A 57,671-nucleotide genomic window follows, 5' to 3' on the forward strand; every position below is an offset into this window, starting at 1 on the left:
CTCGTTCGATATTGAGAAGTTTCAATTTCGTCGCCGTTCCGCCTGCCGCCGAGAAGCCGCCGACCTTGCCATTGGCACCGAGCACCCGGTGGCAGGGAACAATGATCGGAAACGGGTTCTTGCCCAGTGCGTAACCGACAGCCTGTGAGAGACTCACATCGCCGAGCCTTCGGGCAATCGCGCCATAAGTTGTCGTCTCGCCCGGTTTCAATTCAAGGATGATTTCATAGACTCGTCGGTTGAGATCGGGCTGGGCGTCCAGCGCTAGCGGTGTACCTGAAAAATCAACCTTGGCACCTGTCAGAAGTGCGCGCACACCCCGGATTGCATTGCTTACGAAGGTGGGCACAGGAATATCTTCGGCACCGGGGAAACGCTCACCGAGCCGATGGCGGGTTTCCTTCTCGTCAGCATCTCCGATCTCGACGCCCACAATCGTCTGGCCGCGCCAGGCAATACCGCACGGTCCGATCTCGGTTTCAAAAATGGTGACGCCTGACGATTCCATGGAAATAGTATTAACATGATTTTGAACGGCAAAAATGCCTGTTATCGGGTAACGAAAAGAACGTTCACGTGAAAAGTCGTAACAATTGCGGATATTGGCGCAGTGAAATGGTTGAAGAACGACACGAATAATGATTGTGTGATGGCGACCGGCCAATGCCCCCAAATGGCCAAACGGATTGACGAGAGTTTCCGCTGTCCGTCGCGACGGGAGTGGAACCGAGGAATTTAAATGGACGATTACGAGCGATATGCCACAGGGTTGATGATCGTTTTTGGTGCGCTGATTATCGGCGGCCTCATGGCGGCTAACCTGTACCACGGCGACAAGCCGGGCTTTTTATTCGCGCTAGGCGCTGCGGTGGTCAGTTGGTTCGCGGCTTTTGCCGTCCTGTTTGACAAGCCGCGTGTTTATGGCGTGATGATTGCGGTTGCGATCGGTCTGGTCGCCGCTTCGATCGGTGCCTATGTAACCTGAATTTTGAACCAGTTTATCTGGAAAATAAAGCCCCGGGAAACCGGGGCTTTTTCGCTTTAGAGATAGGGCGAATAGCACTGGCGTCGTGGCCCATAATTAGGCTGGAACGTGTTATCGTAGGCTCGATAGGAGCGATAGCGGTTATAACACCACCGTATATGCGGGTTGCCGCCACGATAGACGGGGGCTGAACGGTAGCGATAAGCAGGTGGTGGTCCCCAATAACGGCGATCATAGCGATAGTATGGACGGTGATGCCGCCAGTGACGGCGATGCTCCCGCCAGTGTCGGCGGTCACGATAGTCGTAATACTGAACGTTTTGCACATTCGGTGTTGTAGTCTGGGCGGACGGCGTCGCCATCAAAGACGGCTGTGCTGCATTCGCGGCTCCAGCGGCAGCGGATAGTCCCATGCCGAGTGATAAACATGCGGCAAACAGGGAGCAAGCAAACTTTTTCATAAGTTTCTCCTCACAGCGCGGACCGAAAAATGGAAACAATTTTCGGATAGGATGCGCGTAAAAATAAACAACTCATATCGTCCCTGCGCTCATTTTAGGCCGGACATTGTGGCAGAGCGGTGACCCGGCACGGTCACAATTTCTTGGGTCCGGCAATAGAACGGTGATCTCTGCGGAACAGGCGGGGAGATACTTGCTCTGAATTGACATAAAGATATGTTTATGTCATTAAGCGACTTTCGTGATGTACGTATGAGAGCAATTCAGGTTTATGTGTCCGAACAGACCCCGTTGCTTCATAACAGATTGAATTCAGGCGGTGTTTTATGGCCTCTTCCCTCGAAGATCTTTTTGGTGCGACGGTTGCGCAGCCGGATGGCTCAGAAGTACTCGCAGCTCTCACCAAGGCGGCGCGCGAGCGTATCCTGGTCCTCGACGGTGCGATGGGGACACAGATTCAGGGGTTAGGTTTCCATGAAGAGCATTTTCGGGGTGAACGCTTCGGTGCCTGCGACTGTCAGCTTCAGGGCAATAACGATCTTCTGACGCTGACGCAGCCCAAGGCTATCGAGGAAATTCATTATGCCTACGCCATTGCGGGCGCGGATATTCTAGAAACGAACACCTTTTCTTCCACGACAATTGCCCAGGCCGATTATGGCATGGAAGAGCAGGTCTACGAATTGAACCGCGATGGCGCGCGCCTTGCCCGTCGTGCGGCCTTGCGTGCCGAGCAGAAGGATGGTCGCCGCCGTTTCGTTGCGGGTGCGCTGGGGCCGACAAACCGCACCGCTTCGCTTTCGCCGGATGTCAATAATCCCGGCTATCGCGCCGTCACCTTCGACGATTTGCGCATCGCCTATGCAGAGCAAATCCGGGGTCTGATTGATGGCGGCTCCGACATTATTTTGATTGAAACCATCTTCGACACGCTGAATGCGAAAGCTGCTGTCTTTGCCTCGGAAGAAGTGTTTGAGGAAAAGGGTATTTTCCTGCCGGTGATGATCTCCGGCACGATCACCGATCTTTCCGGTCGCACCCTTTCCGGGCAGACGCCGACCGCATTCTGGCATTCGCTGCGTCACGCCAAGCCGTTCACCATCGGTCTCAACTGCGCACTGGGCGCGAACGCCATGCGTGCGCACCTCGACGAATTGTCGACCATTGCCGATACCTTCATCTGTGCCTATCCGAATGCCGGTCTGCCAAACGAGTTTGGACAGTACGACGAAACCCCGGAAGCGATGGCTGCCCAGATCGAAGGCTTCGCCCGTGATGGATTGGTCAATGTGGTTGGCGGCTGCTGCGGTTCGACGCCGGAGCATATCCGCGCCATTGCCGAGGCCGTCGCGAAACATCCGCCGCGCAAGCCCGCCAAGGTTGCGCCGCTGATGCGCCTGTCGGGCCTTGAGCCGTTCACGCTCACAGAGGATATTCCTTTCGTCAATGTCGGCGAACGCACCAACGTGACTGGCTCTGCCCGCTTCCGCAAACTCATCAAGGCTGGTGATTTCGCAGCAGCGCTCGACGTCGCGCGCGATCAGGTCGCCAATGGCGCCCAGATCATCGATATAAATATGGATGAGGGACTGATCGATTCCGAAAAGGCAATGGTCGAGTTCCTCAATCTGATTGCTGCCGAGCCGGATATTGCCCGCGTGCCGATCATGATTGACAGCTCCAAATGGGAAGTCATTGAGGCTGGCCTGAAATGCGTTCAGGGCAAGGCGGTGGTCAACTCCATCTCGATGAAGGAAGGCGAGGAAGCCTTTATTCATCACGCAAAACTTGTCCGCGCCTATGGCGCGGCGGTTGTGGTCATGGCTTTCGATGAAACGGGGCAGGCAGATACCGAGGCGCGCAAAATCGAAATCTGCACCCGTGCCTACAAGATACTGACCGAGCAGGTCGGTTTTGCACCGGAAGACATTATCTTTGATCCGAATATCTTTGCAGTCGCGACGGGTATTGAGGAACACAACAATTACGGCGTCGATTTCATTGAGGCGACCCGGCAGATTATCGCGACCTTGCCGCATGTCCATGTCTCTGGCGGCGTGTCGAACCTGTCCTTCTCCTTCCGTGGGAATGAGCCTGTGCGTGAGGCGATGCATGCCGTGTTCCTTTACCACGCCATTCAGGCGGGCATGGATATGGGCATCGTCAATGCCGGTCAGCTGGCGGTCTACGATGCCATCGATCCGGAATTGCGCGAGGCCTGCGAGGATGTGGTGTTGAACCGCCGATCCGACGCGACGGAACGTCTGCTGGAAATCGCCGAACGTTTCCGTGATTCAGGTTCCAGGGAAGCCAAGACGCAGGATCTCACTTGGCGCGAATGGCCGGTTGAAAAGCGCCTTGAACATGCGCTGGTCAATGGCATTACCGAATATATTGAAGCTGATACGGAAGAAGCGCGTCTTGCTGCCGAACGTCCGCTGCATGTCATCGAAGGCCCGCTGATGGCTGGCATGAATGTGGTCGGCGACCTGTTCGGCGCGGGCAAGATGTTCCTGCCGCAGGTCGTCAAATCCGCCCGTGTGATGAAGCAGGCCGTGGCGGTTCTCTTGCCTTATATGGAAGAGGAAAAGCGCCTGAATGGCGGGGGAGAACGTCAGAGCGCCGGCAAGGTGCTGATGGCGACCGTGAAGGGCGATGTGCACGATATCGGCAAGAATATCGTCGGCGTCGTGCTGGCCTGCAACAACTATGAGATCATCGATCTTGGTGTGATGGTGCCGTCGCAGAAGATTCTGCAGGTGGCGCGTGACGAAAACGTGGATATTATCGGCCTTTCCGGCCTTATCACGCCGTCGCTCGACGAAATGGCGCATGTGGCGGCGGAAATGGAACGCGAAGGTTTCGATATTCCGCTTCTGATCGGCGGTGCTACAACCAGTCGTGTTCATACGGCGGTGAAGATTCATCCGCGCTATGAGCGTGGACAGGCAGTGTATGTTATTGATGCCAGCCGCGCGGTTGGCGTGGTTTCCAGCCTGCTGTCGCCGGAAGGCAAGCAGGCCTATGTTGACGGTCTGCGCGGAGAATACGCCAAGGTGGCAGCCGCTCATGCGCGCAACGAAGCCGAAAAGCAGCGCCTGCCGATCGCTCGTGCCCGTGCCAACGCACACAAGCTCGACTGGGATGGTTTTGTACCGGTAAAGCCGACATTCACCGGTACGAAAACCTTCGATGATTACGATCTGGCCGAAATTGCCCGCTACATCGACTGGACGCCGTTCTTCCAGACCTGGGAGTTGAAGGGGCGCTATCCTGCCATTCTTGAAGACGAGAAGCAGGGCGAGGCCGCCCGGCAGCTCTGGAACGATGCGCAGGCGATGCTGAAAAAGATCATCGACGAAAAGTGGTTCGCGCCGAAAGCTGTCGTCGGCTTCTGGCCAGCCAATGCGGTGGGGGACGATATTCGCCTTTTCACCGACGAAAGCCGCAGTCAGGAGCTTGCGAGCTTCTTCACGCTGCGCCAGCAATTGAGCAAGCGCGATGGTCGCCCGAACGTGGCGATGTCTGACTTCGTAGCGCCTCTCGAAAGCGGAAAGCCGGATTATGTCGGCGGCTTCGTCGTGACAGCAGGTATTGGTGAAGTGGCGATAGCTGAGCGTTTTGAGCGCGCCAATGACGACTATTCGGCCATTCTTGTGAAGGCGCTCGCGGATCGCTTCGCAGAAGCTTTTGCAGAACTGATGCATGAGCGCGTGCGTAGGGAGTTCTGGGCCTACGCCTCTGATGAAACCTATACACCCGAAGAACTGATCGGAGAGCCGTATAAGGGCATCCGTCCCGCTCCGGGCTATCCAGCCCAACCCGACCACACCGAAAAGACGACCCTTTTCCGCCTTCTGGATGCGACTGCAAACACTGGCGTGGAATTGACGGAGAGCTATGCGATGTGGCCCGGTTCCTCTGTCTCGGGTCTTTATATCGGCCACCCGGAAAGCTATTATTTCGGGGTTGCGAAAGTCGAACGCGATCAGGTCGAGGACTATGCGAGCCGCAAGGGCATGCCGGTCGAGGAGGTCGAGCGCTGGCTCGCGCCGATCCTCAATTACACCCCGCGCACAACTTCGGAAGAGGCTGCGGCGTGATAACTGCCGCAGTCAAATTAACCTAATCTCATATACCCGTAGTTTTGACAGATGCGCCGTTTGCGTTTGACTGGTTTGTAATGGTGTATCGGCAACAAACCAGCCGATGCGGCTGCGCCGGCTTGGCCCTGCATGTTCTTTTAGATGGCATTCCGAAAAGTGTGGAACGGCTTTCGGAATAAGATGCGCGTTGGAGCGCGTCTCCAAAAGCGGGAACCGGCTTTGGGATTGAAAACAAGTTGCAGGTTTAGAATTCGCTTTCGCTTATGGCATAATTTACTTTTTAATAAAGCATATTTTAAATTAGAATAAATTAATATTTATCCAGTGATGTATCATATGTTTACGATTAGTATTTGAAAAAAAATACAGGAATGTGCTAGTGATATATTGGCATTTTATTCAAATGCTTCGAATTTCAATAATCATCAATAGTTATATTTTTCTTTGGGAAGTCTGCAATGAAATGGGAACAGATTTATGAATCCATGCAATCTGCTGACAATGCCGGACAGCTCCTTGAATACATAGATACCTACGCCAAGCAGTGCGGATTTGCACATGCGGCTTATGTCATGCGCGTTCCGCTGCTGAACGGCGTGGTCAAATGGCTCAGCTTTGGATCGTTGCCCCAGGAATGGACCGATCATTATGTGGCCAGAAAATATGCGGATGTCGATCCCTTGATTCGTAAGGCATTGAACAGCATTGAGCCATTGGTCTGGTCACCAAAGCTGTTTGCAGAAGTACCGCAGATCTGGGCGGATGCACAGCGCTTCGGCCTCAAGGTTGGGATTTCCCAGCCATGCTGGGCTGCTCAAGGCGTGTTCGGAATGTTGTCTTTTCTGAGAAATGGTCCGGCATTATCTTCCGGTGAGATTTCGATGTTGCGGCGCCAGATGCAAATCTCAGCAAATCTTTTGCATCTTTCGATGTATGAGCATCTCGATGTTCCAGCGATGAATTGCGTTTCTGAAGTAAACCTGACGATGCGCGAGCGGGAAATCCTGCGCTGGACGAGTGAAGGAAAGACTGCCGAGATCATCGGCACGATCCTCAATATTTCCACACGTACGGTAAATTTCCATATCAGCAACGTGCTTACGAAGCTGGTTGCGGTCAACAAGGTTCAGGCGGTCGCCAAAGCCCGCACGTTCGGACTTCTCTAAGTATCTTCCAAGTCCCTCGGCGGATTGTTCCGAAGGGCATCTTTCAGCGGCTTTCCGGTTTGCGCTTTTTCTGAAACGGGCTACAAATTCATTATCTTTCCCGGAGGATCAATGAATGACTGCTCAGCCAAACTCTCTTGAAGCCCGCGATATCCGTTATCATCTCCATTCCTATACCGATGCTGTCCGCCTCGAAGCGGAAGGCCCGCTTGTCATTGAGCGCGGCGATGGCATTTATGTCGAAGATGGAACCGGCAAGCGTTACATTGAGGCGATGTCGGGGCTTTGGAGTGTCGGTGTGGGCTTTTCGGAGCCGCGATTGGCCGAAGCAGCCGCACGACAGATGAAGAAGTTGCCTTTCTACCATACGTTCTCTTACCGTTCGCATGGTCCTGTCATCGATTTGGCTGAAAAGCTCGTTTCGATGGCGCCCGTGCCGATGAGCAAGGCTTACTTCACCAATTCAGGCTCCGAGGCTAATGATACGGTCATCAAGTTGATCTGGTATCGTTCCAATGCGCTGGGCGAACCGGAGCGCAAGAAAATCATATCGCGCAAGCGTGGCTATCATGGTGTAACGATCGCCTCCGCCAGCCTGACTGGGCTGCCGAACAACCACCGTTCCTTCGATCTGCCAATCGACCGTATCCTGCATACGGCTTGTCCGCATCACTATCGTGAAGGACTGCCGGGGGAGACTGAGGAGCAGTTTGCAACGCGACTGGCGGATGAGCTGGAGCAGTTGATCCTTGCTGAAGGGCCACACACCATCGCTGCTTTCATTGGCGAGCCGGTGATGGGGGCTGGCGGCGTGGTCGTGCCGCCCAAAACCTACTGGGAGAAGGTGCAGGCGGTTCTCAAGCGCTACAATATTCTGCTGATCGCTGACGAAGTCATTTGCGGATTTGGCCGGACGGGCAATTTGTTCGGCAGTCAGACTTTCGATATTAAGCCGGACATTCTGGTCATGTCGAAGCAGCTTTCCTCATCCTATCTGCCAATTTCGGCTTTCCTCATCAATGAGCGTGTCTATGCGCCGATTGCCGAAGAAAGCCACAAGATTGGTACACTTGGCACGGGTTTCACAGCATCCGGCCATCCGGTGGCCGCGGCTGTAGCGCTGGAAAACCTCGCCATCATTGAAGAGCGCGATCTGGTTGCCAATGCTCGTGACCGTGGCGCTTATATGCAAAAACGCTTGCGCGGTTTGCAGGATCATCCGCTGGTTGGCGAAGTGCGCGGCGTTGGTCTTATTGCCGGTGTCGAGCTTGTCACCGACAAGCAGGCCAGGACGGGTCTTGAGCCGACCGGTGCTCTCGGCGCAAAGGCAAATGCTGTTCTTCAGGAACGCGGCGTTATTTCTCGCGCAATGGGCGACACGCTTGCCTTCTGTCCACCACTCATCATCAACGATCAGCAGATCGATATTATGGTATCCGCGCTCGAAGCGACACTGAACGATGTTCAGGCGAGCCTCGCCAAGTAATGATTTACTCCGGAGCTGTCCGAATGACGGGCAGCTCCGGAGCGAAGAGCCGTTAAATTTCACAAAAATTGTATGATTTTCCGTAGCTTGATTAAAATTCGGCTTTTCCCGGCGCGCGCAAGTTTGTTCTGGCTCCACTTGCAAATACGGTAAGTTTTCGCGCAAGCCAGTTGCAATACGCGATAGGTTTCTTTCACTTTTCTGCATCGTTTCACGACAATGCCGGCACCGTGGCTTTTGTCACATCTGCGCCGGATGAAGGCCCATTTCCTGATCTTGGGCCATCCCTTCCGCCAGTATCGAGACCCTATCCGGTTGCCGGGAGTAAGTAGTCGTGCATCATGCATCCCTGACCAAGAACCTGACGCATCTTCAGCGTCTTGAGGCGGAAGCTATCCATATTTTTCGTGAGGTTGCTGCAACCTTCGCCAACCCGGTGATGCTGTATTCGATCGGCAAGGATTCGTCGGTGATGCTGCATCTGGCGATGAAGGCATTCTATCCCGCACCGCCGCCTTTCCCTTTTCTGCATGTTGATACGACATGGAAGTTTCGAGAGATGATCGAATTTCGCGATGCTCAGGCGCGTGAAAAGGGCTTCGAGCTGCTCGTGCATATCAACGAGGATGGTGTGCGTGACGGCATTGGCCCTTTTAGCCACGGATCGAACGTCCACACGCATGTGATGAAGACCGTGGCCTTGCGGCAAGCGCTCGACAAGTACAAGTTCGATGCGGCTTTTGGAGGGGCTCGCCGCGACGAGGAGAAATCGCGCGCCAAAGAGCGCATTTTTTCCTTCCGCAATGCGCAACACGGCTGGGACCCCAAAAACCAGCGCCCAGAAATGTGGAAAATCTATAATACGCGCGTTTCAGCAGGGGAATCGATCCGCGTTTTTCCACTGTCGAATTGGACAGAACTCGACATCTGGCAGTACATCCTGCAAGAGAATATCCCTATCGTGCCGCTTTACTTTGCAGCGCACCGTCCGGTGGTGGAGCGCGACGGCATGCTGATCATGGTCGATGATGATCGTATGAAGTTGCACCCGGACGAAAAGGTAGAAAGCCGATTGGTGCGGTTCCGCACGCTTGGCTGCTATCCGCTGACTGGTGCAATTGAATCAAGCGCGGCTGACCTTTCCGCTATTGTTGAAGAAATGCTGATTGCCCGCACATCCGAGCGGCAAGGTCGCGCCATTGATCGTGACGAAGCCGGCTCAATGGAAAAGAAGAAGCGCGAGGGCTATTTCTGATGAATGCAATAATCAAGCCTGTCGCACCCAATGCTACAGTCAGCGACTTCCTGGCGGATCAGGAACGCAAGACACTGTTGCGCTTTCTCACTTGCGGGTCAGTGGATGACGGAAAATCAACGCTGATCGGACGTCTGCTCTATGACACGAAGCTGATTTTCGAGGACCAGCTGGCATCGTTGAAAAATGATAGTCGCAAGTTTGGCACCACGGATGACGATTTCGATTTCGCATTACTGGTTGACGGCCTGGAGGCCGAGCGGGAGCAGGGCATCACCATCGATGTCGCCTATCGCTTCTTCTCGACACCACGCCGCAAGTTTATTGTCGCGGACACGCCGGGCCATGCGCAATATACGCGCAACATGGCGACCGGTGCGTCGACAGCCGATCTTGCTATCGTGCTTGTCGATGCGCGTCAGGGCGTGCTGACCCAGACGCGGCGCCATTCCTTCATTGCTGCAGCACTTGGTATTCGTCACGTCGTTCTGGCCGTAAACAAGATAGACCTGGTCGATTTTTCGCAAGAAGCCTTCCAACGCATTGTTGCCGACTATATGGGCTTCGCCAAAGAATTAGGCTTTGTCAGTATACAGCCGATCCCGCTTTCGGCTCGTTTCGGCGACAATGTCACCCTGCCATCGCTGCGCATGGACTGGTATGAAGGACCAAATCTGCTTGAACATCTGGAGACCGTGCGCATTGACGCGGAGACAGCGGCAAAGCCTTTCCGCTTCCCTGTTCAATATGTGAACCGGCCCAATCTCGATTTTCGCGGCTTTTCCGGCACGGTGGCATCCGGTTCGATCAGCGCTGGTGATCCCGTCGTGGTTGCCAAATCAGGCAAGATATCCCGTGTAAAACGTATTGCCACCCACGATGGCGATCTGTTGAAAGCATCCGAAGGGCAGGCAGTCACATTGGTGCTGGAGGATGAACTCGAGGTCTCGCGCGGCAATATGCTGGTAGGGATGGAAGCCCGTCCAGAAGTGGCTGATCGGTTCGCGGCCAATATCGTCTGGTTTGGCGAAGAGGCGTTGCATCCTGGACGTTCCTATATTCTGCGTACCGAAACCGATCAGACGCCGGTGACGATCAACGATATCGTATACAGAAGCGACGTAGACAGTTTCACCCGTCGGGAAGCATCCCGTCTTGATCTCAACGAGATCGGACTTTGCCATCTCCAAACGGTGGATCACATCGCGTTCGATCCCTATGCCGATAATCGTGTAACTGGCGCGTTCGTATTGATCGACAGACTTACCAACGCGACTGTCGGTGCTGGAATGATCGATAGCGCTCTTCGTCAGGCGACGAATGTGCATCTCCAGTCCTTCGACCTCGACAAACACACACGTGCGGCGCAGAAGTTCCAGAAACCGGCTGTGCTTTGGTTCACGGGTCTGTCCGGCTCCGGCAAATCCACCATTGCAAACCGGCTGGAACAGCGACTTCATGCGCTGGGCAAACACACTTACCTGCTGGATGGCGACAATGTCCGTCATGGTCTCAACAGCGATCTGGGATTTTCAGAAGAGGACAGGGCAGAAAACATCCGCCGTGTTGGCGAAGTCGCCCGGTTGATGACTGATGCCGGACTGGTTGTGCTGGTCTCCTTCATTTCGCCATTTCGCAGCGAGCGGGATCGCATTCGTTCCCGGTTGCCTGAAGGCGAGTTTGTCGAGATATTCGTGGATACACCGCTAGAGGAATGTATTGCGCGTGACCCGAAGGGGCTTTATGCGCAGGCTTTGCGCGGCGAGATCAAGGCTTTCACCGGTGTTGATTCTCCGTACGAGCCACCAACATCTCCCGAACTTCGTCTGAGCACGGCGGGGCGTGATGTTGACGAGCTCGTCGGAGAAGTAGAAAAATATCTTGCCGAACGTGGTATCATCGGCAGTTATGGCAGCGATTCCTGGTCAATTTGAGCAATGAAGATTTCAGCCTCCCCAAAAGCCGATCAGAACGGCGAAGCAATGCTGGCCGTTCTGCAGGAAGCTGCACTCGAGGCGGGGCGCGTTATCATGAAGCATTATGCCAATGGTTGCGCGGTTCACAGCAAGAAAGATTCTTCCCCGGTCACGGAAGCAGATCGTGACGCGGAAGCCATCATTCTTGCGGCCATCGCTTCCGTTGTCCCGGATATTCCGGTCGTGGCCGAAGAAGAAGTGGCGGCGGGGCGCTTGCCCTCACAGTTGGGGCGCCGGTTTCTATTGGTGGACCCTTTGGACGGTACGCGTGAGTTTCTGCTACGAAACGGCGATTTTACCGTGAATATCGGCATGATCGAGGATGGCGCTCCAGTTCTCGGCATCGTTTATGCACCCGTTCGCAATCGCTTGTTTATTGGGAACAGCAACGGTGCTGAAGAAATAGCGACGACCAAAGATCATGCAGTTGGAACACGGCGCGGGATAAGGGTGCGTGTTCACGGGGCCGAGCGGGTGGCGGTTTGCAGCCGGTCACATAAAAACCTGGAAACGGAGAAGTTCCTCAGCGACAATAGGATCAGTCGCTACGTTTCCATCGGTTCATCGCTGAAATTCTGCCTGATCGCCAGTGGAGAGGCCGATATCTATCCACGTTTCGGCCCGACTATGGAATGGGATACAGCAGCCGGCGATGCCGTGTTGCGCGCCGCCGGCGGTCTCACCACGACTTTCGAGGGAGCGCCGCTTTCTTATGGCCAGCGCGCCAGTGAAGGTGTTGCGGGTTTTGCCAATCCCAATTTTGTGGCTTTTGGCGGTGGCACAAAACCCGTTTTTTCTATGGTTTGATGGATTTTGGAAACAGACGGTTAGAGTGTCTTACTTTCACATGCAACGCGCTTGACGCCATTTCCAACTTTTCGGGTCGGGCATTAAAAAAACCATAAGATACACTTGCGGCTTGAAATTGGGGGCGTTATAAGCCGCCTCAATGGTCAAGACCACGTGGTCACGGAGTGTAGCGCAGCCTGGTAGCGCACCTCGTTCGGGACGAGGGGGTCGGAGGTTCGAATCCTCTCACTCCGACCATTTTCCCGAAAGTTTGGCTCTATTCTTTTCTTCCGAACACAGACATACGCATGAACTCTCCGTCGTACTGGGCAAGGGCAACCAGGCGTTTACGGTCCAGTATTTCCACACGGTTCGAACGGAACAGGATAAGCCCTTCTTCGCGGAGGTCACGCAGCATCCGATTGAGGTGTATCGGCGTCAATCCCAGAGCATCGGCGAGTTGATATTGTGTTAGCGGGCAATAAAAGGAATCTGGATCGTCCATCCCGCACGATTGCACCCGATCCGAAAGCTCGAGAAAAAGGTGCGCAGTTCTGACGAATGCGGCACGGCATCCGATATTGGTAAGGTGCTCGATCAGCATTGATCGCTGGCGTGCAAGAAGCTCGATAAGGATCAGACTAAGACGGGGCGCACGCTCGATAGAGGCTTCCAGCGAGGCAAGCGGAATCTCGAAAACCGACATGGGGGTGATGGCCGCTATCGTATTGTAGCTGTAGCCATCGGCCGTTCGAAGCCCAAGAAAATCGCTCCGCATGGGGAAGTCGATGATCTGTCGTTCGCCGCTCGACAGATCGCGATATACACACCCCCAACCGGAGCGCACGAGATGAATGCTCCTGATGCGCGCACCTTGCTCAATGATTGTGGCATCGGCAGCAAAGTCATTTTCAATAATAGTGAGGGACGAAAGCGCGTCTGTTTCCCGCGCTTCCAGCTTGGCGAGAATTGGAGGGGCCTCCAATAAACCAATCAGCGCTTCAATCGATGGGTCTGTGGTCTGCTTGCCACTATGCATTTCCAACCCATTAGAGCGAATTCCGAAATTTTTCAGACAGCCTTTCGGAAAAGTTACATCCAATAATCACAGTTAGGGTACTTACTCGATTCAATCAAATCGATTGCAAAATAAAGTATGTCCACCGCATTGCGGTCTTGCAGTCCAATAACCGTGCAAAGAGCCAGTCGGTATTTTCATCGAAATCGGGGCATTCATGAACTTTGAAAAGCGTGATTGCCTCCGCAATGTCGATGAATTCAGTAAATCCGAAAACCATCTAAACGAAAGATATAGACGCTATATCCTACCGCGCTTTAAGTCGTTCCTATGGTTAATTATAATTTTTCGCATTGCTAACATAAGTTAATGACACGCTTATTTCCCGATAGCAATATTTACCCTGGTCAAGCTTACAGGTCTATCCAGGAAAGCGCATGAAATTGTTCGTCTCTGACGAAAGTAATAGATGGATGCACAAACATACAGCAACTTGAGTAGCGCCGGGAGTATCACATGTTGGAGACGAGAGGGGATAGCCTTTGGGCTGCTTCGGGGAGTACGGGCGACAGGGGTAACGCCGCCAGTACTGAAGCAGTGCGTGGACGGCGCATGTTGCTTGTGTGCAAGAGCAATCTTGAACGGCAGTGCCTTTACAACGGACTCGTGCTGAATGGCCTCAAGCTTCCAGTGGAGACACAAGCGGCGATCGAACTGGCGGATCCCACCGAGGACATAGCTGTTGTCCTTATTAATATTGGCTCCAAGCGGCTGGCCGATCCGTTCTTTTCGGAGAAATTGCAGTCGGTGATTGAACTCTGGCGTCCGGTTCCGGTCGTTTTTCTCGCGGAACGCGAGGAGTGGGCCCAGGTTGTGCGTGCTATGGAAATCGGCGCGCGCGGTTATATCCCCATGTCTGTTGATATCAAGGTTTGCGTCGAAGCCATTCATCTTGCCACGGCTGGCGGTATGTATGTGCCCGCTTCCATGGTGTTCCAGACAGCGCCGACAGACGTTGACGACGATGTTCTGGGTGAGTTGCTCACAGCACGCGAGATCGAAGTTGTACACGCCATCCGAATTGGAAAATCGAACAAGATCATTGCATTCGAATTGGGCATGAGCGAAGGCACAGTCAAGGCGCATGTCCATAATATCATGAAGAAAATTGGTGCTGCGAACCGGACGGAAGTCGCGTGCAAGTTGCATAGAATGTATGGTGAGAAGTTCGATCTCGATTGACCCCATTCGGTTTCGGTTGGGTGCCGTTTGCACGAAAATCGGCGAGCGGATGGTCCTCCCCATGAATTTATTGGACTGTTGTTTAGTCTTTCCGGCGCGGTCCCTCGTCTTCAGGTCCCAACTCCACACTTGGTGCGCAACGCAATAACGCTGCTCATTTTCATCGTATGGCTATCCGGTGAAGGCGACAGGGGCCTAAAATCGCTGGGAAGCGAATGCTATTCGAAGTCATTTGAACGGAAGTGGTTGCTTTCTATTGAAAAACCGCGAAATTACTCCGACGCAATCGGAATAATACCAGCTCTGGGATAAAAATGCAGCTCACCCCCCGTCACAATGCAATTCTTGAGCTCGCTCGCAAGCAGGGGCAGGTTCTGGTGGACGATCTAGCTGCGGCTTTCGAGGTGACGCCGCAGACGGTGCGCAAGGATTTGAATGACCTTTGTCGCGCCCGGATGCTGCGACGTATTCATGGAGGTGCACTCTATCCGTCCGGCGTTGAGAACATGGAATATGAAGCGCGACGCCGCATCGCCGCGCATGAAAAGGAGTCGATCGGGCGTGCTGCCGCAGAAATCATTCCAGATGGCGCTTCCCTTTTCATCAATATAGGCACTACGACAGAAGCCGTCAGCCATGCGCTGGTCGACCACAACAATCTGATGGTTATCACCAATAACATCAATGTGGCCAACACTTTGCGCGTTCACCCCTCAATAGAAGTGGTCGTTGCAGGCGGTGTCGTTCGCCCGTCCGATGGCGGGATCGTCGGTGAAGCGGCTGTTGATTTCATCCGACAGTTCAAGGTCGACTACGCGATTATCGGCGCTTCCGCCATGGACGAAGACGGGGCCCTCCTGGATTTCGATTTCCGCGAAGTGAAAGTGGCGCAAGCCATTATCGCCAATGCCCGCCACGTGATCCTTGTCACTGACTCCACGAAGCTGGAGCGAACCGCCCCGGTGCGCATTGGTCACATATCGCAGATCGATACCTTTATCACCGACCATTGCCCGTCAAACCAGTTGCGGGACCGTTGTCGTGAAAGCGAGGTTGAATTGATAGAAACTCTTGGAGAAAGGCAGGTCGAGGAAAAACGAATCTAAGTTCGTTTCATTTTCGATTTGCTTTCGTATTAAATGAATTATATTCGCTTTGGTTTTCGGAGACCGGTCTTCGGGGTTCGCCATGGCGCAAGAGAAACTATTCGACATTTTTGTAATCGGCGGCGGCATCAATGGCTGCGGTATCGCGCGCGACGCGGTTGGCCGCGGATTTTCGGTTGGCCTTGCCGAAATGAACGATCTGGCAAGCGGTACCTCGTCGCGAGCAACCAAACTTATTCACGGTGGTTTGCGCTATCTGGAGCACTATGAATTTCGTCTGGTGCGTGAGGCGCTGATGGAGCGCGAGGTGCTATGGGCCAATGCACCCCACATCATTCATCCGATGCGGTTTGTATTGCCTTATCATAAAGGCGGAATGCGCCCTGCATGGTTGTTGAGACTTGGATTATTCCTCTATGACCATTTGGGTGGGCGTAAAAAGCTCCCTGCAACGCGTACACTCAATATGCGTTCCGATCCGGCGGCGCAGCCCTTGAAGCCGCTTTTTACAAAGGCATTCGAATATTCGGACTGTTGGGTAGACGACGCACGTTTCGTCGCCTTAACCGCCCGCGATGCAGCGGATCGCGGTGCGATCCTCAGGACTCGAACCAAGGTCGTGGCGGCTCGCCGTGACAGGGAATACTGGACCGTTACGCTGGAGGGTGCCGGCAGCCGGGAGCGTGAGGAAGTTCGTGCCCGTCTGCTGGTCAATGCCGCTGGTCCCTGGGCCGACAAGGTTTTGCAAGGTGTCGAGGGAGATCGGCAGCTTCACAATGTCCGTCTTGTTCAGGGCAGTCATATTGTGGTGCACAAGAAATTCTCCGATCCCCGGTCCTATTTCTTCCAGAACAATGACGGGCGTATCATTTTTGCCATTCCATATGAGGATGACTTTACTCTGATCGGCACGACTGATCAGGATTATGAGGGTGACCCGGCCAAGGTCGCGATCACCGACAGCGAGGCCGACTATCTCTGCGCGGCAGCCAGCGAATATTTCAAGGAACCGGTCAAAAGCACGGATATCGTCTGGATTTATTCCGGTGTGCGCCCGCTCTATGATGACGGTGCGAGCAAAGCACAGGAAGCAACGCGCGATTATGTGCTGAAAGAAGACGCGCCCGATGGGCTTGCGCCCCTGATCAACGTCTTCGGCGGCAAGCTGACGACCGCGCGGCGGCTCGCCGAGCATATGCTGGAAAAGATAGAGCTCCGGCTGGGGCAGAAGGGCGCGCCGTGGACCCATGCCGCACCGTTGCCCGGTGGTGACTTCGTGGAAGTCGAGTTCGAGCGTGAGCTGCAAAAGCTGAATGCCGCTTATTCTTTCCTGACTCCTGCCCACGCTCGGCGTTTGTTCCGACAATATGGAACGCGTACTCACGTCTTGCTTGGGGAGGCCGCTTCGCTTGCCGATCTCGGGCAGCATTTCGGTGCGGATCTTTATGAAGCCGAAGTGCGGTATCTGCTTGAGCATGAATGGGCAGTGAGCGCTGAAGATATTCTATGGCGGCGTACGAAACTTGGCCTTCGTCTCAATGCCGCGGATGTTTCCGCACTCGAAGAATATCTGAAGTCAGCATGGGTCGCCTGATCCTCTCAATCTTTAGCCGCACTTGCCAGTTGTGTTATGAGCAGTCATTATTCTCCTGGTGGATTGAATTTGACGTTTGATACCCGTCCGACATGGAGCCCGTTTCTGACGTCAAATTCGGACATCCACTAGAACCATCTATCTAATGGTGGTCTTCTCGGTTTCGACATTTGCTCGGCACGCATATCCGAGGGAGGCAAATGCCGGAATCAGACCACCAGAAAGCGGGTTCCAGCCTTCCTGGGAGGAAAAGATGGGCACACCGCAAGACGGAACACATGCTGATCGGATTCAGTCCGCAATCATGACAGCGGGTGGCGCTGCCAGATCGGCTCTGGTCGCCTCATGGCGGCGCTCGGCGGAACTGCATGGGCTTGATCCTGCCGAACTGGGATCGGTGCGCACCCTTTCCGACGGCGAGTTCAAAACTGCTCATCAGCGTATCGAACGCCTCGTCAGCATAGCGCAAGCCAGTATGGATCGCCTTTATCTGGCCGTTGGCGGGGTCGGTTGTTGTGTGCTTCTGGCCGATAGCGAGGGCGTGCCGGTCGAACGTCGTGGCGCACCGGGCGATGACGATACCTTCTATCGCTGGGGGCTCTGGACCGGTGCGGTCTGGAGCGAACAAAGCGAAGGCACGAACGGCATTGGTACTTGCATTGTTGAGCAGCGTCCGCTGACAATCCATCGCGACCAGCATTTTCATACCCGTAATATAGGGCTTTCCTGTACGGTTGCCCCGATCCATGATCATCAAGGGCGCTTGATGGCGGCGCTCGACGTTTCTTCGTGTCGCGCCGATCTGACAGAGGCTTTTGCGCAACTCATATCCGTCGCCGTAATCGATGCTGCACGGCGCATCGAAGCTGAGAATTTCCGTCAGGCTTTCCCCGAGGCTCGTATCATGCTGGCGCCAAGCCCCGACAGAACAGGCGGCGCGCTGATCGCGGTCGACAAGGATGATCTGGTTATCGGCGCCACACGTGCGGCGCGTCTGGCCATGGGGCTTGACGATGCCGCTCTTGCGGTTCCGTTGCCCGCAGCCGATCTTCTCGGCTGGCATGCCGATCCGCGTGAAGATATGGCAGAGTCGGAGCGGAGCGTCATCCTGCGCGCCCTTGCGCGTGCAGAAGGGAATATTTCGGCGGCTGCCGGGCTTCTGGGCATCAGCCGCGCCACGCTTCATCGCAAGCTCAACCGGCTGAAGATCATTCGTCCGCACTAATCAGAAATAGGCGGGCGCAACTGTCTCAATATTGCGACACATAACCTTGCGAGCTTGAATGCGCGGGATGACTCTTTCGCGCTGTCGCGCGATCCTCACCCATGAAACGCTGTAGGAGCAGCGTGGTTTTGGGAGGAATGTCATGAACAAGGTTGAATTCAGCCGGACCGTGAAGCCGGCTTTCGCAAAACGCTACGGAAATTTCATCGGGGGCAAATGGGTCGAACCCAAATCGGGCCGCTATTTCGAAAATACGTCGCCGGTCAACGGGCAGGTGCTTTGCGAAGTGGCCCGTTCGGACGCCGCCGATGTTGAAGCGGCTCTCGATGCAGCGCATGCCGCCAAGGATGCCTGGGGCAAGACGAGCGCGGCGGAACGCGCGCTCATCCTCAATCGCATTGCCGACCGGATTGAGGAACACCTGCCTGCGCTGGCTGCCGCCGAAACCTGGGACAACGGCAAGCCAATCCGCGAAACTACCGCTGCCGATCTTCCTCTGGCCATCGACCATTTCCGCTATTTTGCCGGTGTGATCCGCGCCCAGGAAGGCAGCATTTCCGAAATCGATCATGATACGGTCGCCTATCACTTCCATGAGCCACTTGGTGTTGTCGGTCAGATCATCCCGTGGAATTTCCCTCTTCTCATGGCGACCTGGAAGCTCGCACCGGCACTTGCGGCGGGCAATTGTGTCGTTCTGAAGCCGGCTGAACAGACACCGGCATCGATCCTCGTGCTTATGGAACTGATCGGTGATCTTCTCCCGCCTGGGGTTATCAATGTCGTCAACGGGTTTGGCCTTGAGGCAGGCAAACCGCTTGCATCGAGCCCACGCATCGCCAAGATCGCCTTCACCGGTGAAACGACGACGGGTCGATTAATCATGCAATATGCCAGCCAGAATCTTATTCCGGTTACGCTGGAACTCGGCGGCAAGTCACCGAACATCTTCTTCAAGGATGTTGCAGCGGAAGACGACGACTTCCTCGATAAGGCCATTGAAGGTTTTGTAATGTTCGCGCTCAACCAGGGCGAAGTCTGTACTTGCCCAAGTCGCGCACTCATCCATGAGTCGATCTATGACAAGTTCATGGAGAAGGCGCTGAAGCGTGTGGATGCGATTGTGCAGGGTGACCCACTCGATCCGGCAACGATGATCGGCGCGCAGGCCTCCAGCGAACAGCTCGAGAAAATCCTGAGCTATCTCGATATTGGTCGTCAGGAAGGTGCTGAAGTGCTGGCAGGCGGCGAGCGCAATATTCTGCCGGGCGATCTGGCTGGCGGTTATTATGTGAAGCCGACCGTATTCAAGGGCAACAACAAGATGCGTGTTTTCCAGGAGGAAATCTTCGGGCCGGTCGTGTCTGTTGCTACCTTCAAGGATGATGCTGAGGCGCTATCGATTGCCAACGATACGCTTTACGGTCTGGGCGCTGGTATATGGACACGGGACGGCACGCGGGCCTATCGTTTCGGACGCGCCATTCAAGCCGGTCGCGTGTGGACCAATTGCTATCATGCCTATCCGGCGCATGCGGCATTCGGCGGTTATAAGCAATCGGGCATCGGTCGCGAAAACCACCTGAAAATGCTGGACCACTATCAGAACACCAAGAATATGCTGGTGAGCTACAGCCCGAAGAAGTTGGGTTTCTTCTAGAGCATGTCTCCCAAAAGTGGAAACCGGTTTTGGGATCAAGACATGCATAAAACAAAAGGTTAGAGCGGCTTCAACAACCCCGTTTTAAACGAAACTGCTCCAACCGAAGCTTAACCCCGAACCGCAATGCGAAGAAAATGTCTTCCTATTGCGCTCAATCAATGGGTGGAGCCGTACTTGATGGCAGTATTGCGTAGAGCATAACGGTTTCCAATACCCTCCCAAGGGGGCCTGGGCGGAAACGCCCGGGCGACCTTTCTGTTATCTCCCTATGGCATTCAGTTTTCGACACCCATTTCTTCCTTCCCCAGGAAGCAAGTTCAGTTCGACAACGAAGGAGAAACCTCATGGCAAAGACAATGAAAGCCGCTGTGGTGCGGGCATTCGGAAAGCCACTGACGATTGACGAAGTGCCTATACCCGAGCCCGGGCCGGGCCAGATACAGGTCGCCATCCGTGCATTCGGCGTTTGCCATACCGATCTGCATGCCGCCGAGGGCGACTGGCCAGTGAAACCCAATCCACCGTTCATTCCGGGACACGAAGGCGTTGGCTATGTTTCGGCTGTGGGTAGCGGCGTCAGACACGTCAAGGAAGGGGATCGCGTTGGCGTTCCATGGCTTTATACTGCTTGCGGCCACTGTCGCCATTGCCTCGGCGGCTGGGAAACGCTGTGTGAAGAGCAGTTGAATACGGGCTATTCGGTTAATGGCGGCTTTGCCGAATATGTCGTAGCCGATCCGAATTTCGTCGGGCACTTGCCTAAGAATATCGACTTCAACGAAATCGCGCCGGTTTTGTGTGCAGGTGTGACGGTTTACAAGGGCCTCAAGGTGACGGATACCAAGCCCGGTGACTGGGTCGTGATCTCCGGTGTTGGCGGGCTCGGCCATATGGCAGTGCAATATGCCAAAGCGATGGGGCTTAATGTCGCCGCAGTAGACATTGATGACAAAAAGCTCGATCTAGCCCGCAAGCTCGGCGCGACAGTAACCGTCAATGCCAAAACGCATAACGATCCAGCAGCCTACATCAAAAGAGAAACCGATGGTGGTGCGCAGGGCGTGCTGGTGACGGCGGTTTCGCCGATTGCCTTTGAGCAGGCGCTGGGCATGGTATCGCGCGGCGGCACTGTATCGCTCAACGGCCTGCCGCCCGGAGACTTTCCGCTCTCAATCTTCAATATGGTGCTCAACGGGGTTACCGTGCGCGGCTCCATTGTTGGTACACGGCTCGATCTGCAGGAGTCGCTGGATTTCGCTGCCGACGGCAAGGTGCGCGCCACTATCCGCACCGAGAAGCTGGAAGATATCAATTCCATCTTTGACGATATGCGTCAGGGCAATATTGAAGGTCGCGTCGTGATGGACCTGACACAATAATGTCTGGACGCGAGAGCGCATCGCGAAAAGTCTGAGACGATTTTCGGGCTGGATGCGTGTTAAATAAACATTCGGAGCGGGCATCGTAAAGCTGCCCGCCAATCTTCTTGGGAGGAGGATATGACAGAGAAAGACCCAGGCATGGGGCTCGGTCAGGTTAGCGCTACTCCAGCAGCGCTTGACCTCATCCGCGAGTTGCAAGCCGAGTATGGCCCGATCATGTTTCATCAGTCGGGCGGTTGTTGCGACGGGTCATCACCCATGTGCTACCCACAAGGTGAATTCATCGTCGGCGATACGGATGTAAAGCTGGGCGATATCGGGGGTGCTCCAGTCTATATCAGCGGTCCGCAATATGAAGTCTGGAAGCATACCGAACTCATTATTGACGTTATTCCAGGGCGTGGAGGCATGTTCTCCCTCGATAACGGGCGTGAGGTTCGGTTTCTGACGCGCTCGCGGGTTTGCTCGGCTCCCTGATTTCTCTTTTCGTTTTGTCGCAAAGCGGTTAGTTAGGTCCTCACCCTAGATCGGAGAGGGAGGGAGACGATCCGATATGGCCGCTGTAGGAAAACGAGCAACCATTCATGATGTGGCCCGCCTTGCCGGTGTGTCGATCAAGACAGTTTCACGCGTTTATAACGACGAACCGAACGTGCGCGAGGCCATTCGTGAAAAGGTCAAGAATGCCGGGAGCGAATTGCGTTACCGTCCCAATGCTGCAGCGCGCAACCTGGTTGAACGGCGTTCTCACCTGATTGGTCTTTTCTTTGAAAATCCGAGCGCCAGCTATGTCACCGAATTGCAGATGGGTGCGCTGGAACGACTGCGCGACACGCGATACCGGCTGCTGATTTTCCCTGTCGAAAATCGTGAGGATATTCGTGGGGCATTGATTGAAACGGCCCATGCTTCTGGTCTCGATGGTATCATTGTGACGCCCCCCATGTCGGACGATCCAGAAATCCTGGCCGAACTGACAGCTTCCGCGATGCCGTTTGCCCGTGTCGCAGGCGACGTAAATGTGCATCCGACGGATAGTGTGACGATCGATGACCAGGCTGCAGCCGCCGATCTGATGGAGTATCTTCTGAAACTCGGTCATCGTCGGATTGCCATTGTTATTGGCGATCCAACCCATCGTTCGGCGGAACTGCGCCTTGCAGGCTATCGGCGCGCATTGGAAGAGGCGGGGATCAAAGGTAATCCTGACTATGAAGTTCAGGGTGGCTTCAGTTTTGCCAGCGGTCTTGCGGCGGGAAAGAAGCTGCTTTCGCTTGACGAGCCGCCGACAGCCGTTTTCGCGTCAAACGACGACATGGCGGCTGCCGTCATGCAAGTCGCCTATGACCACAATATTGCGGTACCTGATCAGCTAACGGTAGTTGGCTTCGATGACAGCGCGATCGCCAGCATGGTTTCGCCACAGATCACCACCGTCCGCCAGCCAATTTTTGAGATGACCCGTGATGCGGCGGACATGCTTCTGAACCAGATTGAGACCGGCCACTTGTCTCCGTCCCGGCGGATTGAATATAAACTTATCATCCGTCAGTCTTCGGGCAAGGCACCGGTATAGACACCAAGGTCAGCTTTGTTCGGGATGTGACGGGAAGAACCGTTCGCGGGCAAAATTTCGGCCGAAGATCATGTCATATTGCAGCATCTGATAATCGCGCAGGAGCGGCGGGAATTGCGGTCGCTGTTGCCAGCCTTCCTCAGCTTTTTCCGAGCGGTCGAACAGCGCATGATTGTCAACGACCTGATAGCGCTCATGTAACTGACGCAGAAAGCCTGTGTAATAGGGATGCTGCATACCTGCCATATCCAGAATGTGCAGTGGCAGGAAGGCGGGGCTGATCGTGCCGGTTCCCCGCTCGGCTCCACGTTTATTCGACCAGAGAACCAATGGCGTTTCGTGTTGCAGCATCATATCCGCGGCGGGCGCTGTGCGACTCGCGACCCGGGTTTTCATAAATCCGGTTTCGACATAGACAGGACCGAGCGGTGGCAGATGGTCACCGAAGAAGACGAGGATTGTTTCTCGCTCTCGCCTGGAGGCCCATTCCATCAACCGTGCAAGGCTTGCATCGGCATCCATGACACCTTGCGCATAGGTGCGGATCGACCGGCGCGTATGGGCGGTGGCGTCAGTCTGCACCTCTAGTTTGGAATCCGGGTAACGATTGGCTTCGTAGGGGCCATGTCCTTGAAGCGAGACCGCAAAGAAGAAGAACGGCGCATCCATGGCATCTGCTTCGCGGATCATTTCCTCAGTCAAAGCAGCGTCGGAAGCCAGCGCGCCGCGCTTTTCAAGCGGTGGCATGTTTTCTTCTGACATGAACTTGTCGAAGCCCATGCTTTCATAGACAGGGGCCCGATTCCAGAACCATTGGCGATAGGGATGGATGGCGCGCGTCGCATAACCCTGATCCTTGAAAAAACTTGCAAGGGAGGGAAGCGGGCGACGGATATATTGCTGATAAGGGATACTGCCAGAGGGCAGGAAGGCTTTGGAAAACCCGGTTAAAGCTTCAAATTCGACATTGGCGGTCATGCCGCCGAATTCCGGCGAGAAGACATGGCCCGATTGCTCTGCCCGGACCGTCGGAATTGGATCGGCGCTGAAAGCCACACCGGGAAGGCGTGTCGGATCCCAGAAGGATTCGCTCATCACCATAATTATGTCAGGCTTCCTGCTATCGAACGCAACCGGGATCAACTGTGCCGGCGGTTCGATGGCGGCAATTGCCTGCGAAGAATAGCCTTCTGGAGCGAAGACGGTTGCCATGGGCGCATTCAGGATGAAGGCCATGGTAAAGCCGTTATGGGCGTAGTTTTCCTTTTGGTCCCAGATGATGGGCAAAATGCGCAGGCGGTCGCGCGCCAGCGAAAAACTGGAATAGTCGGAAATCACTGCAAACCAGGCGAGCAAGGGCAGCGCGAAGGCAAGACGCAGCACGCGGCCCCTTCGCGGGATCGGATCGAAGCGCCGCCACCAGAGCAATGTCACGGTTATCATCACTGCAGCCAAAGCGATGAGAAGCAGGGCTATGCCTACGGCGCTCCACGGGCGATCACGCATCAGCAGCGGCAGAAGATCGACGATCTGACGGGCATAGAGAAAATCGCTCGGATAAAGCGGATCACCGAGATAAAGACTCTTTTCGCGTGCGGTCGTCGCTGCAATCAGCATCAGCGGACCGACAACAAAGAAGCCATAGTGAATGCGTCCGAAAATAGCGTCGCTTGCTGTTAGCACGACGACAAAAAACGCGACTGTGGTCCATGCAGGCTTATGCGGCGTGCGGAAGAACTGCATCGTATCGGTGAACGAGCCGCGCACGATCCATTCAATGGCAAAAACCAGCAGGGTCGAAAGCACGATGGAAGCAAGCGCAATCGCCGTAAGGCGCAGCGGCCAAGCAATACGGGCAGGCCCGAAAATCGCGGCATCGCTCCAGCGACGCGCTGCGGTATTTTCCATCACACCCGGCATGTTGTGCTCACTAACTCCCGAACTTTCAAAAAAATCCTGTCACATTTCTGTCACGGAAATGTCAAGGAACGCTTGGGCCGCGAGTGATACGCATCGTGATCTGAATGGATGATGAATGGAGCATGTCTCCTGAAAGTGGGAACCGGTTTCGGGTTGAAGACATGCGTAAAAATAGCAGATAGACAGTATAAAATGAAAACAGGGCCGGAATTGATCCGGCCCTGTCTACGGCAAATAGGGGGGGATTACGAAAAGACGTCTTCCAGTCCCTTGGTCAGTTCCAGCGCCTGCCGCTCGAACAGGCGACGATAGATGCCGCCGGGCTTGCGGATAAGCGCGTCATGATCGCCTTCTTCAAGAATCTTGCCCTTGTCGAATACCAGCAATCGATCAAGTGCACGAACCGTTGAAAGCCGGTGTGCAATGACAAGCGTCGTACGCCCCACCATCAGCCGCTCCATGGCTTGCTGGATCAATACTTCCGATTCTGAATCGAGGCTCGATGTGGCCTCATCCAGAATAAGGATCGGTGCATCTGCCAGAAACGCCCGAGCAATAGCCACGCGCTGACGCTCGCCACCCGAAAGCTTTACACCGCGTTCACCGACAAGCGTTGCATAGCCCTTCGGCAAGCGGCTGATGAAGTCGTGCGCGCTTGCAAGCTTTGCCGCTTCTTCGATCTCCGCCTGTGTCGCGCCGGGGCGAGCATAGGCGATGTTTTCGGCTAGCGTCCGGTGAAACAGGATCGGCTCCTGTTGCACAATGGCGATTTGCGAACGGAGAGATGCCTGCGTGACATCGGCAATGTTCTGCCCGTCGATGCGGATAGCACCACCGCTGACATCGTAAAGCCGCTGGATCAGCTTCACGAAGGTGGTCTTGCCTGAACCCGAATGGCCAACCAGACCAACCCTTTCGCCAGCTTCGATCTTGACCGAGAAGTCGCGATAGAGGGCTGTTTCGTGGTTGCCATAATGAAAAGTGACGTGATCGAAAGTGATCTCGCCGTTTCCAATCTTGATCGCTGGCGCATTCGGCTTGTCGGCAATGCCGTAAGGCTGTGCCTCGATGTCGACCAGTTCCTCCATGTCGTTGACCGAACGTTGCAGGTTGCGGATATGCATGCCTACATCGCGCAAATAGCCTTGCAGCATGAAGAAGGCTGTCAGGACGAAGGTGATATCGCCTGCCGTCGCCTTGCCCTGGCTCCATAGATAAAGCGCAAAGGCTATGACCACACCACGCATCACCAGCAGGTTAGCGCCCTGAATGAAGCCATTCAGTGTTCCAATCAGCCATGTGCGGCGTGTGCGGCCGCGCCATTTGGTAACGACCTTTGCCAGGCGCACATCTTCGCGGCTTTCCGCACCGAATGCCTTGACAACGGCATTGCACGAAATGGCATCGGCTAACGCACCGCCCATCCGCGTATCCCAGCTATTGGCAAGCGTTGCCGCAGGCGCGACAAAGCCAAGTGAAATCACGATCGTGCAGACGATGAACAGCACCGAGCCGATTGCAACCAGCAGCCCCATCAACGGCCAATACCACGATAGAAGCACCACTGAACCAACCAGCATCAGGATCGACGGCAACAGCGCGACGATCAGCGTATCGTTGAGCAGGTCGAGCGCCCACATGGCACGCGAGACCTTACGCACCGTCGATCCGGCAAAGGCGTTGGCGTGCCAGTCGGTCGAAAACCGTTGCAGCTTACGGAACGAACTGGCTGCCATGTCGCTCATGATCTTCAAAGTGAAGTCCGTAATGACATAGAAGGTCAACTGGCGCGTGATCAGCGCCAGCGCCCCCAGTGCCAGCAGGATGATCAGGGCGTGGATGGCAGCATCCCACGCACCATCGTTACCCAACGAAAGCGCGTCGACCAACCGACCTGAATAGAGCGGCGTCAGAACATCTGCGGCTGTTGCAAGCAGCATGCCGATTATCATCAGCGCCAGCCGCAAGGGCTGACTTCGCCAGTGGCCGAAAGTGTAGCCGAGGACGTTGCGGAAGGCAGGTCCCCGGAAATCTATGCGAAACCGAGTCATATCTGTATTACCAGGCCGCGTTTGAGCGGGTTCTGGTTCCTTTAAAAGCATTTCCAGCAAAAGTGCGAAGCGGTTTCGCGTCGGACAATGCGTGAAAGCAAAGACAAAACGAACAGCCGTTGAGGGCTGCGGCAAATTTGGAAGTGTTAGAATCTGCCCTTAGGGAGGGCGTTCAGGCCTTAGCCTGCGGTGCGGGCCAAAGACTTAAAGCTTGGAAACGCCCGCGCGAACACTGGGCACCATCGGGAATGGGTAATAGAAACGCATCTCATACCTCTTGCCAGTGTTGCAGATGCGTGCACAATAAATGAGCAAAAAATTTTGCCAAGCCGCAAAATGAAGGATTTTCTATCTCAGCATTTGACTGTGGTAAATTTGCAAGGCTTGCTTGAAGCTGCGTTGATCCGGGTTTCAGCCCTTCATTGCAGGGATATTTTCACTTTTTTTGTTACAAGGCGGCTCCGGCCTTGCAATTCCGCCGATCATGGGTGAAGGGTCGTTCTGAGATATATCAGAGCCGTGCGGCGCACAGGGAGAGTTCATGACAGTTCATCAAAATCTGATTGCGGGCGAATGGGTCGGTGGCGACGAGATCGCTAACATCAATCCTTCGGACACCAATGATGTCGTTGGGACTTATGCGCGGGCAACTGCCGATGACACCAAGGCAGCCATCGCTGCCGCGAAAGCCGCTTTCCCGGCCTGGTCCCGGTCGGGCATTCTGGAGCGGCACGCCATCCTTCGCAAAACCGCAGATGAAATTCTGGCACGCAAGGATGAGCTTGGCCGTCTCCTGTCGCGTGAAGAAGGTAAAACGCTGGCTGAAGGCATCGGCGAAACCATCCGCGCCAGCCAGATTTTCGATTTCTTTGCAGGCGAAGCCCTGCGTTTGGCAGGTGAGGTTCTGCCGTCCGCACGTCCGGGCATCGGTGTAGAAATCACCCGCGAGCCAGTCGGCGTCGTCGGTATCATCACGCCGTGGAATTTCCCGATTGCAATCCCGGCATGGAAGATTGCGCCGGCACTTTGCTACGGAAACACGATTGTGTTCAAACCGGCAGATCTCGTGCCGGGCTGCTCCTGGGCGATTGTCGATATCCTGCATCGCGCAGGGTTGCCGAAGGGCGTTCTCAACCTCGTCATGGGCAAGGGCTCGGTTGTCGGTCAGACCATTCTGGACAGTCCCGATGTCAACGCCGTCACCTTCACCGGTTCGACCGGTACGGGCAAGCGCGTTGCGGCGGCTTCCATCGAACACAACCGTCGCTTCCAGCTCGAAATGGGCGGCAAGAATCCGGTTGTCGTTCTGGATGATGCCGATCTCGATGTCGCTGTCGAGTCCGTGGTCAATTCGTCCTTCTTCTCGACCGGCCAGCGTTGCACGGCGTCGTCGCGCATCATTGTAACGGAAGGTATTCACGACAAGTTCGTTGCGGCGGCCATCGAAAAGCTCAAGACTGTCGTGGTGGACAATGCCCTGAAACAGGGGACGCATATCGGTCCGGTTGTTGATGAAAGCCAGCTTCAGCAGGATATGGACTACATTGAGATCGGTCGCAAGGAAGGCGCAAAGCTTGCCTTTGGCGGCGAGCGTTTGAACCGCGAAACGCCGGGCTTCTATCTCCAGCCTGCGCTTTTCACCGAAGCCACCAACCAGATGCGTATCAGCCGCGAGGAAATCTTTGGCCCTGTCGCTTCGGTCATCCGCGTGAAGGATTATGAAGAAGCGCTTGCTACCGCCAACGATACGAGCTTCGGCCTGTCATCGGGCATTTGCACGACGAGCCTGAAATATGCCACGCATTTCAAGCGCAATTCGGAAGCGGGCATGGTGATGGTCAATCTGCCGACAGCGGGCGTGGATTTCCACGTGCCATTCGGCGGACGCAAGGGCTCAAGCTATGGTCCGCGCGAACAGGGCCGTTATGCCGCCGAGTTCTACACGACGGTCAAGACGGCCTATACGCTAGCCTGATAACGGCGTGAGTGCATGTGAAAACCGGCGGTTGTCCCGCCGGTTTTCATTTGGCTTTTTGCGGCCAAGCGGCAAGCTTGCGGGCGAAATGCGACACTGTGCTGTGCAGCAGCATGGTGAAGGCCGCCAGTACGAACAGGCAGGCGAACATGAGGTCCACCTTGGCACGCCCATTGGCGAGCAGCATCAGATAGCCGAGGCCCTTAGACGCCCCCACCCATTCGCCCACCACGGCGCCGATGGGGGCATAGACCGCCGCAAGGCTAAGGCCCGACGCCAGCGAAGGAAAGGCGGCTGGGATGCGGATGCGAAACAGGATCGCCAGAGGTCCGGCTCCGAGAATTTCCGCCGCGTCGATCAGGCTGCTGTCGGTACGCCGCATGCCGTCGAAGAAGGTCGAAACGACAGGAAAGAAGATCATCAGCACTGTGACCGCGATCTTCGATGCAGGACCGTAGCCAAGCCACAACGTCAAAATGGGGGCGAGCGCGAAGATTGGGATCGCCTGACTGAACACCATCGCCGGCATGACGAGCCGCTGCGCGAGCGGAGACATCATCAGCCCGATTGCGGTCGCGATGCCGACTGCGCTGCCAAGGACGAGACCGCCCAAAACCTCGCCGATGGTGGCGGCAGCGTTTTCGGCAATCAGCCCGGCATTGCCGATTAAGGACTGCACGACATCCAGCGGGCCGGGCAGGATGAAGCGCGGCATCTGGCCGACGCTCACCACTGCCTGCCAGATGGCAAGCGCTATGGCTGCCGACAGTAAACCATCGGCGGTGCGCTTTTTCCGGCTTCGGTTCGTAGGTGCCTCGTTCACTATCCGGCTTTCAAACCCATTGACCAGAAATCGGCTTCGAGCCTGCTTGCTGTTGCGAAAATCTGGCAGAGCTTCGGCCAGCGCGGGCTTTTCTCAAAATCGTCGCCGATACGGTCCTTTGCGGCCTGATCGAACAGCTTGCCGACCGTGTGACACATGTCCTGATAATCAGACCCCGCATAGGTGTCGATCCACTCCTGATAAGGCGTGCCGGGTAGGGCGGTTACGGCGAGGTTGAGGCCGATTTCGCCATAGCCATGCGCGCAGGGCACGAGCGCGGTCAGGAGATCTAGAAAATCGCCCGCCTGCCCGCAATCGAGCACATAGCGGGTGTAAGCGACGTTTTCCGGCTCTTCTTTGGTCGTGTAAAGCTCGTCTTCGCTGATTCCTTCGCGGGCACAAATGCCGACATGAAGCGGCAGCTCGGTCACGGCCAGACCATGCATAATTTGAGCGCAGAGCCGTGTTTCCTGCAATGTATTGGCTTTGACAACGCCAAGCGCGAAGGCGCGGGCATAGTGGTGCAGATAGACGTAGTCCTGACGGAGATAATGCAGGAAGGCAGCTTTCGGCAGCGTTCCATCACCCAATCCGCGCACGAAATCATGCTCGATATAGGGCTTCCAGTCGCCAAGCGTCGCAGCGCGAAGGCGCGTGAAAAGTTCGGATGAATAATGCGGTTGCGGCATGGTCATGACTTGCTCCCTTCCGCGTTGACGTCGATGGCAAATTTCTCGACCGGCAGGATCGAAGGCACGAGACCGTTCTCCTTGAGATAGGCTTCGTAGCGCCTCCATCGTCCATAATCGAGACTTGCAGGCGAGCGGGAGAAACGGGCGACAGTGTCTTTCCAGGCGCGCTGGTTCAGCTCGTCCTTGAGTTCGGTGCTGTAGGAGGAGAACAGCTCGTAGCCCTCGTTCGGGTGGTTGACGATAAATTGCGCGGCCTTTTCGGTGGCCGAGAGGAAGCGCGAAATCTTGTCCTTTTCGGCAGCGTCCAGCCTGTCCGAAGCGGCGACATAGACCAGCTCGTCATAAACCGGCACGCCTTCTTCCTCGACGAAGAAGCACTTGCCGGGTACGCCTTCGACAGCCATCTGGTTCAGCTCGACATTGCGATAGGCCCCCATAACGGCATCGACCTGTTTCGACATGAGCGACGGCGTAAGCGAGAAATTCACGTTGATGAGTTCGACATCGGAGAGTTTGACGCCATGCTGTCCGAGAATGGTGCCGAGCAATGTTTCTTCGGTTCCGGCGACCGAATAGCCGATCTTCTTGCCCTTGAGATCGGCGATGGAGGTCACCGATCCGTCGGCGCGGGTCATCAGGCAGTTGAGCGGCGAGTCGATCAGTGTCCCGACGCGGATCAGCGGCAGCCCCTCATGCACTTGAAGATGCACCTGCTGCTGATAGGAAATGGCGAGATCAGCCTGTCCTGCCGCCACCATTTTGGTTGGTGTCGAGGCATCGGCAGGCGCGACAATATCTACGTTCAGCCCGGCATCCTTGAAGTAACCAAGCTTGTCGGCGATGATGATCGGACCATGGTCAGGGTTCACATACCAGTCGAGAATAAGTTTTAGCTTGTCGTCGGCATGGGCCGAAGTTGAAGCGGTGAGGGCGAGACCGAATAGGGCGGCGAGGGCAGTTCTTTTCATCGGGTCTGCTCCAGAGCAGGGCCTGCATAAGCGCGCGTGGCTTTGATCCACTGGCGCAGGCGGCTTTCGGGGTTGGCGTTGAGGGTAATGTCGGTAACGACAGAAACGATATCGGCACCCGCGTCGAAAACGCCCGGTGCACGTTCGACACTCATGCCACCGATACCTACCAGTGGAATGTCGCCGATCCGGGCTTTCCATTGCCCAAGGCGCGCAAGGCCCTGTTCTTGCCATTTCATCTTTTTCAAGATTGTCGGGTAGATGGGGCCGAGCGCTATATAGTCAGGCTTTACCGACAATGCGCGATCAAGCTCGGTCTCGTCATGGCTGGAGACGCCCAGTTTCAGGCCACCGGCACGAATGGCATCGAGATCGGCATCGTCGAGGTCTTCCTGACCGAGATGGATGAAGTCGCAGCCTTCCTCCAGCGCCAGCTTCCAGTAGTCGTTGATGATGAGCTGGCAGTCATGCGCAAGGCATATATCGCGGGCCGCACGGATTTCAGCGCGCAAAGCAGCGTCGTCTTTATCCTTGATACGCAATTGCGCCAGCTTGACGCCGAGTGGCACCATGCGCTCAAGCCATGCTGCGCTGTCGAAGATCGGGTAGAACGGATCGAGGGCCATTACAGAAACGCCTTTCCGAGGAGGGGGGTGGAGGGGGCGGCCATGTCGCGTGCTTCGATGGCGTCGGCTTCAAAAGCGAGCCGCCCGGCCTCGACTGCAAGCGCGAAACCGCGCGCCATGGCGACAGGATCACCGGCCTTGGCGACGGCGGTGTTGATGAGCACGGCGTCATAGCCCAGCTCCATCGCCGCCGCCGCATGGGACGGCACGCCGATGCCTGCATCGACCACCAGCGGAACATCGGGAAAATGCGCCCGCATGGTCTTCAGCGCATAGGGATTGTTCAGTCCGCGCCCGGAGCCGATCGGCGCGCCCCATGGCATCAGAACCTTGCAACCGGCCTCGATAAGCTTTTCCGCGACGACCAGATCGTCATTCATATAGGGAAAGACCTCAAAGCCCTCGTCGCAGAGCGTGCGGGCTGCTTCCACGAGGCCGAACGGATCGGGTTGCAAAGTGTCGTGATCGCCGATCACTTCCAGCTTGATCCAGTTCGTGCCGAAGATTTCGCGCGCCATTCTGGCTGTGGTTACCGCTTCACGCGGCGTGTGACAGCCCGCCGTATTGGGCAGAACGGCGACGCCCAGCTCGCGGATCAGCGCCCAGAAATCCTGTCCGGCCCGTGCCTCACCGCTTTCACGACGCAGCGAGACGGTGACGATTCCGGCCCGCGAGGCGCGCACCGCATCGGCAAGAATAGCGGGCGATGGATATTGCGCAGTGCCAAGCAGCAGACGACTTTCAAATTTCCGGCCATAGAATTCCAGCATCTCAGCCTCCCTGCATTGGGGCCAGAACCTCGATGCGATCGCCAGCCGAAAGGGTCGCAGCTTCGCGCTCGTCGCTGGCTACGAATTCGCCGTTCAGCGCGGTCGCAACAACCGCCTCATCCAGTTCGATCTCAGTCAGCAGCGCCGCCAGATTGGTGGCTGCCGTGGTAATGACTTCACCGTTCAGCACTATCGTCATGCATAGTCCTCCACAAATTCAGGCTTGGGTCCGGTTGCATCTTCCGGCATGGTCGCGGCGGCAACTGCCATACGCGCCACGGCGGGCGAGAGCAGGAAGCCGTGACGGTAAAGCCCGTTGACATAGATCGTTTTGCCACGCCGTCTCACGCGGGGCAGATTGTCGGGAAAGGCCGGGCGCGCATCGACACCGGTTTCGAGAATCTCCGCCTCACCAAAGGCTGGATGCAAGGCATAGGCCGCGCTTAAAAGTTCCAGCGTGGAGCGCACGCTGATGCCGCTACGCTGGTCGCTTTCGATCATGGTCGCGCCGATCATGTGCACGCCGTCGCCGCGCGGCACGATATAAAGCGGAATGCGCGGATGCAGGAGGCGCACGGGGCGCTTCAGATTGATGTCGCGCGAACGGACAATCAGCATCTCCCCCTTGACGCCACGCAGGTCCTGCAACTGGTCGCGCGCTGCGAGGCCGCGTGCATCAATGGTAATGTCGGCATCGACTTTCACGTCTTTCGCATCCTGCCCGAAGTGAAAGACGACGCCTGCCTTTTGCAGTTTTTCGGTGAGCTCAACCAGTGTTCTGCGCGGATTGAGATGGCCTTCTGCCGTGAAGAACAGACCTTGCCGGAAACGCCCTGCAAGATCTGGCTCCAGCGCATCAATCTGGTGTTGATCAATGGTCTCAAATGCTTCGGTCCTGCGGGCGAAGCGCCGAAGTTCGGTTGCATCGCGTGTGTGCGAGAGGACAAGCGTGCCCTTGCGATGGACTGTCGAAACGTGCTGTTCCCACCAGTCGATTGCCTCCTGTCCCAGGCGAACGACAGGTTCTTCTGCGCTCTCGCCCTCGCACCAGGGTGCCAGCATTCCACCCGCAAACCATGAGCAACTGTCGGAACCGATCTCCGCGCTTTTGGCGATGACGGTGACGGCATGGCCTTGATCGGTAAACTCGGTGGCGGTGGCAAGACCGGCGACGCCCGCTCCGATGATGGTGACGCGCATCACATGGTCTCCTCTGTTCGGCTTTTCCAGAGGTCATGGAAATGGTGCACCGGCCCGTGGCCCTGTCCGACCTTCAATGTGTCGGCGGCGCGGATTGCTCCTTGCAGATAGGCATGGGCTGCTAGCACGGCTTTCTCGAGCGAAAGATTCTTGGCAAGTTCAGCTGCAATGGCTGAAGAGAGGGTGCAGCCCGTGCCATGTGTGTTGCCGGTCAGAATACGCGATGCCTCGACACGCAATGTCGGCTGATCGGGGCGAACCAGAAGGTCGACGCAGGTTTCGCCTTCCGCATGGCCGCCCTTCATCAAAACTGCTTTCGCGCCGCGTTCGAGTAAGGCGCGGCCCTGCCTTTCGGCGTCCGCATCGTCGAGCGCCAGACCGCAGCCGAGCAGGCAAGCCGCTTCTGGCCGGTTGGGCGTCAAAAGCGTGGCCAGCGGCACCAGTTTCTGGCGCAAAAGCGCTGTGGCGTTTTCGCTCAAAAGCCGGTCGCCCGACTTTGCCACCATCACCGGATCGACAACGACGGGACCGGAAAAATGTGCAAGGCCCCGCGCAATGGCCTCAATTGTTTCAGGAACAGAAACCATGCCGATCTTGACGGCTGCGACATTGAGGTCGCTGAAAACTGCATCGATCTGCCCTGCGACTATGGCCGGTGGGATGTCGTGCACCGCGCTTACCATGCAGGTGTTCTGAACGGTTACGGCGGCAATCACACTTGCGCCATAGACGCCGAGCGCTGAAAACGTCTTGAGGTCGGCCTGAATGCCGGCGCCGCCGCCACTGTCGGAACCGGCAATGGTGACACAAATAGGCACGGAAGAGGCTTCATCGCCTGTTGATAAAGTTCGGGAGAAACTGTGTCTTTGGTCCGTCATGTCGTCTCTCATTCCGAACGGAAAATGAGACGTCATGAACTGGGTCGGAGCCTAAGCTCCATTTGGGGCATTGCCCCGTCCGCGACGCGCCAAACTCCGTTCCCTACGCAGGTATTACCCGGATCAGGTTCAATGGGTTGACGCGAGAACGCGCCTCTCAGCCTCTGGTGTCGCAAGATCGGACGGAAAACTGCCCAGCACTTTTCCCGATATTGCTTCGAAGGCACCCCAACGAATTTTGCGTCTGTAGGCATAGGCCGGAAGTGGAAGCGGGTCAAGCGATGGAAAAAGTACGGCTTTAAAGAAATTCCTTAAATGAGCCCTCGATTTGTATATGGTTTATTAAAATTCTCGGCTTTAATCTGTGTCGGGGCGTATCATCCGCGTGTTATGCATCATGTTATGAAATGGGACGGTCTGCGTATGAAGTGGATCGTTATTATCCTGTAGGATCAGTTGGATGAGGGGTTTGCGATGAGGAAGCGGAAGGGCGCTTCGGCGGAAGGCACGATGGCGCGCACGTCCGAACAGGACTTCCGTATTCTTTTCACGACACACCCGACACCGATGTGGGTTTATGACCCGGAGACGCTACGCTTCATCGTGATGAACGATGCCGCCTACAGGCTCTATGGCTATACTGTCGATGAAATTCCGGGCATGACCGTTCTTGACATTCGACCGCAGACCGAGCGGGATCGAATGCTTGCCGCTATTCGCGACCGCAGCGACCTTGAGCGACCGGAACGATGGCAACATCTGCGGGCTAATGGTGAAACCATCGATGTCCTGACTTATGGACGCCAGGTCTTGTTCGACGGTAAGGACGCTATTCTGGCAATCGTTCAGGACAGAACGGAATTGGCGGAGGCCAATCGTCAGGCAAATCATGCGCAGACTTTACTGGACAGTCTTGTCAACAATCTGCCGCTTGGCGTCTTCGTCAAAGACATGCAAGACGAAGGGCGTTATGTACTCTACAATCAGGCTGCATCAGCGGCGAGCGGACAGCCGATAGAAGAAGCTATCGGCTCTACCGCCCTTGATCTCTTCCCCAAGCATGAAGCGGCTGTGATTGGCCAGCAGGACCGACTGGCGATGCAACGCCGGGAAGTGTTCAGGGTCGAACGCAAGATCGAGCGCAAGGATGGGACCTCGCGCATGATGCGGATCATAAAATGCTCCATCCCGCCCGTTGAGGGGGATGAACCGCGTTATCTGATTGGTCTCATTGAGGATATAACGGAACGACACGAGATCGAGAAACGCATGGCATATATCGCCATGCACGATAGTCTGACTGGTCTGCCGAACCGCACCTATTTCGCGCACCATGTGGAGGGCCTGCTGAAAAAGGGTGGAGATTCCGAGCCCTTCGCCCTGTTCTATCTCGACATTGATCATTTCAAGAACATCAACGACAGCATCGGCCATCAGGCGGGTGACCAGCTTTTGCAGGAAGCGGCGCGCCGTCTGAAACAGATCACGACTTCGGATGAATTCATTGCCCGGCTTGGCGGCGATGAATTTGCCATTGTTTATCGCAGCGGAACGCTGGGGCAGATCGCGATGTTTGCGGATCGCATCCTTTCAGCTTTTCAGGATGCGTTCACGCTGGTGGGTAATTCCGAATTTGTCTCATGCAGCATGGGTATTGCCCAAGCGCCGTTGCATGGTGACAATCCCGATGCGTTGATGCGTAATGCCGATCTTGCACTTTATGCTTCAAAATCAGGTGGACGCCGCACGTTCCGTTTTTATCAACATTCCCTGCGTTTGGCAGCGGAGAAGCGCCATGTCATGACGGGCGAACTTCGCCAGGCTCTGCTTGATGAACAGTTTGAACTGCATTATCAGCCGATTTTCAATCTTGAAAGCGGCAAGATTTCAGGTTTTGAAGCGCTGATCCGCTGGCGTCATCCTGAAAGGGGCATGGTTTCACCTGCCGAATTCATTCCATTGGCGGAAGAAACGGGACTGATTGGTCCCATCGGCGACTGGGTTCTAAGGGCTGCATGTCGGGAAGCCGTTCTATGGCCGGAGGACATCAAGGTTTCGGTCAACCTCTCCCCGGTGCAGTTCAGCCAGACAACACTTCTGAACTCCGTCACAGACGCGCTGGAAGCGGCTGGTCTTTCACCCGACAGGCTTGAGCTTGAAATCACGGAATCGGTCTTCCTGTCGAACAGCAAGAACAATATCGAGCTGCTTTTCGAGCTTCGCCGACTGGGTGTTCGGATTGCTATGGATGATTTCGGCACCGGCTATTCTTCGCTCAGCTATCTGCGATCATTTCCATTCGATAAAATCAAGATTGATCGCAGTTTCGTTTCGGGAATTGAGGTCGATACGCGCGATCTGGCTATCATTCAGGCCGTGGCAACGCTCGGTGCGGGCTTCAACATTGTCACCACAGCTGAGGGCGTGGAAACTGCACAACAACTGGAGCGTTTGAAGACCGAGCGGTTTGGTGAGGTGCAGGGCTTTCTGACCGGGCGGCCTATGCCTGCCAGCGACGTACACTCTTTCATTCGCAATCGCAGTAGTGTTGGCCTGGAAATGCCCGCAGCACATAATAGATTGCCGGTTTAGCGGATACATTCGGTCATTTCGGGTGCCATTTCCATCAAACCAACAGGCATTGACCCTAAATCGCAACGTGCTTCAAAAAGGGCTTGACCTTCCAACGGTAGGAAGGCTTATTTGAAGAGCAACTCTCGAATTCTGCCCTTTCGGGCATTGAAAGGGATTGCCATGAACAAGCGTGTAAATCACGAAGCTATTACTTTTCCGGTGCCTGTCGAAGGCATGAGCTGTGCCTCATGCGTATCGTCCGTGGAAAAAGCCGTGTCCAAAGTTCCGGGCGTCGACAAGGTCTCCGTCAACCTCGCGACGGAACGCGCTGATGTGACCTTCAAAGGCGCACCGGATATGCCCTCGGTTATTGAGGCTATTCGCAAGGCGGGTTACGAAGTGCCGGCTGCCAGCATAGATCTGGCGATTGAGGGCATGAGTTGCGCTTCCTGCGTGAGCAAGGTGGAAAAGGCATTGAACGGCGTGCCAGGTGTCACCCGTGCCAGCGTCAACCTCGCAACAGAACGGGCGCATGTCGATCTGGCAGGGCATGTCTCGGTCAGTGAGCTTATAAAGGCAGTCGAAACTGCCGGTTATGAGGCGCGGTCACTTGATGACAAGCAGGCCAGCGACAGACAGGAGACCCAGTCCGAAAAGCGGGATGCGGAAGCGACTGAACTGAAGAAAAGCGTCATTCTTGCCGCCCTTCTGACGTTGCCTGTTTTTGTGCTGGAGATGGGGTCGCATCTCATTCCGGCGGTTCATATGTTCGTCATGGACCGCATTGGCATGCAGAACAGCTGGTATCTGCAACTCGTGCTCACGACGCTGGTTCTGTTCGGACCGGGCTTGCGTTTTTTCAAGAAGGGCATACCCACATTATTGCGCGGCACGCCCGACATGAATTCGCTTGTCGTGGTCGGTACGCTGGCAGCCTGGTGTTTCTCTGTTGTTGCAACCTTTCTTCCGGGAGTGCTGCCTGAAGGTACGGTGAATGTCTATTTCGAAGCCGCTGCCGTCATAGTGACATTGATTCTGATCGGGCGTTATCTGGAAGCGCGCGCCAAGGGTCGCACCAGTGCGGCAATCAGCCGTCTGGTTGGCTTGCAGGCAAAGTCGGCACGGGTTCTGCGGGACGGTGAAGCGGTCGACGTGCCGCTTGAAGAGGTCCGTGCGGGCGATGTGGTCCAGGTTCGTCCGGGCGAGAAAGTGCCGGTTGATGGCGAAGTGATCGACGGATCATCCTATGTGGATGAATCGATGATCACCGGCGAGCCTGTGCCGGTAGCCAAGGAGAAGGGCGCGGAAGTGGTTGGTGGGACGATCAACAAGACCGGCGCCTTCACCTTCCGCGCCACCAAGGTTGGCCGCGATATGGTGATCTCGCAGATCATCCGCATGGTCGAGGATGCGCAGGCCGACAAATTGCCGATTCAGGCTATGGTCGACAAGGTGACGGGCTGGTTCGTTCCCGCCGTGATGGCTGCGGCCGCGTTGACCTTTGCATTGTGGCTGGCGATTGGTGGCACGGGCATGCTGGGTTACGCGCTGGTCAACGCCATTGCGGTGCTCATCATCGCCTGCCCTTGTGCCATGGGTTTGGCCACACCGACCTCTATTATGGTCGGGACGGGCCGCGCCGCAGAGTTCGGTGTCCTTTTTCGTCGCGGTGACGCATTGCAGACTTTGCGCGACGCTTCCGTTATTGCCGTCGACAAGACCGGTACGCTGACACAGGGAAAGCCTGCACTGGCGCATTTCGCGACCGTCGAAGGTTTCGAGAAGGACAAACTTCTGGCGCTTGTCGCAGCTGTTGAAGCGCGTTCTGAGCATCCGATTGCCGATGCGATTGTGGAAGCAGCAAAGGCAAAGGGGTTGAAACTCGCAGATGTATCGGCCTTTGAGGCGGTGCCCGGTTTTGGTTTGAAGGCGCAGGTCTCCGGCCATGAGGTGGCCATCGGTGCTGATCGTTACATGGCAAAGCTGGGTCACGATGTGACTGTGTTTGCCGATGATGCCAAGCGTCTTGGCGATGAAGGACAGTCCCCGCTCTATGCGGCCATTGACGGCAAGCTGGCGGCAATTTTGACGGTCGCCGACCCGATGAAAGAAACCACGCCAGCAGCAATTGCTGCCCTGCACGAGCAGGGGCTGAAGGTCGCCATGATTACCGGCGATAATCGTCGCACTGCGGAGGCCATCGCAAGGCGCCTGGGCATTGATGAAGTGGTTGCGGAAGTGCTGCCAGACGGCAAGGTCGAGGCGCTGAAGCGTCTTTCGGCGGGCGGCAAACGGATCGCTTTTGTCGGTGATGGTATCAACGATGCACCTGCTCTCGCTGCCGCTGATGTCGGTATTGCGATTGGCACCGGCACGGACATCGCGATTGAAAGTGCGGACGTTGTACTGATGTCGGGCGATCTGCGCGGTGTGGTCAATGCCATTGCCATATCCAAGGCGACGATCCGCAATATCGGTGAAAACCTGTTCTGGGCCTTTGCCTATAACGTGGCGCTGATCCCGGTCGCGGCAGGGGTTCTTTATCCTTTCACCGGAACGCTGTTGTCTCCGGTTCTGGCGGCAGGCGCCATGGCTTTCTCGAGCATCTTCGTGCTGAGCAATGCCCTGCGGCTCAAGGCTTTTAAAAGTCCGATAGAGGCCTAAACAAAAAAGGCGCGGTGTTGGCCGCGCCTTTCTATTTCAGTGGGTTCCGACAGCCTTGCCGTATATCCGCACAACATTGCGGACGGCCTCCACTATCAAGGCGTGGGGCGTCGGCTCAATCTCACCCGATGCGACCGCCGGATAAAGCGTGCCGAGATACTGGCTGATCAGCGTTTCCGGTATCTTGCGCCCTTCCAGACGTTTCAAAAGCGCGTCCACGGCAGCAGTGGCGACCGGATGCGGCCAGTAATAGCGAATACGGTCGCTATAGGAGAAATGGCGTTGCAGGCGCAGTTCCTCCGCATCGCCATGATAATATTTTTCCCAGTTCTTGGGGTCTGCCAGAAGCAGCGCTTCCATCTTGCCGCGCAGGGTTTCTTCTTCCGGGAGCTTGTCGAGGAAAGCGGCAATCTGGTCGAGACCATAAAGCGCCTCGCGCAGTGCGAAAGTCAGGCCGGGACCGACCTTCAAGATGGCGAAACCATCATCAACCAAATCGGAAAGCGCTTCCACCGGCTGGTAATCGGTCGAATGCGCCTCAAAGACGAATTGCGGCATTTCGCCGAGAACGCCACTCAGCGCGGTTGCTTTCTCGCTGTTGTAGAAGACGACATTCTCATTGCCGAATTCGACGCCGGGCTGCACCACGACGCCGATGGCGCGGGCGAATGCGTCTTCCAGCCCCAGTGCGGCGAAAGCCTTGCGGTGAATGGCGACGGTTTCAACTGCTGCGCCGGGCTTGGTCAGTTCCAGCTCTTCGATTTCTTCCATCGCGCCGCCGGGGATCGGTACTTCAGTGCCGATGATATAGACCGGCAGGTCGTATCCGGCTTCACGGGCGGCTGCTTCCGAAACTTTGGCCAGACGTGCCGCACGCTCGGCGGTCACGGCATCGGGCAATGCGACCGGCTCGCCAGCGCAACCCATCGACGTATCGAGGTGGATTTTTGTAAAGCCAGCGCGTACGAACGCGTCGATCATCACATCGGATTTCGCGAGGGCTTCCTCGGCGGGCAGGTGCTTCCACGGGTTCGGACCGAGATGGTCACCGCCCAGAATAAGCCGCTTGGTGTCGAAGCCGACCCGCGCCGCGATTTCTTCGACAAAGCGGCGGAAATCGGCAGGCGTCATGCCCGTATAGCCGCCATCCTGATTGACCTGATTGCATGTGGCCTCGATCAGAACGTCCGTATTGGTCGCAACACCTTCCAGAAGGGCGGCTTCAATGACCAGAGGATGCGCGGAGCAGATCGATGTAATGCCACCGCGAACGCCGCTGGCGTATCGTGCGGGAAGTGCGCTCAGGACTTTCGTGCTGCTCATGCTGGAACTCCGTTTTTCTGAAGGAACGCTTCGATTTCGGCCATAGTCGATGTGCCCTCCATAGGCCCTTTGACACCGACGGCGCGTGCACCGGTGGCATTAGCTATAACGAGTGCTCTTTTCGGTGCCATGTCGCGTAGCCAGCAGGTAACGAATGCTGCGCCAAAACTGTCGCCTGCGCCGGTTGGGTCGATTTCATCGACCTTGAAAGCAGGCGCGAAAACTTCGCCGGACCGGTCGAAATAGCTGGCGCCTTCCGCGCCGCGCTTGACCACAACGGCCTTGACACCCCGCGCCAGCAGCTCTTCCACGGCTGCCTTTTCCTCGGTCGCCTTAGTGAAGAGGAAAATTTCCGGGCCGCTCGGCATGAACAGGTCGGTGTTTTCCAGAGCATGGGCCAGCGCCTGACGCATGCCCGGCAATTCCAGCATTTCCTTGCGGATGTTCGGGTCGAAGGAGACTGTACCGCCCTTCGCCTTGATGCGGATTGTCGCCTCGTGGATCGCCGAGACGATGCCATCGGAGAACAGGGCCGAACCCATGATATGCAGATGATCGGCGGTCTCGATCAGCGTTTCAGCTTCTGGTGTCAGGCCGATGGCGCTGCATGCGCTGTGCTTGATGTTGAAGATGAAGTCGCGATTGCCATCCGGGCGATAGCGCACGAAGGCGCTGCCGGTGGCGGCTGTCGGATGCACGCCGATGGCCGAAACATCCACGCCGTCTTTTTGCAGGCGCTCGACATTGAGCGCGCCGAAATCGTCATTGCCGACCGCGCTGACCATGCCGCAGGGCTGGCCCATCTTGGCCGCCTGATCGATGAAGATCGCAGGCGCGCCGGAAGCGAACGGACCGATCAACGGGATGGCGGACTTGAAGCCGTTGCCGGTTTCCACGGCCATGATTTCGACGACGATCTCGCCGATGGTGATGATCTTTTTCATGTGTGGTACCGCGATTACGTGCGCATGGATTTCGAGCGCACGTCGAGCCAGACGGCGACCAGAATGACCACGCCCTTGACGATGAGCTGGTAGAAATAGGGCACCGACAGCATGTTCATGCCGTTGTTGATGACGCCGATGATGAGTGCGCCGAGAATGGTGCCGACCATGGTGCCGACGCCGCCGGCAAGCGAGGTGCCGCCAAGCACCACCGCCGCAATGGCGTCGAGTTCATAGCCCATGCCCGCATTGGTCTGCGCCGAGGACAGACGCGACGACAGGAGGATTCCGCTGATTGCTGCCATGACGCCAGAGAGCATGAAGACGATGATCTTGATGCGGTTGACGCGGATGCCGGAATAGATTGCAGCTTCCTTGTTGCCGCCCGACAGATAGATGCGGCGACCGAAGACCGTCTTCGAAAGCAGGATATAGTTGAAGATGAACAGGACGCCGACGATCCAGATGATGATCGGCAGGCCGAGCCAGCTTTCCGAGCCGATGGCAAGCCATGCATCGTTTTCGATAATTTCCGGCGCGCCATTGGTCGGCAGGCTGACCATGCCGCGGTAGATGCCCATTGTCGCAACCGTCACGATGAAGGATGGCAGCATCAGCTTTGCAGAAAGCACGCCGTTCAGCCCGCCCATAATGGCACCCGCCGCAAGGGTTAAGACCACCGTCGGCACGAAACCGAAGCCCATGGCGAAGGCTTGCGCCGCCACCATGCCGGAAACCGCGATGATGGAGCCAATCGAAAGGTCGATCTCGCCGAGCAGGATCACATAGGTCATGCCATAGGCGGCAACGGCGATCACTGCCACCTGCTGCATGATGTTCATGAAGTTGTTGAAAGCAAGAAAGCGTGGGTTCAGCACCGCAAAGACCACGCAGAGCACGGCCAACGAGATGATGATGCCACCATATTGGCGAACCAGCGAGGAGCTGAAAAGCGAACGGCGGACTTCCGCGTCGACGGCTTTCTTCTGAATATCTTGTAGGTTGCTCATGTGTGCATTCCTGCTGCGTAGCTCATGACGGTTTCGGGCGTGAGGCCATCGGCATCGACAATGGCGGCCACATGCTTGTTATGCATGACGGCCACGCGGTCGCTGAGGCCCAGCACTTCCGGCAGTTCGGAGGAAACCATCAGGATCGCCGCGCCATTGGCGGCAAGTTCACGGATGATGCGATAGATTTCGAATTTCGCGCCCACATCGACGCCGCGTGTCGGCTCATCGAGAATGAGAATGCGCGGCTTCGTCTGGAGCCATTTTGCCAGCACGATCTTTTGCTGGTTGCCACCGCTGAGCGATCCGGCAATCGTGTCGATGGATGCGGTCTTGATCGCAAGGCGCAGCACTTCCGCCTTGGCGGCAGAGCGCTCTGCCCGGGAACGCATCAGGCCGAAAGGCCCCGCAAGCTGGCCGAGCCCCACCATATTGATGTTGCGCTCAACGCTATGCGGAAGAACCAAGCCTTCTTCCTTGCGGTTCTCTGTCACGAAAGCAATGCCATTGCGAATGGCATCGGTCGGCGAGGAAAGAGTAATCACCTCCCCGTCGAGCCTGATCTCGCCCGTAGGCCGCAGCATACCGAATAAAGCCTTCATTACGTCCGAACGGCCCGAGCCGACCAGCCCGAAAAGCCCCAGAACTTCGCCGGGTTTTACGCCGATGGAAACATCGGTAAACTTGCCCGGCACGGAAAGGTTCTTCGTTTCCAGAATCGGCGAAACATTGTCCGAAGGGCGCGGCGCTTCACGCGGCGGATAAATGTCGTTCATCTCGCGACCGACCATAAGCGCGATCAGCTGCTCGATAGTCGTCTCGCTCTTTTCCGTCGTCGTTACGTATTCGCCATCGCGAACAACCGTAATGTCGTCGGAAAGCCGCATGATTTCTTCCATGCGGTGCGAAATATAGATAACGGCAGTGCCGCGAGCTTTCAGGCGCTCGATGATCGAGAACAGGATTTCCGCTTCGTTGTCGGAAAGCGATGAGGTCGGCTCGTCCAGAATAACGACGTCAGCAGGCTGGCTCAGGCCCTTGGCGATTTCAACGAGCTGGCGCTGGGCAATCGACAGGTCGCCAACTTTTGCGCGGGCATCGACGGGCAGACCAAGTTCGTGGATGAGCTTGTCTGCGGCGGCGTTGAGTTCGCGCTCCCGCACAAAACCGAAGCGGCTTGGCTCGTGATTGGCGAAAATGTTCTCGGCCACGCTTAGATTGCGCGACAGGCTCAGTTCCTGAAAGACGATGGCAATGCCATTTGCGCGGGCATCGCGCGGGTCTTTCGGCGCATAGGTTGTGCCTCTAAGCAAGATGGTACCAGAGGTTGGCTTGAAAACGCCTGCCAGAATCTTCATCAGCGTGGATTTGCCAGCGCCGTTTTCGCCAAGAAGCGTATGAACGCGGCCGCGACGCACGGTCAGGTTCATGCGCTTCAGCGCGATGACCGGGCCGAAGGATTTCGCCACGTCGCGAATTTCAAGAACCGGTTCCGATGCGGCTTTTCGTTCGGATTCGGTGGCTGTCTCGGTAACTGTCACTTTGGGGCCTCCACTCTCCGTTCTTCAGTCCCCCGGCGGGATTTTAGGATCGATCCCGAGCGAAGGCTGCAATTCAAAAGGGTTGCGGCGGCGGCAAGGCGCGTGGTGTTCGCCGCGCCGCCGCACGCAGATAGGAAACAGCGACTGGGAGGAGTGCCGCTGTTTCACGCGGTGTTACTTGGTTTCGCCGTCCTTGGTCACAATGCCTGGAACGATCGGCTGCTTGGCAGGCACTTCCTCGCCTTTGATGACTTTCGCAGCGGTTTCAACGGCAACCTTGCCCATCTGATCCGGGTACTGTGCGATAACGCCGACCATGACAGGATCGCTTTTCACAGCGTTACGGGCTTCTTCCATACCGTCGAAACCGATGACCTTGACCTGGTTTTCAAGCTTGGCCGACTTCACTGCCGAGGCAGCGGCCAAGGCGGCGTCGTCACCGAAACCGAAGATGCCGACAATATCAGGATTGGCCTGAAGAATGTTCTGTGCGGCCGAAAGAGCTTCCGAACGGGTGATGCCCGGCTGGATCGCAACGATCTTGATGTCTGGATATTTGGCGATGCCCTTTTTGAAACCTTCAATGCGATCCACCACCGACTGAACTGTTGGGTAATCGATCACGGCGACATTTCCCTTTTCGCCGATGGATTTCGCCATGAGTTCGGCAGCCTTTTCGCCGCCCGCGAAATTGTCCGTACCCACAAATGAGGTCACATCAATATTGTTGGCGGGAACATCGACGGTAATCACTTTGATGCCAGCCTTTTGGGCCTTGTTGATGGCCGCGCGAACGCCCTTGCTGTCAACCGGCGAGATGATGATGACGTCGACGCCCTTGGTGATGAAATCTTCGACATCGGCGAGCTGCTTGCTTAGATCCTGGTTGGCGATCGAGACTTCCAGCGGTACGTTCTCTGCCTGCGCTTCCTTCTTCATCGCTTCTGCGAGCGAGATGTAGAATGGATGCTGCTGGGTGAGAAGCGATGCGCCGATGCCTTCGGCAGATGCAGCGCCTGCCATCATGGCCAGAGCTATGCCGGAAAAGAGAATACGGCTGAGCGATTTGCGAAACATGATTTCCTCCGAATAACCGGCGCTCGCCGGGGCGTCCTTCTATGGGACATGAACAAGGGTTTTCCTGCTGGTTCGTCAGTTGTCGCCAACTTCAAACCTCCCGAAGGGCAGGGCCTTCAGCTCATGATTGAGCTCCCTAAGACATGCTAGAGCTTCTTCAATGTGTCAATATAAAAATTTCCACGTGTAAAAATTATAACGATTGAATCCATGCGCGCTAGCCATTGGTGAGCACGGATACAGGTGCGAAGAGGTGGGCTGGCGATCAATCAAGTGTTGAAATTTGTTGCGTCTGAACGGAAATAAATTTACGCATGAAAAGAAAAGTGGATGGCGTCGGAAAACGCCTCTATACCCAAACCGGAAAAGCACGGCATGACCGACCAGAAGATAAGGACGATGGAAGAGTTCGCAGCGGCAAGCGGATTGTCTCGTCCGACGGTCTCGAAATATTTCGACAATCCTGAAAGCGTAAAGCCGTCCACGCGTGCTCGTATCGAAAAGGCGCTGAAAGACCATAATTATCAGCCCAACATTTTTGCGGTCAGCCTCAATCGCAAGAAGCCGAAGAATATCGGCGTTATCGTTCCGCATATATCCGATCCATTCTACGCCGAGATTATTCGACAGATTGAGATGCGCTGTCTGGCGGAGGGCTATTGGACAATCGTGCTGTCGTCTCATGGAGAGAGAAAGCTTGAAGCGCGGGCGATGCGCACGTTGATGTCTCTCAAGATTGCGGGTGTCCTGATGGCTCCGCTCGGTTTCGATACGGATGAGAAGCTTCTTTCCAGCTTGTCGAACTCGACGCCCGCAGTTTTTCTGGACAGTCGCATCAGCGACGATCACCCGTTCGTCGGCACAGACAATCGCCAGAGCATAGGGAACATCACTGAATATCTCTATCGAACGGGGGAGCATCCCTGCTTTCTCGAAATGCCCGCTGTAAACCAAAACGCGCTGGAACGGCGCTCGGCCTATATCGAAACGATGGAAAGGCTTGGGGTTGAGCCTATAGTCCTTCCCATTGCCACAAAGAACTGGAACTTTGAGGAACTGGGCTATCAGGAGGCTGGCCGGATTTTTGATCGCGGTGGATTTCCAACGCGCACAGTTCTTTGTGCCAATGATCGTCTGGCCTTTGGCGTCATTTCCGCCGCGTTCGAGCGACGGCGCCATGTCGGGCGCGAGGAAGGCTGCGATCTTCGTGTCGCTGGTCACGACGACCATCCTCTCAGCCGCTTCACCTGCCCGCCACTCACCACAGTTGCGCAGGATTATCGGCAAATCGCGCAACTCGGTCTCGATATGCTGTTCTCGCGGATCAATGCGCAGGAAAGCGGGGCAGCCGTGGAGAGGGAAACCCGTCGTCTCGATAGCCATCTCATCATGCGCGGCTCTGCGTGACGCCCCTGAAAAGCCTCCTGAAAGACAGGGTATGCACAATCTTGCCATGCGCTCGCCGCAATTGACGGGCGAAAATAGGCTTGTTTTTGATCGTTTTTGCGTCTGTTGACGGCTAAAGGCGTCTTTTCTTCATTCTGCCTTAATTAAGAGTGGCGCGTTAACCAAGCTAGCCGCTTTGATATGTCCGGCGAAGGAAATGCTCCGCTGCTCCCTAGATTTTTTTCATGCTCGCCTATGTGGTTAGGTAGGCAGCATGGAGTTGTGCGGCAATCGGATTGCTGCAAGACATGCGACCCATGTCTGAAATGTCTCACAATTGGTGAGCGGCTAATCCGAACGGTTTCACTGCACGTATGACGGGATGCCGGTTATACTGGAAGGGGTAATGTCTTGCTTATCAGGTTGACTTCTATCGTTCTTTTCCTGATCGGGCTTGTGCTCGGCGGGGGAGGTATCTGGCTCGCGGCCCTCGGCGGTAGCTGGTACTATATTCTGGCGGCGGCCGGCTTCCTGCTGACCGCCATTCTGCTTTTCCGGCGTAGCGCCGCTGCATTGTGGGTCTATGCTCTTGTCATTCTGGGATCGCTTGGCTGGGCCGTTTATGAAGTCGGCTTTGACTGGTGGCAGTTGGGCGCGCGCGGCGGCGTGATAGTGCTGCTCGGCTTCTGGATGCTGACGCCCTGGATCAGGAGACCACTCAATAGCGGAGCCGGCGATAGCGGACTTCCGCTGGCTGCAGCCTCGGTGATCGCTTTGGTGGTCGCAGGTTATGCGATGACACAGGATGCCTATGATATTGCTGGAGAGCTGCCGACGGAGAAGGTGGCTGCCGTGCCTGATCTTGGCGGTAACGTTCCTGACGGCGAATGGCATCAATATGGTCGAACGCCCTATGGCCAGCGCTACTCGCCGCTGACACAGATAACGCCGGAAAATGTCTCCAAACTTCAGGTTGCCTGGCAGTATCAGACCGGCGATGTGAAGCAGCCGCAGGATGTGGCGGAAACGACCTATCAGGTTACCCCGCTCAAGATCGGGGATTCCCTTTATCTCTGCACGCCGCACAACTGGGCCATTGCTCTTGATGCCGCAACCGGCAAGGAAAAGTGGAAATTCGATCCCAAGGTTGGCTTCAATACAGATCGCCAGCACCAGACCTGCCGTGGTGTAAGCTACTGGAAGGACGCGACCGCTACCGCAGGCGCGAAATGCGCTGAGCGGGTCTACCTCCCGACGTCTGACGCAAGACTGATAGCACTCGATACGGCAACCGGAGAAATTTGCACGGATTTCGCCAATGGCGGGACGCTCGATCTCAGTCACGGCATGAAATACAATCCGGCAGGATATTATTACTCCACTTCGCCTCCTGCCGTCGTCGGAGACAAGATCATCGTTGGCGGCGCCGTCAATGACAATTACTCGACGGAAGAACAGTCTGGCGTCATTCGCGCATTCGATATCCGTACCGGTCAACTGCTATGGAACTGGGATTCGGGTAATCCAGATGTAACCACGCCGCTGCCGGAGGGCGAGCACTATACGACGAACTCTCCGAACAGTTGGTCCGTTTCAAGCGTCGATGAAAAGCTCGGACTGATTTTTGTTCCGCTTGGCAACAAGGTGCCTGACCAGCTCGGAATGGACCGAAGCGAGAGTGTGGAGAAGTTTTCCTCGTCCATCGTCGCTCTCGATGTAAACACCGGACAGGTTCGCTGGGTGCGTCAGACGGTACATCATGATCTTTGGGATATGGATGTTCCGGCACAGCCGGTCCTTCTGGAAATCAACGGGGTTCCTGCGCTGGTCGGTCCGACCAAACAGGGCGACCTTTATGTTCTGGATCGACGCACCGGTGAGCCCATCATTCCGGTCAAGGAAATTCCTGCCCCGACAGGCGCGATACCGGAGGACCATACCGCTCCCACACAGCCGATCTCGGATCTCACGTTCAGTCCGCCGCCCTTGCGCGAAAGCGACATGTGGGGCGTGACAATGTTCGATCAGCTCGCCTGTCGTATTGAGTTCCACCAACTGTTCTATGAAGGTCGGTATACTCCGCCTTCGTTACGAGGAACGATTGTCTATCCGGGCAATTTCGGTGTCTTCAACTGGGGCAGCGTGGCCGTCGATCCTGTACGGCAGGTCATGTTCGGTATGCCCACTTATCTGGCCTTCACCTCGCGTCTGGTTCCACGTGCGGATATCCCGCCAAAAGAACAGGATGAGAAGGGAAGCGAGCAGGGTTTGAACCGCAATGACGGCGCCCCCTATGGCGTGTTCATGGGGCCATTTCTCGGCCCGCTCGGCATTCCCTGCCAGACGCCGCCATGGGGTTACGTCGCTGGTGTTGACTTGCGAACTGGCAAGATTGCCTACAAGCATCGGAACGGGACAATCCGCGATATGTCACCGGTTCCGCTTCCGCTGAAGGTTGGCGTTCCAGGTATTGGCGGCCCGATGATCACGGCAGGCGGTGTCGCCTTCCTCGGCGCGGCGGTGGACGACTATCTGCGTGCCTATGATCTGACATCGGGCAAACAGCTCTGGGAAGCCAGACTCCCAGCCGGCGGTCAGTCGACGCCGATGAGCTATACGGTCGGCGACCAGCAGTTCGTTCTGATGGTTGCCGGCGGGCATGGTTCTGTTGGCACCAAGCCCGGCGATTACGTGATCGCCTATACTCTGCCCAAAGGCTGAGCTGGTGATGTGAAAGAAAAACGCCGGGAGTGATCCCGGCGTTTTATTTGCAGACCTTAAATTTTACCGTGCAGCAATTCACCTTTGCGTGGAGCCGGACGTTTGCGGCTTTCCACGCTGTTTTCTGCAAGCTGATGAATGATCGGGCAATCGGGGCGATTATCGCCGTGACAGTTCTTCGCGAGGTAACGTAACGTATCAGCCATCTCCTGGAGCTGGCGCATCTTGGCTTCGAGCTCCTCGACATGGCCGAGCGCCACCTTCTTGACGTCAGCCGATGCGCGGTTCCGGTCGCGCCAGAGTGCCAGAAGTTCCTTGATCTGTTCAACCTGAAAACCGAGATCGCGGCTGCGGCGGATGAAGCGCAGGGTTTCAACGTCTTTCTGCGTGTAGACGCGATAGCCCGAACCTGTTCTCTCGGCAGCTTCAATCAGTCCGATCGTTTCATAATGGCGGATCATCTTCGCTGATATGCCAGATGCCGCAGCTGCCTGCCCGATGTTCATCCCGTTCCTCGCTGGCTGGTCATTTGCAAGGATATAGGAATGCCGTGACGTCTTTCAAAGAGGTTTGTGCTTTCAGCCGGTCCGTCCGGCCCGTTTCAGGAGATAACGCTCAATTGCCTGAAACCCGTCAAAGATGAGTATGGCAAGTGCGGCTACGACGAGTCCTCCCTGCAAAACGAAAGCAAGATTGTTGGAAATGAGCCCGGCAATAATGACTTCTCCAAGTGTTCTTGCAGCGACGGTTGAGCCGATGGTGGCCGTTGCAAGACCGATCACGGCGGAAAGTCTGATGCCCGCCAGAATAACCGGCATGGCGAGTGGAATCTCGACTTTCACAAGCCGTTGCATGCCGGTCATCCCCATGCCGCGCGCAGCCTCGACAACTGGGGGCGGCAACGTCGTTAGTCCTGTCAGCGTATTTTCAAAGATCGGCAGCAAACCATAGAGGAAAAGTGCGATCAGGGTTGGTTTGTCGCCGAAACCGAAAACGGGCACTGCAAGTGCCAGCACTGCAACGGGGGGAAAAGTCTGGCCGATATTCACAAGACTGCGTGAGAGCGGCAGAAACTCCGCGCCCTGCTTTCTGGTAACAAAGATCGCCATCAAGACAGCCACGATCGTGGACGCAAGTGCCGCAAGAGCGACCAGCCCGAGATGCTGCAAAGTCAGCGTCACGAAACTTGCACGTTCATAGATAACGGGCACGCCCTCATTGACGAGCGGTCGAAACAACGGCTCGAAAAGATGGGGCTGCCACAGAAACAGCAGCAGAGCGCCCAGAAGCAGCGCACGCGGAACAAGGGACAGGAACAATTTCATGCCGGACGCTCTGCCTGATGCAGAAGCCTGTCGAGCGTGACTTGTCCAAGTGGTCTTCCATCCTGATCAAGAACGGGAAGGGCTTTGCGCCCTGACCACAGAAGCTCGGCAAGGGCATCGCGTTGCGATGCCGTCACCGACAATGTTTCGCCGTTGGCATCACCGGGTTGGATAACGGTCTTGAGGTCCATCAGAGAGAGAAGACGGAAAGGGCGTTCTGCCGTTCCGACAAGGCGTTCGACGAATTCGGTTGCCGGACGGGCAAGAATTTCGGCCGGTGGGCCATATTGCAGCAATTTTCCGTCGTCCATGACAGCGATACGATCACCCAGCGATATTGCTTCCTCCATATCGTGCGTGACAAGGATTATGGTCGTGCCGAGCCGCTTCTGGATCGCCTTCAGATCTTCTTGGGCCTTGGCTCGGATTACCGGGTCGAGTGCCCCGAATGGCTCATCCATGAGAAGGATGTTCGGCCCGGCAGCGAGTGCGCGTGCCACGCCGACACGTTGCTGTTGCCCGCCGGAAAGTTCGTGCGGGTAGCGGTCGCGATAGTCTGCTGGTTCAAGCTGAAAAAGGGCAAGCAGTTCGTCCACGCGTGCATCGATGCGCTGCTTTTGCCATCCGAGCAGAAGTGGAACTGTCGCTATATTCTCCGCGACGGTTCGATGCGGAAAAAGTCCGTTCTGCTGGATCACATACCCGATCCGCCGCCGCAGAACATGGCCGGGTTCGTCCATGATGCTGCGGCCATCGATGCGGATTTCTCCATCGGTCGGCTCGACCAGACGATTGACCATTCGCAACAGGGTCGTCTTGCCGGAACCCGACGTTCCGACAATGGCAGCAATGCTGTGGGGTTCGATGGTAAAGCTCACCGCGTCCACCGCTGCACGTCCGTTATAGCGCTTTGTTACATGGTCGAACTCAATCATAGGGAGCTGCCTTTCCGGGTGGTTTCTATCGCCGCATCCAGAATGACAGCAGCACCAAAGGCGAGAAGAACGGTAGGCAAGGCACCCAGCAGGACAAGATCCATTGCCGTTTGCCCAATGCCCTGGAAGACGAATGTTCCGAAGCCGCCGCCACCGATCAATGCCGCAATGGTCGTCAGGCCGATATTCTGCACCATGACGATACGTATTCCTGTGAGAATAACGGGAAAAGCGAGCGGAAACTCAGTCTTGAAGAGGCGTTGCAGGCGCGTCATGCCCATGCCGCGAGCGGCATCCGTGACCGGCTCTGGCACTTGCGCCAGCCCGGCTACGGTATTTGCCACGATGGGCAGCAGCGAATAGAGGAAAAGCGCAACGAATGCCGGGGCCGCGCCGATCCCACGGATACCGATAGCGCCCGCCCAGGGAAATTGTGTGGCGAACCAGCTAAGCGGTGCAATCAAAACACCGAACAGGGCCATGGACGGAATAGTTTGCACGATATTGAGGCTGTTGAGGACCAAAGCGCGCAGTTTCGGTAGGCGATGGCAGATAAGCCCCAGCGGAATACCCACTGCGGTGGCCGCTGCAAGCGATCCCAATGCCAGCGCTATATGCCGTTCTGCTTCGTTCCAGAAGCTGTCCGCGCGGCTTTGATATTCTTTCATGAATGAAATGCTGTCCCAGAGCCCCGAGGACAGCAGCGCGGCAAGAAGGAATGCTGCAATGACGAGCAGCCCGACCCGTAAAAGTGGGCCGGCACGCAGCCGGATCAGCCCGTCGGCGACATAAAGTGCGCTCGCAAAAAACAGCAGCCAAAAGCCGGAAGCCGGAGAGATGCGGGCATAATTGTTTCCTTCAGGCGACAAGTATGACGCGGCCAGGCCGATTGCCGTCATGACTGATGCGAGACCGAACAGAGCCGCGAAGAGCCGCAACAGATTGTTGCTGCGGACAAAGCCGATCAGCAGTCCTGCCACCACAATAGCGGCAAACGACAGCGCCAAGCCGGGTGGCAGGGCGTCAAAAAGATAACGCGGTTCGCCTTGCACAATACGGTTTGCCCGAAAGTTTGCAAATGGCAGAAGCAATCCAGACAAGCCGATTGCCACAATAACCAATCCGAGCTTGTCGATATATGCAAACAAACCCTTCGTGTCATCTGCCTGGATCGTCTGGTGTGTTGCACTCATGCCCGGTAAATACTGCGCTCTCTACTTCAGAAATCCGTTGCTTTTAAGAAAATCCTCGGCGACCGCTTTTGCCGGTTCGCCACCAAGCTGCACGCGACCGTTGAGTTCCTGAAGCGTGGTGAGGTCAAGTTTCTCGAATACCGGCTTCAGCAACTCCTCGATTTTCGGATTTTTCTTCAACACTTCCTCACGGATGATCGGCGCGGGCTGATAAACCGGCTGCACATGCTTGTCGTCTTCAAGAACGACAAGCCCGGAAGGCGCGATGCCGCCATCGGTACCGTAGACCATAGCCGCATTGGCACCGTTGGTCTGGTTCGCCGCCGCAGCAATTGTTGCGGCTGTGTCGCCGCCTGAAAGCGTGATGAGCTGGTCGGGTTTCAGCGTGAAGCTATAGGCGGTCTGGAAAGCCGGGAGCGCTGCTGCCGAGTTCACGAATTCCGAGGATGCAGCCAGAATGACCTTTCCTCCGCCTGAAATGTACTTTCCGAACTCGCTCAGGTTCGTAAGCTTGTTTTCGTCGGCAACATCCTTGCGCACTGCAATGCCCCAGGTGTTATTTGCCGGTGAGGGAGCCAGCCAGACGATCTTGTTGGCATCATAATCGAGTTGCTTTGCATTCTCGAAAGCTTTGGCCGGATCTTTCCAGAGCGGATCGTCAGCCTTGTTGAAGAAGAAGGCGGCATTGCCGGTATATTCGGGATAGATGTCGATCTCGCCGGCGGTGATCGCCTTGCGAACGACCGGCGTGGCGCCGAGCTGGATGCGATCGGTTGTCTGGATCCCATTCGCATTGAGAACGGCCAAAATGATGTTGCCGAGAACACCGCCCTCAGTGTCGATCTTGGAAGAGACGACGACCTGTGCCTGCGCGAGGCTGGAAAATTGAATGGTACCCGCAAAGAGGGCAAGCGCGACGGCACTTCCCTTGAATAGATTTCCGTACGACATGCTCTTCATCCCATCGCGCTGGTTTTTCCTTGTGAAGGTAAACTATAGCGCAGGCGGGAAAAGGAAACCGTCGTTCGACACCCCTCCTGACAGAAGGCTGGCAGGAGGGGTGGTCTCAAAAGGCAGGATCAGGCCGTAAAATCGCTTTGCGTGCCGTGTGCTTCAATGGCCTGTGCAAGACGTTGCAGCGCATGGACATAAGCTGCCGAGCGGAGCGTGACTTTATACTGCTTGGCATGGTTCCAGATGGCGCGGCCTTCCCGTTCCATGATGGTTTTCAGGCGCTCGTGGATTTCTTCAATCGTCCAGTAATAGCCCTGACGGTTCTGCACCCATTCGAAATAGGAAACTGTCACGCCACCGGCATTGGCCAGAATATCCGGCAGCACGATGACGCCGTTGTTCGCAAGAATCGTGTCTGCTTCCGGCGTAACTGGACCATTGGCAAGCTCGACAATCAGCTTGGCCTTGATGGATGCCGCATTGTCGGCGTGGATCATGTTCTCCATGGCACTTGGCACGAGGACATCGCACTCGGCTGCGAGCAGTTCATCAGGCGTGATGGCTTCATGGCCGTTCTTGCCAGCGGTAGAGACCACTGATTTGTTTTGGGCCTTCGCTTCCAGAAGAGCATCCAGATCAAGGCCGCTGGCGCAATAAACAGCGCCCGACGAATCCGATACGGCAACGATCTTGTGGCCATCGCTGGCCATCAGCTTCGCGATAAACTGACCGGCATTGCCGAAGCCCTGAACGGTGACGCGAAGCTGCGAAGCAAGTCCCAGATCTTGTGCTAGATGATGCACCAGATAAAAGCCGCCGCGTGCTGTTGCATCATTGCGCCCGAGCGAACCGCCAAGTGCCAGCGGCTTGCCGGTAATGACGGCGGGCGAAGACTGGCCGACGATCTGTGAATATTCGTCTGCCATCCAGCCCATGATCATGGAGTTGGTATAGACATCCGGTGCCGGAATGTCGCGATCCGGGCCGATAATGCCGGAGAAAGCCTGAATATAGGCGCGCGACAGACGTTCAAGTTCGGCTTTTGAAAGTTGACGTGGATCGACCTGGATAGCGCCCTTGCCGCCGCCATAAGGCAGGTTCATCACCGCGCATTTAAACGTCATCCAGAAAGCCAGCGTTTCGACTTCTTCAGCCGTTGATTCTGGATGGTAACGAATACCGCCTTTGGTTGGTCCGCGGGTGTCGTCATAGCGGCAGCGCCATGCAAGAAAGGATTTGCGTGAACCGTCATCCATGCGGATCATCAACCGCACTTTCATGGTTTCGCGGGCATATTTCAGCTTCTCGATAACATCTGGATCGATATTGATGTGGCTTGCCGCTTCGTCCAGACGGACGAGTGCGCTCTCGAGTAGATTCTCCTTAGTCACGAAATCACCTTTCTTGCGTTTCTTTTATTCTGGGCGCGATTTTGCGAAAGAATGCGTAGAGCTTTGCGCAATAAAAGAAAAGGGAAAAGGACAATAATGTTGTCCTATTTTGTGGTGGCATTTGTTGAAACTGCTTTGCCGTCGGGTTGCAGATGCAGGCCCATTGGTCTTGGGTGGACGAGATGTCGCGAAATGGTGGGCATGTCGTATTTGTGGCGTCTTTTGACGCAAGCCTGCTGTCGGGCTTGATGCGGAAATAATAGAGATATTCCTCAAAGGCTTCGCTTGCGTCGACTGGGCGCCGGCGGTCGCGAAACTGGTGGTTGTCTATGTCCCGTTTTTCTGCAGCTTCAATTATCAAGAATGCGTTTTCCGGCAATAAGAACTGGAAGCCGCAATGGCCGAATGCAGAGCCCAAGGCCGAGTATGACGTAATCATTGTCGGCGCTGGCGGGCATGGTCTGGGTGCGGCCTATTATCTGGCCAAGGAGCACGGCATCACCAATGTCGCGGTTATTGAAAAGGGCTGGCTTGGCGGCGGCAATACCGGGCGCAACACCACCATTATCCGCTCCAACTATCTCTATGATGAAAGCGCGCATCTTTATGAACATGCGATGAAGCTGTGGGAAGGCCTGAGTCAGGACCTCAACTACAATGTCATGTTCTCGCAGCGCGGCGTTATGATGCTGGCGCATACGGTTCATGATGTGCAGAGCTTCAAGCGCCATATCCATGCCAATCGCCTCAATGGCATCGACAATGAATGGCTGACCAAGGAGCAGGCAAAGGAATATTGCCCGCCGCTCGATATTTCAGCCAATGCCCGCTATCCGGTTGTTGGCGCCAGCTTGCAGCGGCGCGGCGGCGTGGCCCGCCACGACGCGGTTGCCTGGGGCTATGCGCGCGGCGCGACGGAACGTGGCGTCGATATTATCCAGAATTGCCCTGTCACAGCCATCCGCCGCGATGCATCGGGTCGTGTGACCGGCGTTGATACGCCGCGCGGTTTCATCAAGGCGAAGAAGGTGGCGGTTTCGGCTGCTGGCAGCACATCGATTGTCATGGATACGGCAGGCGTGCGTATGCCGCTTGAAAGCTTCCCGTTGCAGGCACTCGTGTCCGAGCCGGTCAAGCCGATCTTCCCTTGCGTGGTCATGTCCAACACGGTTCACGCCTATATCAGCCAGTCCGACAAGGGTGAACTGGTGATTGGTTCGGGTACTGACCAATATGTATCCTACAGCCAGCGCGGTGGTCTGCCCCTGATCGAGCACACACTGGCGGCCATCTGCGAAGTCTTCCCGATCTTCACCCGTATGCGGATGCTGCGCAAATGGGGTGGTATCGTTGATGTCACGCCGGATCGTTCGCCGATCATCGGCAAGACGCCGGTGCCGGGCCTTTATGTCAATTGCGGCTGGGGCACGGGCGGCTTCAAGGCAACACCGGGGTCGGCGCATGTTTTTGCGCATACGATTGCTCGTGACGAACCGCACTGGATCAATGCTCCTTTCACGCTGGAACGTTTCACCACCGGTCGCCTGATCGACGAAGCGGCCGCTGCTGCTGTCGCGCACTAAAAGCATTTCCAGGAAAAGTGGAAACCGGTTTTCCGTTCGGAAATGCGTTGAAAAAATAAGAGAAACACACAATGCTTCTTATCCGTTGCCCTTATTGCGAAATGGAACGTCCCGAGC

Annotated in this window: 46 protein-coding genes, 1 tRNA gene and 1 riboswitch (2 of these 48 cut by a window edge); of the genes, 23 read left to right on the plus strand and 24 right to left on the minus strand. The window is 56.0% G+C overall.

Features of this window, described 5'->3' with window-relative positions:
- Positions 1–508, minus strand: partial view of a methylated-DNA--[protein]-cysteine S-methyltransferase gene (locus FJQ48_RS00285; protein WP_139973226.1) — the 5' portion only. Its footprint begins 71 nt before the window's first position; the window shows 508 of its 579 coding nt (coding positions 1–508); it begins with the start codon at positions 506–508; its stop codon lies off the left edge, out of view.
- Positions 509–739: 231 nt separating this feature from the next.
- Here FJQ48_RS00285 and FJQ48_RS00290 point away from each other — a divergent pair, with 231 nt between their 5' ends.
- Entirely contained in the window at positions 740–985 is a 246-nt protein-coding gene (locus tag FJQ48_RS00290; RefSeq protein WP_010658028.1) for a hypothetical protein, read from the plus strand.
- A gap of 56 nt (positions 986–1,041) precedes the next feature.
- On the opposite strand, the gene FJQ48_RS00295 is transcribed toward FJQ48_RS00290, so the two are convergent.
- On the minus strand, positions 1,042–1,446 hold the full coding sequence (locus tag FJQ48_RS00295) for a BA14K family protein (protein WP_139973227.1): 405 nt from the start codon (positions 1,444–1,446) through the stop codon (positions 1,042–1,044).
- A 326-nt stretch (positions 1,447–1,772) separates the two neighbouring features.
- On the opposite strand from FJQ48_RS00295, the gene metH reads away from it, so the two are divergent.
- The 7 genes from metH (at position 1,773) to FJQ48_RS00330 (ending at position 12,482) form a co-directional block, all read left to right on the plus strand.
- Positions 1,773–5,549 (plus strand): methionine synthase, encoded by a 3,777-nt coding sequence (gene metH / locus FJQ48_RS00300; RefSeq protein WP_139973228.1) that lies wholly within the window; start codon positions 1,773–1,775, stop codon positions 5,547–5,549.
- A gap of 461 nt (positions 5,550–6,010) precedes the next feature.
- The gene (locus FJQ48_RS00305; protein WP_139973229.1) at positions 6,011–6,718 is read left to right on the plus strand and encodes a LuxR family transcriptional regulator; all 708 of its coding nucleotides are present in this window, start codon (positions 6,011–6,013) and stop codon (positions 6,716–6,718) included.
- 115 nt (positions 6,719–6,833) lie between these two features.
- The gene (locus FJQ48_RS00310; protein ID WP_139973230.1) at positions 6,834–8,204 is read left to right on the plus strand and encodes an aspartate aminotransferase family protein; all 1,371 of its coding nucleotides are present in this window, start codon (positions 6,834–6,836) and stop codon (positions 8,202–8,204) included.
- 334 nt (positions 8,205–8,538) lie between these two features.
- The gene (gene cysD / locus FJQ48_RS00315) at positions 8,539–9,459 is read left to right on the plus strand and encodes a sulfate adenylyltransferase subunit CysD (protein WP_139973231.1); all 921 of its coding nucleotides are present in this window, start codon (positions 8,539–8,541) and stop codon (positions 9,457–9,459) included.
- Positions 9,459–11,393 (plus strand): sulfate adenylyltransferase subunit CysN, encoded by a 1,935-nt coding sequence (gene cysN, locus FJQ48_RS00320; protein WP_139973232.1) that lies wholly within the window; start codon positions 9,459–9,461, stop codon positions 11,391–11,393. Before cysD ends, cysN begins: the two co-directional genes overlap by 1 nt.
- A 3-nt stretch (positions 11,394–11,396) precedes the next feature.
- Entirely contained in the window at positions 11,397–12,242 is an 846-nt protein-coding gene (cysQ, locus tag FJQ48_RS00325; protein ID WP_139973233.1) for a 3'(2'),5'-bisphosphate nucleotidase CysQ, read from the plus strand.
- Positions 12,243–12,405: 163 nt separating this feature from the next.
- Positions 12,406–12,482, plus strand: a tRNA-Pro gene (locus tag FJQ48_RS00330).
- 19 nt (positions 12,483–12,501) lie between these two features.
- Here the strand turns inward: FJQ48_RS00330 and FJQ48_RS00335 are convergent.
- Complete coding sequence (locus FJQ48_RS00335; protein ID WP_139973234.1) at positions 12,502–13,263, minus strand: Crp/Fnr family transcriptional regulator; 762 nt, start codon at positions 13,261–13,263, stop codon at positions 12,502–12,504.
- Positions 13,264–13,758: 495 nt separating this feature from the next.
- Here FJQ48_RS00335 and FJQ48_RS00340 point away from each other — a divergent pair, with 495 nt between their 5' ends.
- The 8 genes from FJQ48_RS00340 to FJQ48_RS00375 all read left to right on the plus strand — a co-directional run bounded on the left by FJQ48_RS00340 (position 13,759) and on the right by FJQ48_RS00375 (position 23,030).
- Entirely contained in the window at positions 13,759–14,484 is a 726-nt protein-coding gene (locus FJQ48_RS00340) for a response regulator transcription factor (RefSeq protein WP_139973235.1), read from the plus strand.
- Between the two features lie 314 nt (positions 14,485–14,798).
- On the plus strand, positions 14,799–15,590 hold the full coding sequence (locus FJQ48_RS00345) for a DeoR/GlpR family DNA-binding transcription regulator (protein WP_139973236.1): 792 nt from the start codon (positions 14,799–14,801) through the stop codon (positions 15,588–15,590).
- An 82-nt stretch (positions 15,591–15,672) separates the two neighbouring features.
- Positions 15,673–17,184 carry a glycerol-3-phosphate dehydrogenase gene (glpD, locus tag FJQ48_RS00350; RefSeq protein WP_139973237.1) on the plus strand — a complete coding sequence of 504 codons (1,512 nt, stop codon included), beginning with the start codon at positions 15,673–15,675 and terminating at the stop codon, positions 17,182–17,184.
- A 253-nt stretch (positions 17,185–17,437) separates the two neighbouring features.
- Complete coding sequence (locus FJQ48_RS00355) at positions 17,438–18,409, plus strand: GAF domain-containing protein (RefSeq protein ID WP_139973238.1); 972 nt, start codon at positions 17,438–17,440, stop codon at positions 18,407–18,409.
- Positions 18,410–18,551: 142 nt separating this feature from the next.
- Complete coding sequence (gene adh, locus FJQ48_RS00360) at positions 18,552–20,069, plus strand: aldehyde dehydrogenase (protein ID WP_139973239.1); 1,518 nt, start codon at positions 18,552–18,554, stop codon at positions 20,067–20,069.
- Between the two features lie 347 nt (positions 20,070–20,416).
- Positions 20,417–21,451: an alcohol dehydrogenase AdhP gene (adhP, locus tag FJQ48_RS00365; RefSeq protein WP_139973240.1), complete on the plus strand. Its 1,035-nt coding sequence runs from the start codon at positions 20,417–20,419 to the stop codon at positions 21,449–21,451.
- 120 nt (positions 21,452–21,571) lie between these two features.
- Positions 21,572–21,931, plus strand: coding sequence for a DUF779 domain-containing protein (locus FJQ48_RS00370; protein ID WP_139973241.1), 360 nt, complete (start codon positions 21,572–21,574; stop codon positions 21,929–21,931).
- Between the two features lie 76 nt (positions 21,932–22,007).
- Positions 22,008–23,030 carry a LacI family DNA-binding transcriptional regulator gene (locus FJQ48_RS00375; RefSeq protein WP_139973242.1) on the plus strand — a complete coding sequence of 341 codons (1,023 nt, stop codon included), beginning with the start codon at positions 22,008–22,010 and terminating at the stop codon, positions 23,028–23,030.
- Between the two features lie 9 nt (positions 23,031–23,039).
- Here FJQ48_RS00375 and FJQ48_RS00380 read toward each other — a convergent pair whose 3' ends face one another.
- A complete protein-coding gene (locus tag FJQ48_RS00380) occupies positions 23,040–24,950 on the minus strand; it encodes an LTA synthase family protein (protein WP_139973243.1) in 1,911 nt (636 codons plus the stop codon).
- Positions 24,951–25,195: 245 nt separating this feature from the next.
- Entirely contained in the window at positions 25,196–27,001 is a 1,806-nt protein-coding gene (locus FJQ48_RS00385; protein ID WP_180350079.1) for an ABC transporter ATP-binding protein, read from the minus strand.
- A gap of 541 nt (positions 27,002–27,542) precedes the next feature.
- Here FJQ48_RS00385 and FJQ48_RS00390 point away from each other — a divergent pair.
- Entirely contained in the window at positions 27,543–28,976 is a 1,434-nt protein-coding gene (locus FJQ48_RS00390) for an aldehyde dehydrogenase family protein (protein ID WP_139973245.1), read from the plus strand.
- Between the two features lie 46 nt (positions 28,977–29,022).
- Here FJQ48_RS00390 and FJQ48_RS00395 read toward each other — a convergent pair whose 3' ends face one another.
- The 8 genes from FJQ48_RS00395 to thiD are packed head-to-tail and all read right to left on the minus strand — an operon-like array spanning position 29,023 to position 34,933.
- Positions 29,023–29,799, minus strand: a complete 777-nt coding sequence (locus FJQ48_RS00395; protein ID WP_139973246.1) for an ABC transporter permease — start codon at positions 29,797–29,799, stop codon at positions 29,023–29,025.
- Entirely contained in the window at positions 29,799–30,494 is a 696-nt protein-coding gene (gene tenA, locus FJQ48_RS00400) for a thiaminase II (RefSeq protein WP_139973247.1), read from the minus strand. Before tenA ends, FJQ48_RS00395 begins: the two co-directional genes overlap by 1 nt.
- Positions 30,491–31,459, minus strand: a complete 969-nt coding sequence (locus FJQ48_RS00405; RefSeq protein ID WP_139973248.1) for an ABC transporter substrate-binding protein — start codon at positions 31,457–31,459, stop codon at positions 30,491–30,493. Before FJQ48_RS00405 ends, tenA begins: the two co-directional genes overlap by 4 nt.
- Positions 31,456–32,085, minus strand: a complete 630-nt coding sequence (locus FJQ48_RS00410) for a thiamine phosphate synthase (protein ID WP_139973249.1) — start codon at positions 32,083–32,085, stop codon at positions 31,456–31,458. Before FJQ48_RS00410 ends, FJQ48_RS00405 begins: the two co-directional genes overlap by 4 nt.
- The gene (locus FJQ48_RS00415) at positions 32,085–32,855 is read right to left on the minus strand and encodes a thiazole synthase (protein ID WP_139973250.1); all 771 of its coding nucleotides are present in this window, start codon (positions 32,853–32,855) and stop codon (positions 32,085–32,087) included. The genes FJQ48_RS00410 and FJQ48_RS00415 overlap by 1 nt, the downstream gene beginning before the upstream one ends.
- A 1-nt stretch (position 32,856) precedes the next feature.
- The gene (gene thiS / locus FJQ48_RS00420) at positions 32,857–33,054 is read right to left on the minus strand and encodes a sulfur carrier protein ThiS (RefSeq protein WP_139973251.1); all 198 of its coding nucleotides are present in this window, start codon (positions 33,052–33,054) and stop codon (positions 32,857–32,859) included.
- A complete protein-coding gene (gene thiO / locus FJQ48_RS00425; RefSeq protein WP_139973252.1) occupies positions 33,051–34,055 on the minus strand; it encodes a glycine oxidase ThiO in 1,005 nt (334 codons plus the stop codon). The genes thiS and thiO overlap by 4 nt, the downstream gene beginning before the upstream one ends.
- Positions 34,055–34,933 carry a bifunctional hydroxymethylpyrimidine kinase/phosphomethylpyrimidine kinase gene (thiD, locus tag FJQ48_RS00430; protein WP_247870272.1) on the minus strand — a complete coding sequence of 293 codons (879 nt, stop codon included), beginning with the start codon at positions 34,931–34,933 and terminating at the stop codon, positions 34,055–34,057. Before thiD ends, thiO begins: the two co-directional genes overlap by 1 nt.
- 83 nt (positions 34,934–35,016) lie before the next feature.
- Positions 35,017–35,174, minus strand: a riboswitch (TPP riboswitch).
- 233 nt (positions 35,175–35,407) lie between these two features.
- Here thiD and FJQ48_RS00435 point away from each other — a divergent pair.
- Both FJQ48_RS00435 and FJQ48_RS00440 read left to right on the plus strand, forming a co-directional pair.
- Positions 35,408–37,525: a bifunctional diguanylate cyclase/phosphodiesterase gene (locus tag FJQ48_RS00435; protein WP_139973254.1), complete on the plus strand. Its 2,118-nt coding sequence runs from the start codon at positions 35,408–35,410 to the stop codon at positions 37,523–37,525.
- A gap of 162 nt (positions 37,526–37,687) precedes the next feature.
- Positions 37,688–40,171: a heavy metal translocating P-type ATPase gene (locus FJQ48_RS00440; RefSeq protein WP_139973255.1), complete on the plus strand. Its 2,484-nt coding sequence runs from the start codon at positions 37,688–37,690 to the stop codon at positions 40,169–40,171.
- A 36-nt stretch (positions 40,172–40,207) separates the two neighbouring features.
- Here FJQ48_RS00440 and FJQ48_RS00445 read toward each other — a convergent pair whose 3' ends face one another.
- From FJQ48_RS00445 to FJQ48_RS00465, 5 genes are all read right to left on the minus strand, one after another.
- On the minus strand, positions 40,208–41,494 hold the full coding sequence (locus FJQ48_RS00445) for a D-tagatose-bisphosphate aldolase, class II, non-catalytic subunit (RefSeq protein ID WP_139973256.1): 1,287 nt from the start codon (positions 41,492–41,494) through the stop codon (positions 40,208–40,210).
- Positions 41,491–42,438, minus strand: a complete 948-nt coding sequence (locus tag FJQ48_RS00450) for a sugar kinase (RefSeq protein WP_139973257.1) — start codon at positions 42,436–42,438, stop codon at positions 41,491–41,493. Before FJQ48_RS00450 ends, FJQ48_RS00445 begins: the two co-directional genes overlap by 4 nt.
- A gap of 14 nt (positions 42,439–42,452) precedes the next feature.
- Complete coding sequence (locus tag FJQ48_RS00455) at positions 42,453–43,448, minus strand: ribose ABC transporter permease (protein ID WP_247870273.1); 996 nt, start codon at positions 43,446–43,448, stop codon at positions 42,453–42,455.
- Entirely contained in the window at positions 43,445–44,989 is a 1,545-nt protein-coding gene (locus FJQ48_RS00460; RefSeq protein ID WP_139973258.1) for a sugar ABC transporter ATP-binding protein, read from the minus strand. Before FJQ48_RS00460 ends, FJQ48_RS00455 begins: the two co-directional genes overlap by 4 nt.
- 174 nt (positions 44,990–45,163) lie before the next feature.
- Positions 45,164–46,066, minus strand: a complete 903-nt coding sequence (locus FJQ48_RS00465; protein WP_139973259.1) for a substrate-binding domain-containing protein — start codon at positions 46,064–46,066, stop codon at positions 45,164–45,166.
- 375 nt (positions 46,067–46,441) lie between these two features.
- Between FJQ48_RS00465 and FJQ48_RS00470 the strand changes: the two genes are divergently transcribed.
- Both FJQ48_RS00470 and FJQ48_RS00475 read left to right on the plus strand, forming a co-directional pair.
- Complete coding sequence (locus FJQ48_RS00470; protein ID WP_139973582.1) at positions 46,442–47,473, plus strand: LacI family DNA-binding transcriptional regulator; 1,032 nt, start codon at positions 46,442–46,444, stop codon at positions 47,471–47,473.
- Positions 47,474–47,863: 390 nt separating this feature from the next.
- Positions 47,864–50,173: a glucose/quinate/shikimate family membrane-bound PQQ-dependent dehydrogenase gene (locus FJQ48_RS00475; protein ID WP_139973260.1), complete on the plus strand. Its 2,310-nt coding sequence runs from the start codon at positions 47,864–47,866 to the stop codon at positions 50,171–50,173.
- A 56-nt stretch (positions 50,174–50,229) separates the two neighbouring features.
- On the opposite strand, the gene cueR is transcribed toward FJQ48_RS00475, so the two are convergent.
- The 6 genes from cueR to FJQ48_RS00505 form a co-directional block, all read right to left on the minus strand.
- Entirely contained in the window at positions 50,230–50,679 is a 450-nt protein-coding gene (cueR, locus tag FJQ48_RS00480) for a Cu(I)-responsive transcriptional regulator (RefSeq protein WP_139973261.1), read from the minus strand.
- 72 nt (positions 50,680–50,751) lie between these two features.
- Positions 50,752–51,498: an ABC transporter permease gene (locus FJQ48_RS00485; protein WP_139973262.1), complete on the minus strand. Its 747-nt coding sequence runs from the start codon at positions 51,496–51,498 to the stop codon at positions 50,752–50,754.
- A complete protein-coding gene (locus tag FJQ48_RS00490) occupies positions 51,495–52,433 on the minus strand; it encodes an ABC transporter ATP-binding protein (protein ID WP_139973263.1) in 939 nt (312 codons plus the stop codon). Before FJQ48_RS00490 ends, FJQ48_RS00485 begins: the two co-directional genes overlap by 4 nt.
- A complete protein-coding gene (locus FJQ48_RS00495) occupies positions 52,430–53,626 on the minus strand; it encodes an ABC transporter permease (protein WP_139973264.1) in 1,197 nt (398 codons plus the stop codon). The genes FJQ48_RS00490 and FJQ48_RS00495 overlap by 4 nt, the downstream gene beginning before the upstream one ends.
- Before the next feature lie 21 nt (positions 53,627–53,647).
- Entirely contained in the window at positions 53,648–54,577 is a 930-nt protein-coding gene (locus FJQ48_RS00500) for an ABC transporter substrate-binding protein (protein WP_139973265.1), read from the minus strand.
- 128 nt (positions 54,578–54,705) lie between these two features.
- Positions 54,706–55,971 carry a Glu/Leu/Phe/Val dehydrogenase gene (locus FJQ48_RS00505; RefSeq protein ID WP_139973266.1) on the minus strand — a complete coding sequence of 422 codons (1,266 nt, stop codon included), beginning with the start codon at positions 55,969–55,971 and terminating at the stop codon, positions 54,706–54,708.
- Between the two features lie 329 nt (positions 55,972–56,300).
- Here FJQ48_RS00505 and FJQ48_RS00515 point away from each other — a divergent pair, with 329 nt between their 5' ends.
- Together FJQ48_RS00515 and FJQ48_RS00520 are read left to right on the plus strand one after the other, a co-directional pair.
- Positions 56,301–57,554: a sarcosine oxidase subunit beta family protein gene (locus FJQ48_RS00515; RefSeq protein ID WP_139973267.1), complete on the plus strand. Its 1,254-nt coding sequence runs from the start codon at positions 56,301–56,303 to the stop codon at positions 57,552–57,554.
- Between the two features lie 71 nt (positions 57,555–57,625).
- On the plus strand, positions 57,626–57,671 hold the beginning of the coding sequence (locus tag FJQ48_RS00520) for a sarcosine oxidase subunit delta (protein ID WP_139973268.1). Its footprint extends 260 nt past the window's final position; only the first 46 of its 306 coding nucleotides appear in the window; it begins with the start codon at positions 57,626–57,628; its stop codon lies off the right edge, out of view.

The organism is Ochrobactrum sp. CGA5, assembly GCF_006345815.1.
Taxonomy (GTDB): Bacteria; Pseudomonadota; Alphaproteobacteria; order Rhizobiales; family Rhizobiaceae; genus Brucella.

Coding starts and splice junctions, on each gene's coding strand:
- FJQ48_RS00445 (WP_139973256.1), bottom strand. CDS start 41,494: ATGAGCAGCACGAAAGTCCTGAGCGCACTTCCCGCACGATACGCCAGC.
- FJQ48_RS00410 (WP_139973249.1), bottom strand. CDS start 32,085: ATGGCCCTCGATCCGTTCTACCCGATCTTCGACAGCGCAGCATGGCTT.
- FJQ48_RS00465 (WP_139973259.1), bottom strand. CDS start 46,066: ATGTTTCGCAAATCGCTCAGCCGTATTCTCTTTTCCGGCATAGCTCTG.
- FJQ48_RS00305 (WP_139973229.1), top strand. CDS start 6,011: ATGAAATGGGAACAGATTTATGAATCCATGCAATCTGCTGACAATGCC.
- cysN (WP_139973232.1), top strand. CDS start 9,459: ATGAATGCAATAATCAAGCCTGTCGCACCCAATGCTACAGTCAGCGAC.
- FJQ48_RS00450 (WP_139973257.1), bottom strand. CDS start 42,438: ATGAAAAAGATCATCACCATCGGCGAGATCGTCGTCGAAATCATGGCC.
- FJQ48_RS00500 (WP_139973265.1), bottom strand. CDS start 54,577: ATGTCGTACGGAAATCTATTCAAGGGAAGTGCCGTCGCGCTTGCCCTC.
- FJQ48_RS00380 (WP_139973243.1), bottom strand. CDS start 24,950: ATGCCGGGTGTGATGGAAAATACCGCAGCGCGTCGCTGGAGCGATGCC.
- FJQ48_RS00435 (WP_139973254.1), top strand. CDS start 35,408: ATGAGGAAGCGGAAGGGCGCTTCGGCGGAAGGCACGATGGCGCGCACG.
- FJQ48_RS00370 (WP_139973241.1), top strand. CDS start 21,572: ATGACAGAGAAAGACCCAGGCATGGGGCTCGGTCAGGTTAGCGCTACT.
- FJQ48_RS00485 (WP_139973262.1), bottom strand. CDS start 51,498: ATGAAATTGTTCCTGTCCCTTGTTCCGCGTGCGCTGCTTCTGGGCGCT.
- metH (WP_139973228.1), top strand. CDS start 1,773: ATGGCCTCTTCCCTCGAAGATCTTTTTGGTGCGACGGTTGCGCAGCCG.
- thiD (WP_247870272.1), bottom strand. CDS start 34,933: ATGACGGACCAAAGACACAGTTTCTCCCGAACTTTATCAACAGGCGAT.
- FJQ48_RS00340 (WP_139973235.1), top strand. CDS start 13,759: ATGTTGGAGACGAGAGGGGATAGCCTTTGGGCTGCTTCGGGGAGTACG.
- FJQ48_RS00385 (WP_180350079.1), bottom strand. CDS start 27,001: ATGACTCGGTTTCGCATAGATTTCCGGGGACCTGCCTTCCGCAACGTC.
- FJQ48_RS00335 (WP_139973234.1), bottom strand. CDS start 13,263: ATGCATAGTGGCAAGCAGACCACAGACCCATCGATTGAAGCGCTGATT.
- FJQ48_RS00490 (WP_139973263.1), bottom strand. CDS start 52,433: ATGATTGAGTTCGACCATGTAACAAAGCGCTATAACGGACGTGCAGCG.
- FJQ48_RS00415 (WP_139973250.1), bottom strand. CDS start 32,855: ATGCTGGAATTCTATGGCCGGAAATTTGAAAGTCGTCTGCTGCTTGGC.
- FJQ48_RS00290 (WP_010658028.1), top strand. CDS start 740: ATGGACGATTACGAGCGATATGCCACAGGGTTGATGATCGTTTTTGGT.
- FJQ48_RS00495 (WP_139973264.1), bottom strand. CDS start 53,626: ATGAGTGCAACACACCAGACGATCCAGGCAGATGACACGAAGGGTTTG.
- FJQ48_RS00295 (WP_139973227.1), bottom strand. CDS start 1,446: ATGAAAAAGTTTGCTTGCTCCCTGTTTGCCGCATGTTTATCACTCGGC.
- glpD (WP_139973237.1), top strand. CDS start 15,673: ATGGCGCAAGAGAAACTATTCGACATTTTTGTAATCGGCGGCGGCATC.
- adhP (WP_139973240.1), top strand. CDS start 20,417: ATGGCAAAGACAATGAAAGCCGCTGTGGTGCGGGCATTCGGAAAGCCA.
- FJQ48_RS00355 (WP_139973238.1), top strand. CDS start 17,438: ATGGGCACACCGCAAGACGGAACACATGCTGATCGGATTCAGTCCGCA.
- FJQ48_RS00375 (WP_139973242.1), top strand. CDS start 22,008: ATGGCCGCTGTAGGAAAACGAGCAACCATTCATGATGTGGCCCGCCTT.
- FJQ48_RS00470 (WP_139973582.1), top strand. CDS start 46,442: ATGACCGACCAGAAGATAAGGACGATGGAAGAGTTCGCAGCGGCAAGC.
- tenA (WP_139973247.1), bottom strand. CDS start 30,494: ATGACCATGCCGCAACCGCATTATTCATCCGAACTTTTCACGCGCCTT.
- thiS (WP_139973251.1), bottom strand. CDS start 33,054: ATGACGATAGTGCTGAACGGTGAAGTCATTACCACGGCAGCCACCAAT.
- cueR (WP_139973261.1), bottom strand. CDS start 50,679: ATGAACATCGGGCAGGCAGCTGCGGCATCTGGCATATCAGCGAAGATG.
- FJQ48_RS00310 (WP_139973230.1), top strand. CDS start 6,834: ATGACTGCTCAGCCAAACTCTCTTGAAGCCCGCGATATCCGTTATCAT.
- cysQ (WP_139973233.1), top strand. CDS start 11,397: ATGAAGATTTCAGCCTCCCCAAAAGCCGATCAGAACGGCGAAGCAATG.
- adh (WP_139973239.1), top strand. CDS start 18,552: ATGAACAAGGTTGAATTCAGCCGGACCGTGAAGCCGGCTTTCGCAAAA.
- FJQ48_RS00515 (WP_139973267.1), top strand. CDS start 56,301: ATGTCCCGTTTTTCTGCAGCTTCAATTATCAAGAATGCGTTTTCCGGC.
- FJQ48_RS00440 (WP_139973255.1), top strand. CDS start 37,688: ATGAACAAGCGTGTAAATCACGAAGCTATTACTTTTCCGGTGCCTGTC.
- FJQ48_RS00405 (WP_139973248.1), bottom strand. CDS start 31,459: ATGAAAAGAACTGCCCTCGCCGCCCTATTCGGTCTCGCCCTCACCGCT.
- FJQ48_RS00345 (WP_139973236.1), top strand. CDS start 14,799: ATGCAGCTCACCCCCCGTCACAATGCAATTCTTGAGCTCGCTCGCAAG.
- FJQ48_RS00455 (WP_247870273.1), bottom strand. CDS start 43,448: ATGAGCAACCTACAAGATATTCAGAAGAAAGCCGTCGACGCGGAAGTC.
- FJQ48_RS00390 (WP_139973245.1), top strand. CDS start 27,543: ATGACAGTTCATCAAAATCTGATTGCGGGCGAATGGGTCGGTGGCGAC.
- thiO (WP_139973252.1), bottom strand. CDS start 34,055: ATGCGCGTCACCATCATCGGAGCGGGCGTCGCCGGTCTTGCCACCGCC.